Raw genomic sequence first — 57,671 nt, forward strand, 5'->3', positions numbered from 1 at the left:
CGGCGCCCGCCGCCGCTGCCCCGGCCGCCGCCCCCGCGGCCGCCGCCAAGCCCGCCGCGGCCCCGGCCGAGCCGTCCGCGCTGCGCGGCCAGACGGTGCCGATGACCCGCATCCGCAAGGCGATCGCCAAGCACATGGTCGAGTCGCTGAAGGTGTCGGCGCAGCTGACCACGGTGGTCGAGGTCGACGTCACCAACATCATGCGGCTGCGCAACAAGGCGAAGAACGACTTCCTCGCGCGCGAGGGCGTCAAGCTGTCGCCGATGCCGTTCTTCGTCAAGGCGGTCGCCGAGGCGCTCAAGGTGCACGCGGTCGTGAACGCGCGCGTCAACGACGACGACAGCATCACGTACCACGCGGTCGAGAACATCGGCGTCGCGGTCGACACCGAGCGCGGCCTGATGGTCCCGGTCATCCACGACGCGGGCGACCTGAACATCGCCGGCATCGCCAAGAAGACCGCCGACCTGGCCGCGCGCACGCGCGACAACAAGGTCAAGCCGGACGAGCTGGCGGGCGGCACCTTCACGGTGACCAACACCGGTTCGCGCGGCGCGCTGTTCGACACGCCGATCCTGAACCAGCCGCAGGTCGCGATGCTGGGCATCGGCGCGACGGTGCGTCGTCCGGTCGTGGTGAACCACCCCGACCTCGGCGAGACCATCGCGGTCCGCGACATGGTGTACCTGGCCCTGTCGTACGACCACCGCATCGTCGACGGCGCCGACGCGGCGCGGTTCCTCACCACGGTGAAGACCCGCCTGGAGGAAGGCGCGTTCGAGGGCGACCTGGGTCTGTAACCCCCGCGTCGGCGGATGCGCCGACGGTGATGTGAAGTCCGCGTGGGCGGCTCCGGGACGTGTCCCGGGGCCGCCCACGCGTTTCCGCCGGGGCGTGCGTTTCCGGCCGCGCCGCGTGTGCCCCCGCCGCGGAGCGGACAGTATGTCGGTCATGCGTATCGCGGTGACGGGATCGACGGGCTTCGTGGGCACCCCCCTGGTGCGGTCGCTGCGCGCCGACGGGCACGAACTCGTCAGGCTGGTACGGCGCGAGCCCAAGGCCGCCGACGAGGCCCGCTGGGACCCGGTCGGCGGCACGGTGGACACCGACGCGCTGCTGGGCGTCGACGCGGTCGTGCACCTGGCCGGCGCGGGCATCGGGGACCACCGCTGGACGGCCGCGTACAAGCGCACGCTGCGCGACTCCAGGGTGCTGGGTACCCGGACCCTCGCGCGGGCCCTGGCCGGGCTGGAACGGCCGCCCGCGGTCCTGCTGTCCGGCTCGGCGATCGGCTACTACGGCGACACCGGCGACCGCGCGGTCGACGAGTCCGCGCCACCCGGCAGCGGGTTCCTGGCCGACCTGTGCGTCGAGTGGGAGGCCGCGACCGCGCCCGTGGAGGACGCCGGCGTGCGCGTCGTGCACCTTCGCACCGGGCTCGTCGTCGCGGGCAAGGGCGGCGCCTGGGGGCCGCTGTTCCGCGCCTTCCGGTTCGGCGTCGGCGGGCGGCTGGGCAACGGGCGGCAGTACTGGAGCTTCATCTCGCTGCGGGACCACATCAACGCCATCCGCTTCCTGCTGACGGCGGACGGGGTGCGCGGCGCGGCCAACCTGACCGCGCCGAACCCGGTCACCAACGCCGAGGCCACCCGCGAACTCGCGCGCATGCTGCGGCGGCCCGCGTTGTTCCCTGTGCCCAGGCCCGCGCTGCGGGCGATCGTCGGCGAGTTCTCCGACGACATCCTCAGCAGCCAGCGGGTGCTGCCCAAAGCGCTGCTCGACGCCGGGTTCGAGTTCGCGCACCCGACGATCGACCGGGCGCTGGCGGTCGCGCGGCACGGCTGACACCGCGTCACCCTTTCGGCGGCCTGACCGAAATCCGACACGACCGATCAACATCCGTACCCCACAAGGGATTTACCGATCTCTCCCGGCCCCTGATGCGACGCCGGCGGTCACAGATACGCGCTTTCCGGCGGTTCCGTTGGGTATGAGTCCAGGGCGACCGCGCGGCCGCACGCGCCGCGCCAGGGGCAACGGGAGGGGTCACCGTGGCCGAGGCACACCGCACCGATGTGATCGTCGTGGGAGCAGGACTCGCGGGGCTCAGCGCCGCGCGGCGGCTGGCCGACGCGGGCGTCGACGTCACCGTCCTGGAAGCCGGTGACCGGCCCGGGGGCCGGATCCGGACCGAACTCGTCGACGGGTTCCGCGTCGACACCGGGCTCCAGCAGATCGCCACCGCGTGCCCCCAGGTCGCCGCCCGGTTCGACCTGGCCCGGCTCGACCTCAGGGCGTTCGGCCCCGGCGTGCAGGTCTTCGGCGAGGCCGCGCTGGACGGCGTGTGGCGCACCGGAGGCCGACGCATCGGAAGGGCCGCCGGCGCGGAGCGGTGGGGGGCGGCGGAGACGAGCGCGGGAACGAGGCGACTCGACCACGGACGGTCGGGGGCCACGGAGCCAGAGGCGGAAGCGAAGCGACTCGAACACGGGCGGTGGGGGGCGGCGGAAACAAGGGCGGGAGCAAAGCGACTCGAACATGGGCGGTGGGGGGCGGCGGAAACAAGGGCGGGAGCGAAGCGACTCGAACATGGGCGGTGGGGGGCGGCGGGTGGGCGGGTCCGCGACGCCCTCAGCGCGCTGCGCACCACCGGCACCGACCGGGCCCGCGTCAGCGCCGCGCTCGCCCGCGCCGCGGTCCTGCCCGTCCCGCGCATCCTCGCCACCCCGGACGCCGCCACCGACGAGGCCGGCTGGCCGCCCGCGCTGCGACCGCTCCTGACCGCACTCCTGCACGACCCCGACCTGGCCACCTCACGCCGCTTCGCGGACCTCGTTATGCGCGGCTACCTGCGCGGCCGCTCCGCGGTCCCGGCCCACGGCATGGGCGCCGCCGCCGAACAGCTGGCCACCGGGCTCCCGGCGGGCACGGTCCGCTACGGCGTGCGCGTCACCTCCGTCGCCACCGACCGCGTCACCACCGACGTCGACGGCGAAATCCGCGCCCGCGCGGTCGTCGTGGCCACCGACCCGGAGACCGCCGTCGCGCTCCTTCCCGGCCTCCGACGCCCCGGGTTCCACCGCGTCACCACGCTCTGGCACGTCCTCCCGGCGGCGCCGCACGCCGACCCGGTCCTCATCGCCGACGCCGACGACCCGGGCCCGCTGACCCACACCGCCGTCATCAGCACGGTCGCCCCGACCTACTCCCCCGACCGCCGCGCCCTGGTGTGCTCCACCGTCCTCGCCCACGACGGCGGCGACCTCGCCAAACTCGAACTCGTCGTCAGGGAGCGCCTGGCCGCCGTCTACGGCGTCGCCACCCGCGACCTGTCCCACCTGACGACCCGCGACCTGCCCAACGCCCTCCCGATCGTCGAACCGGGCCACAACTTCCGCCGCCCGGTCCGCGTCCTCGCCGGCCTCTACGTCTGCGGCGACCACCGAGACTCCAGCTCCATCCAAGGAGCCCTCGCCTCCGGCCGCCGAGCCGCCAGGTCCGCCCTCTCCGACCTCGGCGCCCTCACCGCCTTCGCCGCAGGCGCAAGGCCGGGAGGAGGCAAAGCCCCAGCGGCGTAGCGCCCCACGAGCCGCCACAGTCACGTGCGCGGGACCGCCCCGTGCACTCCGTGAGATCGCGGACCTCCGCCGCGCCCTTGAACAGCCTCAGACGCAGGCTGAACTCGCGCACGTGGCCGACGGCGTCGTCGCCCCTGGCCGGCCGCGGAGCGCGACCCTGCCGGCCCGCGCCCGGGCGTGCGGAATACCTGCGCGTCAACAGCGCGGTCTCGTCGGGGCCTGCCACGCGTCGAAGGCAGGCCCGGCCGGGTGCGCGGGGCTCGTCGGCTCCGCGCGCAACGGGGGGCCCGCGAGGACGTGCCCGAGCGCAGGCTCAGGCCGAACTCGACGTGGTCGATGGCTCGTCGCCCCTGGCCGGCCGCGGAGCGCGGCCCTGCCGGCCCGCGCCCGGGCGTGCGGCATACCTGCGCGTCGACAGCGCGGTCTCGTCGGGGCCTGCCACGCGTCGGAGGCAGGGCTGGCCGGGTGCGCGGAGGTGGTCGGCTCCGCGCACCCTTTGGGGGTTCGTCAGGACGCTGTGCGGAGGAACTCGCCCGTTCGTTCCGTGAAGTCGCGGACGGCCGCCGTGTCCTTGAAGGGGGTCAGGCGGAGGCTGAACTCGCGGACGTAGTCGACGGCTCGGGCCGAGCGGAGGCCTCCGGCGGCTTCGGTGGCTTCGGCTTCGACGGCGCAGGCGTGGTCGAGTTCGCCCATGCCCAGGAGGGCCGTCGCGAGGACGGTCTGGCAGAACAGCCTGCTGCGGGCGTACTCGGCCTCGCGGAGCTTCAGGCTGCGTTCGGCGTATTCGCGGGACCGCCGGTGGTCCTCCAGGTCGCGGTAGCAGTGGGCGAACTCGTCGGCCAGTTGGGCCTCGTCGACGTAGCGGGCCCAGTCCGGGTCGTCGGTCGGGTCGCCGGACCGGCCCAGTGCCTGTTCGGCCCGGACCAGGGCGGCCATGCAGGCGCGGCCGTCGCCGAGGAGGCCGTGGCCGCGCGCCTCGACGGCGTGCAGGAGCACCCGTACGCGAGGCGTCGCCACCGTCAGCGCGCCCTGCTGCGCGACGCGCGCCAGCTGTACCGCCTCGCGCCCGTGCCCGAGGTAGACCGCCTGGCGGCTCATGGTCGCGAGGACGTACGCGCCCAACGCCCGGTCCCCCGACGCCTGCGCCAGCCGCAGTGCCTGCACGAAGTACCGCTGCGCCATCCCGTGCACGCCCACGTCGTACGCCATCCACCCGACCAGCCGGGTCAACACCGCCGCGGCGGAGAACAGTTCGCGCCCGACCCCGGTGCCGTAGGTGCCCCGCAGCATCGTGGCGACCTCCGCGTCGAGGTACCGCACGAGGGCCTGCCGGGCGTGTCCCCCGCCGAACGAGTTGTCGAGCCTGCGGAAGGCGTCGCCGACCGCCCGCACGGCCGCCACGTCGCCCGAGCCGACCCGCCCTCCGTCCGCGCGCTGCGGTTCCTCGTCGCCCGCGCCGATCAGCCAGTCGCGACTCGGCACCACCAACGCGCCCGGCGTGAACGCCGCCTCGACCAGCGCCGGCCGGTGCGCGGAGTCGGCCTGCCACATGCCGGAGACGATCTCCACGGCCTCCGCGGGCCCGTTCGCGTATTCGAGCCCCGCGTAGTCGGGCCGGCATCCCGCCATGCCGAGGTCCTCGGCGCTGAGCTTGCGGGACAGCCGCTGGGTGAACACCTCTGCCAGCAGTATCGGCACGATGCCGCGCGGATGCTGGCCGCGCAGCCACCGGGCCACCGAGGTCTTGTCGTAGCGGAGGTCGAGGCCCTGGTCCGCACCGAGCTGGTCGACCCGTCGGGCGAGGCCGGCGTGCGAGAAACCGGCCTCCTCGACGAGCGAGGCCAGCCGGTGGTTGGGGCGCCGTTCGGCCCTGGTCGTCATTCCTGTGCACGCCTCCCGGGTGCGGGGGTCGGATCGCGCGAGAATTTAGCGATCGCGGCGGGCCGACGAGCCGCATGACGGCGAGAATGACCCTTTCGGGTGATGCCGGGGGTCCCGTACGCCATAGCGAAGGCACCCCGGCGAACCGATCTCCGATCACCCGCGTCCGGTTCTTGCGGGTGCGTGCCGGGTCGGGCAACATGCGCCGCACACGTTCTGGCCGCGTAGGCTGCATGCGCGAATCCCGGACGGGCTTGCCGAACCGGCGTATTTCGGACGTCACATGAACGAAGGGCGGGGACGGCGTTGGGCCGGCACGGGGACGGCACGGCCGAGGGTGCACGTCCCGCCGGCCGGGGCCGCAACGACGGCACGGCGGGCGGCGTCGCCCTGCCCTTGATAGCCGCCGCGGTGGTGTGCCTCCTTCTGACCTCGGGCGTGTGGCTGTTCAGCGGCTCGAGGGGCGGCGACAAAAACAAGCACCGCGAGCCGATAGGCCTGAACGTGCCGTCGATGGCCCCGCCGACGGAGCCAACGCTGTCCGGCATCCCGACCACGGCCCTCCCGTCGACGACGACCGTGTCGGCCTCGCCGACCAAGTCGAAGCCTCCGACCACGAGCAAGGCCCCGACCACCGCGAAGCCGACGACCAAGGCCCCGACGACGAGCGCGCCACCGCCGCCGCCGCCCCCGCCGCCCTCGGCCTCCGCCTCGGACCTGGGCGTGCAATCCGGCCACGGCACGCTGACGATCACCAACAACAACCAGACCGCGCCGATGAACTCGTGGGCGCTGACCGTCACGCTGAGCGGCGACCAGTTCTTCTACTACTTCACCCGCTCCAAGGGCACCGGGTTCAGCGCGGACACCAACGGCGACGGCACCGTCGGCTCGGCGGCCTCCACGAGGCCTCTGGGGCCGGGCGAGAGCATCGAGATCGAGTACTACGTCACCGGCCGCGGTGGTAGCACGTGTGTAATCAGCGGAGCCACCTGCCAGTTCAAACGCTGAGCCGGCGGCCCGCGCACACCCCGGGCAGCCCCCGACGGGCCGCCTCGCCTGCCCCCGCCGAAGGCTCCCGCCGGCGAGCCGTACGCTGGATCCGTGGCTGACTTGCGCTTCGTACACGCCGGCATCGGCGACCAGGCCGTCCCCTACGACCTCGCGTGGGAGGAACAGCGGCGGGTGCACGCCGCCGTCGTGGCGGGTGACGAGCCCGACACGTGTCTCCTGCTCGAGCACCCGGCCGTCTACACGGCGGGGCGCCGCACGGAGGCGTCGGAGCGTCCGGTCGACGGCACGCCCGTCATCGACGTGGACCGCGGCGGCAAGATCACCTGGCACGGTCCCGGCCAGCTCGTCGGGTACCCGATCGTGCGGCTGACCGAGCCGGTGGACGTCGTCGCGCACGTGCGCCGGCTCGAGGACGCGCTCATCCGCACGTGCGCCGAGCTGGGCCTGGAGACGACCCGCATCGAGGGCCGAAGCGGCGTGTGGGTGCTGGGCGACCCGATCCCGGCGGCACCCGCGACCGGCGGGCTCAACCTGCAGCTGGACCCGCGGCTGACCGTTCCGGACCCGCGCGAGGACCCCGAGTTCGACCCGCGGCTCGCCGGCCCGGAGTACGCGCCGTCGAACGCCGGCCAGCGCGGTGACGACCGCAAGCTCGCGGCGATCGGCGTCCGGGTGTCCCGCAAGGTGACAATGCACGGCTTCGCGATCAACTGCGACCCGGACATGACCTGGTTCGACCGCATCGTGCCGTGCGGGATCCGGGACGCGGGTGTGTCGTCGCTGAGCGCGGAGCTGGGCCGCCGGGTGACGGTGGCCGAGGTCATGCCGCTCGTCGAGCGCCACCTCGCCGAGGTGTTCGCGCCGATCGGCGTCTGACGGTCCGGCGGAACAACGGCGCGTCCTCGGACGCTGTCTCCGAAGCGGTCCCGGACGCCCGGCGCCAGAGCGTCACCCAAAGGGGCGTACCCTGGACAGACCGCACGCACCACCCGGATCGACTCGCACTGAAACATCTCCACATAAGGAGCTCGCGTGTCCGCTGTCGCACCCGACGGCCGCAAGTTGCTTCGCCTTGAGGTCCGCAACGCCGAGACCCCCATCGAGCGCAAGCCTTCGTGGATCAAGACCCGCGCGAAGATGGGCCCGGAGTACACGGAACTGAAGGGCCTGGTCCGACGCGAGGGCCTGCACACCGTGTGCGAGGAGGCCGGGTGCCCCAACATCTACGAGTGTTGGGAGGACCGCGAGGCGACGTTCCTCATCGGCGGCGACCAGTGCACGCGGCGTTGCGACTTCTGCCAGATCGACACCGGTAAGCCGGCCGACCTGGACCGCGACGAGCCGCGCCGGGTCGCCGAGTCGGTGCAGGCGATGGGCCTGAAGTACGCCACGGTGACCGGCGTCGCGCGCGACGACCTGCCCGACGGCGGCGCGTGGCTGTACGCGGAGACGACCCGGCAGATCCACGAGCTGAACCCGGGCACCGGCGTCGAGCTGCTGATCCCGGACTTCACGGCGCAGCCCGACCAGCTGGCCGAGGTGTTCTCGTCGCGTCCCGAGGTGCTCGCGCACAACATCGAGACGGTGCCGCGCATCTTCAAGCGCATCCGGCCGGGCTTCCGGTACGAGCGCTCGCTCCAGGTCATCACCGCCGCCCGCGAGGCCGGGCTGGTCACGAAGTCGAACCTGATCCTCGGCATGGGCGAGGAGCGCGACGAGATCAGCCAGGCGATGCAGGACCTGTACGACGCGGGCTGCGAACTGCTCACGATCACGCAGTACCTGCGGCCGACCGTGCGCCACCACCCGGTGGAGCGCTGGGTCAAGCCGGAGGAGTTCGTCGGGCTGAAGGAGGAGGCCGAGGACATCGGCTTCGCGGGCGTCATGTCGGGGCCGCTGGTGCGTTCGTCGTACCGCGCGGGCCGGCTGTACCGCCAGGCGCTGGAGTCGCGCGAGTCGCTCGGCGACCAGGCCGCGACGACCGCCTGACCGGTTCCTTCGCCCGGTATTTGGAATCCGTTCTCTTAGAACCTACGTGCGATCGCGTGTTGGCCGGAACCGGCCGACACGCGACACGGTTGTTCACGATGGTTTGACCCTCGCGTCATCGCCTGGTAACACGGGGTAGCGAGGCTGGGACACATCCACATAACTCGGCGACAGGGGGCCTTGGCCATGCAGGTCGGAAACGTTCCGTTCGGTCGGATCGCGCTGGGCAACGCCGCCGCACTGCGCGGTGCGTTCGACCGGGGAGCGTCGGCCCGCAAGGCGGCCGTCGGCGCCGCCCTGCGCACCGTGGAGTCGCTCCTGCTCTTCCAGGGCGGGCAGCGCACCGCACGGCGGAACGCCTGGGACTCGGTGTGCGACGACCGGCGCAGGGCCCGGGCGCGCGCCGAGGCGACCGACATCCTGGACCGCCTCCAGGCGTCCGGCCCGGCCCGTGCGGGCAGCGCGGCCCAGCGCTGAACCGCCCGCGCGCGGGGGTCCCCGGAAGTCGTGCCCTTGGCCCCCGCTGAACGGCCACACGACCTGGGTATTCTGTGCGCATGGCGAGCAAGGAATCATCGGAGAAGAGCGGCCGGCTGAAGCAGATCCGGCTCGCCTACCAGATGACTAAGAAGTCCGACAAGAAGGTCGGACTGGTCGTGGCGGTGTGGGGCCTGGGCGTCTTCGGGGCGTTCCTGGCGCTGGGCTTCCTGATCGACCACCCCATCATCCTCGGCGTCCTCGGCTTCCTGTTCGGCCTGGTGGCGGCGGCGTTCGTGTTCGGGCGCCGGGCCGAGAAGGCCGTCCTCGGGCAGATGGAGGGCACCCCCGGTGCCGCCCTGGCCGTCCTGCAGTCGCTGCGGCGCGGCTGGGTCGTCACCCCGACGGTGGCCGTGACCCGCAACCAGGACGTCGTGCACCGCGCGGTCGGCCAGGCGGGCATCGTGCTGGTCGGCGAGGGTCAGCCGAGCCGGGTCGCGAACCTGCTGGCGGCCGAGAAGCGCAAGATGTCGAAGATCGCGGACGGCGTCGTGGTGACCGACATCATCGTCGGCGACGGCGAGGGCCAGGTCCCGCTGCGCAAGCTGCAGGGCCACATGGTCAAGCTGCCGCGCACGATGTCCAAGAGCCAGGTCGCCACGGTCAACGACCGGCTGCGCGCCCTCGGCGGGCTGCTGGACAACATGCCGGTGCCGAAGGGCCCGATGCCGAAGGGCACGCGCATGCCGCGCGGCCCGCGCCGCTGACCCGACCGGCGGCCGGCGACACCGGACGCCGACGCACGTCCCCCACAAACGCCACGGCGGTGGTGGTGCGGCCTGGAGACCCCAGGACGCACCGCCACCGCCGTTCTTCGTTCTCCGGCCACCGCCCGCGCTGTGCGGCCACCGTGGGACCCGCTCGGGCCCCTACGCGCTTCTTTGAGGCTCCCCGCGCGCCCAAGGCCCTGCCGGGACGTCTCAGGCCGCGACGACGGCCGTGCCGACCGCCTTGTCGTGCAGCCCGCGGCCGTCGCGGTCGTAGACCGCCGCCGGGACCACCATGCACAGCAGCAGCGTGCGCAGGACCACCGCGAGCGGCGTCAGGTGCGGCTGCGTCACGGAGATCACGCGCAGGCCCATGAGGCGCTTGCCGACCGTGTAGCCGAGCGTGCTGAGCAGCAGCATGTTCTCGGCGGCGAAGACGGCGAGCGTGCCGAAGCTGGTGCCCGCCGCGTTCAGGTCGCCGCGCCCTATGAACGCGAGCGCGATGACGTAACACAGCAGCCAGTCCACCAGCAGCGCGATCAGCCGCCTGCCGGTGCCCGCCATGGAGCCGGGGCCGTCCTCCGGCAGGCCGAGGCGCTTGCCGCGGTACCCGAAGTCGTCCTCGTCGGCCTGCGGCGCCTGCCGCGGCACCGTCCGCTCCGCCGCGGGACGCGGCGGCGTCTGAGCGCGCTTCGCCGGCGGGCGCCCGGCGGCCTTCTTAGCGGTCTGTTTCCTGTCCACGCCACCACGGTAGATGAGTGACGTGGGGCACACCCCCACCGGGGCAAACGCGAAGGATGCGTGAGCTTCGGGCCGTGCGCAACCGTACTGGCCCGATTGGGCGGCCGCGTAACTTGTGTGAAACATTCGGGACACCGGCGGGAAACCGCCTCGTCCTACCTTCGGGTCCAGTGGCCAGCGGGGAGAAGGGCCGCCCCGAGAACGAGAAGCTACCCGAGCCCGGTGCCGGGTCGAGGAGGCATGGATGTTCAACAACGCCGACGAGGTGTCGCGGTACATCACCGACAACGACGTCAAGTTCGTCGATGTCCGGTTCTGCGACCTGCCTGGCGTCATGCAGCACTTCACGATCCCGGCCGAGATCTTCGAGCCGAACGAGACCCTGGCGTTCGACGGCTCGTCGATCCGCGGCTTCCAGGCGATCCACGAGTCGGACATGGCCCTGCGCCCGGACCTCTCGACCGCCCGCGTCGACCCGTTCCGCAAGGACAAGACGCTCAACATCAACTTCTTCATCCACGACCCGCTCACGGATGAGGAGTACAGCCGCGACCCGCGCAACATCGCCAAGAAGGCGGAGCGCTACCTCGCCGGCACCGGCATCGCCGACACCGTGTTCTTCGGCCCCGAGGCCGAGTTCTACGTGTTCGACGACGTGCGTTTCGAGACGAACGCGCACGAGTCGTACTACCACATCGACTCGGTGGCGGGCGCTTGGAACACCGGCCGCGTCGAAGAGGGCGGCAACCGCGGCTACAAGGTCCGCTACAAGGGCGGCTACTTCCCGGCCCCGCCGGTCGACCACTTCGCCGACCTCCGCGCCGAGATCTCCCTGGAGCTGGCCGCCGCCGGCCTCCAGGTCGAGCGCCAGCACCACGAGGTGGGCACCGCGGGCCAGGCCGAGATCAACTACAAGTTCAACACCCTGCTGGGTGCGGCCGACGACCTGATGCTCTTCAAGTACATCGTGAAGAACGTCGCGTGGCGCAACGGCAAGACCGCGACCTTCATGCCGAAGCCGATCTTCGGTGACAACGGCTCGGGCATGCACTGCCACCAGTCGCTGTGGAAGGACGGCGCGCCGCTGTTCTACGACGAGGTCGGCTACGCCGGTCTGTCGGACATGGCGCGCTACTACATCGGCGGCCTGCTCAAGCACGCCCCGTCGCTGCTCGCCTTCACGAACCCGACGGTGAACTCGTACCACCGCCTGGTCCCGGGCTTCGAGGCGCCGGTCAACCTGGTCTACTCGCAGCGCAACCGCTCGGCGTGCATCCGCATCCCGATCACCGGCTCGAACCCGAAGGCCAAGCGCATCGAGTTCCGCGTGCCGGACCCGTCCTCCAACCCGTACCTCGCCTTCTCGGCGATGCTGATGGCGGGCCTGGACGGCATCAAGAACAAGATCGAGCCGCTGGAGCCGGTCGACAAGGACCTGTACGAGCTGGCCCCGGAGGAGCACTCCGCGGTCCCGCAGGTCCCGGGCTCCCTCCCCGAGGTCCTCAACGCCCTCGAGGCCGACCACGAGTACCTGCTCGAGGGCGGCGTCTTCACCCAGGACCTCATCGAGACCTGGGTCGACTACAAGCGCACCAACGAGGTCGACCCGATCCGTCTGCGCCCGCACCCGCACGAGTTCGAGATGTACTTCGACATCTGATCCACCCCGGATCGGACCCCGGCCGGACGCTGACCCGCCCCGGCCGACCCGAAGTACCGCACGGCTCGACGGCCCCCGCCATGACTCGCTCTGGCGGGGGCCGTCGTCGTTCCCACCGGCGTCGGCGCGCGCGGCCGACGGGGCACCTGCCGGTTCAGCGGGGGCGGGCGGAGCGCCCCGCGCGCCGGGCGAGCCAGAGGGCCGTGTAGCGGGTAGGGGTCGCCTGGCGTTGGGTGCCCTCCCGGACGTTCAGGACGAGGTGGTCCGCTCCCCAGGTCCCGTGCAGGGTGAGCGGTTCGTCGTTCAGCGGGGAGCCCTGTGGGAGGCGGAGCAAGACGGTTGATCCATCGAGCGTGTAGTGGCAGCGCCGCACCAGGGGGCGGGGTTCGTCGCGGCGGAGCCAGCTTTCGATGACTTCGCCGTCGGAGGGTCGCGGCGCCGGCTTGACGAAGACGCTCAGCACGAGGCCGTCCGGGTAGAGGCGGAGGACGTGCAGGTCGGCCGCGTAGATGCCGCTCATCGGGCGGGCCGAGGGCTTCCGGGTCATCAGAAGGGCTCCATGGGCGCGCCGGGTCCGCCGCAGCGGAGCCGGGCGGCGGAGGATGCGGCGCCTGGGCTCCCGAGATCAAGGCGGGCGCGGCGTATATGCGGCCGAGGCCGTCCTTCACCGCCCTTGCGGGCTCCAGATGCAGCCGTGCCCCACGCACCGGGAGCCGGGCGCGGACCGACCTTAGCGCGGCGTGGAGTGGGGGCGCGCGGGGGTTTTCGGCGCCGGTCGAGTTCGACGGGGGCCGCGAACACGCCTGTTGGTGTGGCGGCCTGGCTGACGGCCTGGCCGACCTGCGCGGCGGGGCGCCGGTGCGGGCACCGGCGGCCCCGGCCGGGCGAAGGCGGTGCTCAGCGGGCGCGGCCGCGAGGCTTGAGGGGGGTCGCCGGGAGCGCGGGGGCGTCCAGGCGTGGTGCGTGGTAGCCGTGCACGGCGCCGAAGCGGGCCTCCTCGGCCTGCCACTGCGCGCGGGCCTCGGCGATCTCCTCGCCGGTGCGGGCGACGAAGTTCCACCACATCACGATCTCCTCCTCGAACGGCTCGCCGCCGATGAGGACGATGTTGGTGTCGACGTTCGCGCGCACCGCGAGCTCGGTGCGGCCGCAGCCGAGGTAGAGCAGCGAGCCGACGGGCAGTTCGACGCCGTCGACCACGGCGCCGGGCAGCGTCACGAACGCGGCGTACTCGAAGTCCCGCTGCAGTGGCACCTTCACCTCGGCGCCGGCGGTCAGCGTGAGGTCGGCGCCCGTCATCGGCGAGTACGCGGTGCCCGGCGAGCGCGCGCCGTCGAACTCGCCCATGATCACGGTGCCGCTGAGGCCCCGCGCGGTGAACGTCGGGAGCTCGGTGTGGTGCTCGAAGGCCGGCGCCGCGTGGCGGTGTTCGCCGGGCAGCGCGACCCACAGCTGGGCGCCGTGCAGGAACACCGGGTGCGGGTCGGGCGACTCCTCGGAGTGCGAGATGCCGTGCCCGGACGTCATCAGGCCCAAGTGGCCGGGCAGAACGCGGGCGAGGCTGCCGAGGCTGTCGCGGTGCAGCACCTCGCCCTGCTTGAGCCACGACACGGTCTGCAGGCCCATGTGCGGGTGCGGGGCGACCTGCATGCCGTCCTCGGTGCTGATGTCGTCCGGCCCGTACTGGTCGGCGAAGCACCACGGGCCGACCATCCGCCGCCCGAGGGTCGGCAGGACGCGGCGCACCGGGCGACCGTCGCCGATCGACGTCTCACGGCCGTGGATCAGCTCGTGCACGGGTGCCGCGGAGACGTCGGTGAGGCCGCCGCAGACCTTGACGGTCGGCTTCGTATCAAGATCGCTCATGTGGCAACCGTAGCCCCCGTGTCGCCGGTCGCGAAGGTCTCGCCACCGACCACGCGCAATAGGTCCAACTGCGACGCGTACGGTGAACCGGGCGGCGGCGTGAAGATCATCAGCGCCTGGTCCTCGCTCGGCGTGAGCAGCCGTTCGAGGTCGAGGTCGACGCGGCCGACCACGGGGTGCAGCACGCTCATCCGGCTGCGCCGCCGCACGCCGACCTCGTGCAGTTCCCACAGCCCCGCGAACTCCGGGCTCGCGTCCCGCAGTCGCCGCACCAGGTGGGTGCTCGGCCCGTCGTACGAGCGCCGGGCGACCGCCGAGCGCAGGTCGGCGACGTGGACGCGGCTGTAGTGGTCCCACTCGTCGACGGGGTACGCCGAGCGCACCGCCGGGTCGGTGAACCACCGCCAGGTGATGTTGCGGCCGTGCTCGGAGACCGTGCACACGCCGCCGAACAGCGCCTGCGCGAGGGCGTTCTGCGCGAGCAGGTCGCCTAGGTCGCTGATGATCTGCGCCGGGGTGTGCTCGACGTTGTCGAGCAGGTGGCGCAGGGCCGGGCTGATCGCCTCGCCGGCCTGTCGCCCGGCGGGCGGGCGGTGGCCGGCGAGGAGGTAGAGGTGGTCGCGCTCGTCGTCGTTGAGGCGCAGCGCGCGGGCGAGCGCGCCGAGCATCTGCGTGGACGGCTGCGGACTGCGCGCCTGTTCGAGGCGCATGTAGTAGTCGGGCGACATGCCGGCGAGGGAGGTGACCTCCTCGCGGCGCAGGCCGGGCGTGCGGCGGCGCGGGCCCTCGGGCAGTCCGACGTCGGCGGGGCGCAGCCGCTCGCGGGAACGGCGCAGGAAGTCGGCGAGTTCGCGGCGGTCCATGTCCATACCCAGAGATCCTTCGCCTTTTGGTGGCCGGCATCCAGGGACCGGCGATCCTAGCCAGCGCGGTCCGCTCCTCATGAAGCGAGAACGCAGGCAGGGTCGAGGTGTTCCCGGAGAGCGGGGCGAGATCCGCCCCTCTCCACAGATTTAACTACACCGTTCAGTGTGATGACAACACTGAACGGTGTGGTTTAGTAGCCGACCCCGGAAAGTCACGGTGATCCACCATGTCCGCCACCGCCGCCACCACCGCTCCCGCCACCACCGCCCAGGCCGTCGCGTTCGCCGCGCACGGTCCCGCGGACGTCCTCGCGGTCACGGACGTCCCGCTGCCCGAGCCCGGCCCAGGCCAGGTCCGGGTGCGCGTCAAGGCGATCGGCGTGAACCCGATCGACGGCAAGATCCGCTCCGGCGTGATGGCCGCGATCTTCCCCGTCGACCTGCCGCACATCCCCGGCCAGGACCTCGCCGGCGTCGTCGACGCGCTCGGCGAAGGCGTCACCGCATGGGCGGTCGGCGACGAGGTGTTCGGCATGGGCACCAAGACCTACGCCGAGTACGTCCTCGCCGGCGCCGACCGCCTCGTCGCCAAGCCGGCCGGCCTGCCGTGGGAGGTCGCGGGCGCGCTGCCGACCGCCGCCGACGCCGCCTACCGGGCGCTCGCCGAGGTCGGCGTCGCCGCGGGCGACACGGTGCTGGTGCACGCCGCCGCGGGCGGAGTCGGCGGCCTGGCCGTCCAGTTCGCCCGCGCGTGGGGTGCCGCGGTCGTGGGCACCGCGGGCGAGGCCAACCACGCCTACCTGCGCGAACTGGGCGCCGAGCCGGTCCGGTACGGCGACGGCTGGGCCGACCGCGTGCGCGTCGCCGCGCCGCAGGGCGTCGACGCGGCCGTGGACCTCGTCGGCGGCGGCGTACTGGGCGACTCCGTCGCCCTGACGGGCGACCCGGCGCGCGCCGTCAGCATCGTCGACCCGGCCGACGCCGGCGCCAACGGCGTGCGGTTCTCGTCCGGGCACGACGGCGAGGACTACCTGCTGCGGGCCCTGGCGTCCGCCGCCGAGCTGTACGTCGCGGGCAACCTGACGCTGCCGCTCGCCGCGGTCCTGCCGCTGGCCGACGCCGCGGAGGCACAGCGACTGGTGGAGACGGGGCACGTGCGCGGGAAGGTCGTGCTCACCGTCGCCTGACAGACGCGGGCGTGCAGGTGCGAGGTACCCCGCACCTGCACGTGACCGTGAATCCGACCGCGTCGCAGGGCACGTTCGTCGCCTGGCGCGCGTCCGGGGCCCGTGCACCGACCCGCGGGCCCCGGCTACCCCCTGAGGACTACACGAACGGCCCCGGACCGTCCCTCCGGGTGATCGGGCCCCGCCCGGGCTCTGGCAGACTGGGACGTTATGGGGGTTCCTACGACGACTGAGCCGATCTCGTTCGCGGAGCGGCTGCGGACGTATCTCCGTACGCCGCGCCGGCCGCGTTTCGTCGTCGAGCTCGCCCTGATCGCGCTGAGCTACTGGATCTACTCGCTCATCCGCAACGCGGTGCCCAACCGCGAGGGACTGGCCATACGGCGCGCGCAGGACCTGCTCGACTTCGAGAAGACGCTGCACATCGACGTCGAGCACGCGATAAACCACGCGGTCAACAACGTCACGTGGCTCATCGTCGGGATGAACTACTACTACGCCACGCTGCACTTCGTCATCACGATCGGCGTGCTGGTCTGGCTGTTCCACTGGCATCCCGGGCGCTACCGCGCGGTCCGCACGGTCCTGTTCGTCACCACGGGCCTCGCCCTGTTCGGGTACTTCTTCTACGCGCTCGCGCCGCCGCGCCTGCTCCCGGGCGGCGACTACATCGACACGGTGCTGGTGCACAACACGTGGGGCTCGATGGCGTCGGGCAACATGAAGAACGTCTCGAACCAGTTCGCCGCGATGCCGTCGATGCACATCGGCTGGTCGACGTGGTGCGCGATCGCCATCTGGAAGTTCGCCAAGCCGCTGTGGGTGCGCGTGCTCGGCCTGTTCTACCCGGTGTTCACGCTGATCGTGATCATGGCGACCGGCAACCACTTCATCCTCGACGCGGCGGGCGGCTGGGTCACGCTGACCGCGGGCTTCGCCGTCCAGTGCATGCTCAACGGACGCTCCGCGTACAAGTTCCCGCGCTACACGCCCGACGACCCGCGCTCCGACGAGTACACCGGGCCACCGGAGGAGGGCGACACCGCGCCGGTGGCCGGCGGGCCCGGGGACGATCAGCGCGAGCCGGCCGCGGTCTCCTCGCCCTCGCCGTAGAAGACCCGGTCGACCACGGCGCGCGCGTGCCGCGTGATGCGCCGGTAGTCCTCGATGACGGTGCCCGCCCCGACCGAACCGGAGCCGCTCGCGCGGTAGCCGAGCAGCCGCGCGACCCCGGCGAGCTCGCGCACGTCGGACGGGAACTGGTCGGAGGAACGGCCGCGCACGACCATGACGGCGTTGCGCACCCGGGTGGCCTCCAGCCACGCGTCGTCGAGCACCTTCGCGTCCTCGGCGTCCAGCAGCGACGCTTCCAAGGCCGCCGACAGCGCGTCGCGGGTGCCGGTGGTACGCAGCGCGGGCACGTCGTAGCCGTGCTGCATCTGCAGCAGCTGCGCGACCCACTCCACGTCGGCCAGCCCGCCGCGCCCGAGCTTGGTGTGCGTGGTGGGGTCGGCGCCGCGCGGCAGCCGTTCGGCCTCGATGCGGGCCTTCATGCGGCGGATCTCGCGCACGTCGGCGTCGGTCAGCCCGGCCGACGGCCAGCGCAGCGGCGCGATCATGTCGAGGAACCGGGCGCCGAGGTCGGGGTCGCCCGCGACCGGCGCGGCGCGCAGCAGCGCCTGGCTCTCCCACAGCTTCGACCAGCGCTCGTAGTACGCGCGGTACGACGCCAGGGTGCGCACGAGCGGCCCCTGCCGGCCCTCGGGCCGCAGGTCGGCGTCGATGTCCAGCGGCGGGTCGGTGGCGGGCAGCTGCAGCAGGCGGCGCATCTCGTTGCAGATGGCCTGCGCCTGCTTGGCCGCGGTGGGCTCGTCGACGCCCTCGTCGGGCTCGTGGACGAACATGACGTCGGCGTCGGAGCCGTAGCCCTGCTCGTGGCCGCCGAACCGGCCCATCGCGATGACCGCGATGCGGGTGCGCACGGGGCCGCCCGCGTCGCGCGCGTAGGCGTCGGTGGCGGCGCGCAGCGCGCCGGTCAGCGTGGCGGCCGTGACGTCGGACAGCGCGCGGCCGACCGCGTCGACGTCGAGCCGCCCGAGCACGTCGGCGGCGACGATCCGGAACAGTTCGCGGCGCCGCACGCTACGGGCGATCTGCACGGCGACCTCGGCGCTCGGCGCCCGGCCGACCGCGGCCAGCACCTCGGACTCCAGCGCGGCACGCGACCGCGGCCGCAGCCCGTCCGGGTCGCCGAGCAGCGCGACCGCCTCGGGCGCGCGCAGCAGCAGGTCGGGGGCGAGACGACCGGACGCCAGCACACGGGCCATGTTCTCGGCGGCCGCGCCGCCCGCCGCGCCGGCGCCGGAGTCGCGCAGCAGCCGCAGGTACCAGTGCGTGTTGCCGAGCGCGTCGGAGACCTGGCGGAAGGCCAGCAGGCCCGCGTCCGGGTCGGCGGAGTCCGCGAACCAGCCGAGCATCACCGGCAGCAGCGTCCGCTGGATCGCGGCGCGCCGGCTGACGCCCGAGGCCAGCGCCTCCAGGTGGCGCAGCGCGCCGGCCGGGTCGGCGTACCCGAGGGCCTCCAGGCGCTGCGCGGCGGCCTCGGGGGTGAGCCGGGTCTCGCCGGGCTGCAGCCGGGCGACGGCGTCCAGCAGCGGCCGGTAGAAGAGCTTCTCGTGCAGCCGCCGCACCTCGTGCTGGGTGCGCCGCCAGGTGGCCTCCAGTTCACCGACCGGGTTGGCTCGGAAGCCGAGTGAGCGGCCGAGCCGGCGCAGGTCGACGGACTCGGTCGGCAGCAGGTGGGTGCGGCGCAGCCGGTGCAGCTGGATGCGGTGCTCGAGCAGCCGGAGGAAGCGGTACGCCTCGTCCAGCGACGCCCCGTCGGCGCGGCCGACGTAGCCCTCGGCGGACAGCGCGGCGAGCGCGTCCAGCGTCGAGCCGCTGCGCAGCGACGCGTCGGCGCGGCCGTGCACCAGTTGCAGCAGCTGGACGGCGAACTCGATGTCGCGCAGCCCGCCGGGGCCGAGCTTGAGCTCGCGCTCGACCTCGGTGTGCGGGATCGACTCGACGACGCGGCGGCGCATCGCCTGCACGTCGGCCACGAAGTTCTCGCGCTGCGCGGCGGTCCACACCATCGGAGCGAGGCGTTCGACGTAGCGGCGGCCGAGCGCGAGGTCGCCGGCGACGGGGCGGGCCTTGAGCAGTGCCTGGAACTCCCACGTCTTGGCCCACCGCTCGTAGTAGGCGGCGTGGCTGGCCAGGGTGCGCACCAGCGGGCCGTTGCGGCCCTCGGGGCGGAGGTTGGCGTCGACGGGCCAGATGGCGCCCTCGCGGGTGGTGTGCGAGCAGGCGCGCATCATGGCGGCGGCGATGCGCGCGGCCGCGGCGAGGGCGACGCCCTCCTCGACGCCGGGCGGGGCCTCGGCGACGAACACGACGTCGACGTCGCTGACGTAGTTGAGCTCGCGGCCGCCGCACTTGCCCATGCCGATGACGGCGAGGCGGCACTGCGCGGCGTCGACGGGGTGCTCGCGGCGCACCAGGTCGAGCGCGGCGTCGAGGGTGGCGCCCGCGAGGTCGGCGAGCTCTGCGGAGATCTGGGCGACGTCGGCGGTGCCGCACACGTCGCGCGCGGCGATGGACAGCAGGCAGCGCCGGTACGCGACGCGCAGCGCGTCCAGCGCCTCCTCGCCGGCCGGCTGGGCGCCGTCGGGCGCGGGGCGGCTCGCCGGGAGCGCGCCCGACAGCATGCGGCGGAAGTACTCGGGCGTGGGGTGGGCGTCCTGCACGTCGTAGGTGACGAGGGTGCGCCAGTCGTCCGGGTGCCGCGCGAGGTGGTCGCCGAGTGCGGCGCTGACCCCGAGGACGCCGAGCAGGCGGTCGCGGAGCGGCTTCGCGGAGACGAGCGTGGACAGCAGCACCGAGCGGTCCTCGGCGGCCTCGGCGAGCCGGACCAGCCCGAGGAGGGCGAGATCGGGGTCGGCGGTCGCGGACAGCGCGTCCAGGAGCTGCGTGTCGTCGCGTATCTCGGCGAGTGCGGGGTCCTCGAGGCGGCGGGCGGCGACGGCCGCGTCGGTGAAACCGAGGCGCACGAGGCGGGCGGTCGACACTCCCGGGGTTCCCGAATCCCTAAAGGTCACCTAGCGAGCGTATCGGCCCAGGTCACCGGCGGCAGGGGGGACACCGGCGCGGTGCGTGCGGCCGTCGAAGTGTGCCCCCAACGGCCGCACGCCGCGAGCGCGTCCCGATCATCGAGTCCCCCGACCGCGATGACCGGTGGTGACGCGCCTCCCGCCCGGTGGCCTCTGGCGAACCGTCCCGCCGGGCCGTCCGTCCCACGGCCCGGGGGATCCTCCGTCGTACCAGTTCTCCATACGCCACCGTACGGGAAGTCACCCTACGTTAGCGTGTGGGCATGCGCAACGGTGTTCCCGCGGACAATGTCCGAACCGAAAGACCCGCCAGGACCGGCCGACGCACGCTCTCCCGGGACGACTGGGCCCGTGCCGCCCTCGAGGCGATGCGCGAGAGCGGCCTGGGCGCCATCGCCGTGGAGCCGCTCGCGGAGCGCCTGGGCACGACGAAGGGCAGCTTCTACTGGCATTTCAAGGACCGTGACGCGCTCATCCACGCCGCGCTGGAGATGTGGGTCGCCGAGTCGGACGCGATGATGGCCGCCGCGGCGCGCATCACCGACCCGGCGGAGCGCGGGCGCTGGCTGACCGAGTTCGCGTTCACCGGCCCGCAGGGCGCGGACATCACGACGACGCTGCTGGTGAACTCGCAGCACCCGGTCGTCGGCCCGTTCCTCGAACGCGTCACGCAGGAGCGCATCGCCTGGGGCGCGGCGCTCAACGAGGAGCTCGGCATGCCGCCGGAGGTCGCCCGCCAGCACGCGCTCACCGCGTGGATGATGGCGGTCGGCATCGCGCTGGTGCGCCGCGGCGCGCCGCAGCTGCTGCCGCAGGGCGACGAGGCCGACGCCTACAAGCGGTACGTCATGGAGCTGCTCCGCCCGCCCCGCGCCCAGGCGTAAGGGCCGCGCGGGCGCGGACACACGAACGCCGCGCCGACCGCCGCCGCTCCCGAGGGAGGACGGCCGGGTCGACGCGGCGTCGACGCACGGCTCGCGCCGGGCTCAGAGCACCGGCAGGTACTTCCCCAGTTCGAACGGGGTCACCTGCTGCCGGTACTCCTCCCACTCCTGGCGCTTGTTGCGCAGGAAGAACTCGAAGACGTGCTCGCCCAGCACCTCGGGCAGCAGGTCGCTGCGCTCCATCAGCGCGATCGCCTCGGCGAGGTTCTGCGGCAGCGGCGCGATGCCGAGCGCGCGGCGCTCGGCGTCGGTGAGCGCCCACACATCGTCCTCGGCGCCCGGCGGCAGCTCGTAGCCCTCCTCGACGCCCTTGAGGCCCGCACCGAGCAGCACCGCGAAGGTCAGGTAGGGGTTGCAGGCCGAGTCGATGGAGCGGACCTCGATGCGGGTCGACTGCCCCTTCGTGGGCTTGTACATCGGCACGCGCACGAGCGCCGAGCGGTTGTTGTGGCCCCAGCAGATGTACGACGGCGCCTCGCCGCCCATGCCCGCGGTGCGCGCCGACGCGCCCCACAGCCGCTTGTACGAGTTCACCCACTGGTTGGTGATGGCGGCCATCTCGCCGGCGTGCTTGAGCAGGCCCGCGATGAAGGAGCGGCCGACCTTCGACAGCTGGTACTCGGCGCCGGCCTCGTAGAAGGCGTTGCGGTCGCCCTCGAACAGCGACAGGTGGGTGTGCATGCCCGAGCCCGGGTACTGCGAGAACGGCTTCGGCATGAAGGACGCGAAGACGCCCTGCTCCAGCGCGACCTCCTTGACCACCAGGCGGAAGGTCATGATGTTGTCCGCCGTGCTGAGCGCGTCGGCGTAGCGCAGGTCGATCTCCTGCTGGCCCGGCGCGCCCTCGTGGTGGCTGAACTCCACCGAGATGCCCATGTTCTCGAGCATCGTGATCGCCTGGCGGCGGAAGTCGTGGCTGACCGTCTGCGGCGTGTGGTCGAAGTAGCCGCTGTGGTCGACCGGCGTCGGCGGCGTGCCGTCGAGCGGCATGTCCTTGAACAGGAAGAACTCGATCTCGGGGTGCGTGTAGAACGTGAAGCCCCGGTCGGAGGCGCGCTCGAGGGTGCGCTTGAGGACGTACCGCGGGTCGGCGAAGGACGGCGAACCGTCCGGCATCAGGATGTCGCAGAACATGCGCGCGGTGCCCGGCGCCTCGGCCCGCCACGGCAGTATCTGGAACGTGGCAGGGTCCGGCTTGGCGAGCATGTCGGACTCGTGCACGCGCGCGAAGCCCTCGATGGCCGAGCCGTCGAACCCGATGCCCTCCGCGAACGCCTGCTCGAGCTCGGCAGGGGCCACGGCGACCGACTTGAGGAAGCCGAGAACATCGGTGAACCACAGGCGCACGAACCGAATGTCGCGCTCCTCGAGGGTGCGAAGCACGAACTCCTGCTGCTTATCCATGGGTACATCTTGGCCTGTCCCGGTTGCGAACACATTACGGGCCCTCCAACAAAACGCCCGCGCCGCGACGAGCCCGCGATCCGGCCCGCAGAACCGTTCTGACCTGCGGCGATGCGAACGTGACGGGCATCACATCCGGCCGCGCCGCCGGGCTGTCACATCCGGGACCGGCTGTCCCGTCGTTCCCGTGGCCGCGCCGCACCGGGCGGCGGGCGACACGGAGGCGAACCATGCAGCAGCGGATGGACATGTCCGAGGTCTCCCCCGAGGGCTACTCGGCGGTGCTCGGGCTGGAGAAGTACGTGCGGGCCAACGTCGACCACACCCTCCTGGAGCTGGTCAAGCTCCGCGCGTCGGTGCTCAACGGCTGCGCGTTCTGCGTCGACATGCACAGCCAGGACGCGCTGAAGGCGGGTGAGGACGCGCGCCGGCTCTTCGCGGTCGGCGCGTGGCGCGAGGCGCCGTTCTTCACCGAGGTCGAGCGCGCCGCCCTGGCGCTCACCGACGAGGTCACCCGGCTCGGCGAGCACGGCGTGACCGACGAGGTGTGGGCGGCCGCGCAGGACGCCTTCTCCGACCGTGAGCTCTCCGACCTCATCCTGGCCATCGCTACGATCAACGTGTGGAACCGGATCGGCGTGAGCACGCACCTGCAGCCGCCGGCCCTGTGACGGACACCCTCGCCGGGACGGCCGCGCGGCCGGGCGCCGCACCGGCCGGCGAGGCGTACGACGAGGCGTTCGAGCAGCACCGCACGGTGCTGCTCGGCCTCGCGTACCGCATGCTCGGCAGCTGGTTCGACGCCGAGGACACCGTGCAGGAGGCGTGGCTCCGCTGGCGCCGCGCCGAGCCCGGCACGGTCGAGGACCCGCGCGGCTGGCTGGTCACCGTCACGACCCGGCTCGCGCTCGACCAGCTGCGTTCGGCGCGGCACCGCCGGGAGACGTACGTCGGCGAATGGCTGCCCGAGCCGGTGCCGTCCGGAAGGCTCGCCGGCGACCCCGCGGAGACCGCCGAGCAGCGCGCGACGGTGTCGCTCGCGGCGCTGCGGATGATGGAGCGGCTCTCACCGCCGGAGCGCGCGGTCTACCTGCTCCGCGAGGCGTTCGAGCTGCCGTACCAGGACATCGCCGACGTACTGGGCATCAATGCGACGTACGCCCGGCAGCTGCACCGCCGCGCGGGCGACCACCTCGACGGCGAGCGCGCCCGGTTCACCGTGGACACCGCCGAGCACCGCTCGCTCGTCGACCGGTTCGTCACCGCGGCCGCCACCGGCGACCGCTCGGGGCTGGAGTCGCTGCTCGCCCGGAACGTGGTGCTGTGGAGCGACGGCGGCGGCAAGGCGCGCGCCACGCTCAACCCGATTTACGGCCCGGAGAAGATCGCCCGCTTCCTGTTCGGCATCCAGCGCCGCGCGCGGACGTTCACGTGGCACGCGGTCGACGTCAACGGCGCCCCGGCGCTGCTCGCCGACCTCGGCGCGCAGCGCCTGGTCATGAGCATCGAGACGTCTGGCGGAAACATCGTGGGGATCCAGGCGGTCGCCAATCCCGACAAGATCTCGCATATCCCGACTCCGCCGCACGCTCTGTGTTTCCCGGGCGCGTCGGAACGCTTTCCGGACTGAGTCGGCCGCATCATCGGCGCCCCCGCGCGCCCGCGACAGACCTTCACTGCGCGGTGACGGCGGGGAAACAGCCCCGTAGAGCGCCGTCCCTACCTTCCGGGGCATGGACAGACGAAGCTTCCTCCGCGCCGCCGGCGGCACCGCCGTGGCCGCCGGCCTGACCGCCGCGTGCGGCGGCGGGAACGACAAGAAGACCGCCGCGCCCGCCGGATCCGGCGCCGCCCCCTCCGGGCCCAAGCGCAAGGTGAAACTCGGGTTCATCGCGCTGACCGACTGCGCGTCGATCGTGATGGCGCAGGAGCTCGGTTACTTCGCGAAGCGCGGCCTCGACGTGACGGTCGAGAAGCAGCAGTCGTGGGCGACCACCCGTGACGCGCTGCTGAACGGCCAGATCGACGGCGCGCACTGCCTGTTCGGCATGCCGTTCTCGGTGGCGAGCGGCATCGGCGGAGACGGCTCGACGGCCCTGAAGATCGCCATGGTGCTCAACCACAACGGGCAGGCGATCACCCTGAAGAAGGGCCTGTCCTCGGTGGGCTACGGCGACCTGGCGAAGGCCAAGGCCGCACTGGAGGCCAAGGAGAACACCCTGGCCATGACCTTCCCGGGCGGCACCCACGACATCTGGCTGCGCTACTGGCTGCGCGCCGCCAAGGTCGACCCGAAGGCGCTGAAGATCATCACGATCCCGCCGCCGCAGATGGTCGCCAACATGAAGGTCGACACCATGGACGGCTACTGCGTCGGCGAGCCGTGGAACGCCGTCGCCGTCGACCAGGGCATCGGCTTCACCCACCTGACCAGCCAGGACCTGTGGCGCGGCCACCCGGAGAAGGCGCTCGTCGTCAACGAGGCGTTCGCGAGCGGCAAGCGCGACACCCTCAAGGACGTCATGGCCGCGGTGCTGGAGGCGAGCCGCTGGCTCGACGACCCGACCAACCGCAAGAGCGCCGCCGCGACCATCGCGCAGCAGCAGTACGTCAACGCGCCCGCCGCGCAGATCGAGGGGCGGCTGACCGGCCGCTACCAGCTCGGCGCCGGCCTGCCCGACAAGACGTACACCAGCGACATGATGCGCTTCTTCGACGACGGCCAGGTCAACACGCCGCTCAAGGCGCACGGCCTGTGGTTCCTCGCGCAGTACCAGCGGCTCGGCATCGCGAAGGGCCCGGTCGCCGACCCGGCCAAGCTGGTCGACTCGATCATCCTGTCCGACCTCTACAAGGAGGTCGCCGACGCCGCGAAGGTCGGCGTCGTGCCCGACATGCAGCCGTTCGACGTGCAGCTCGACGCGGCCCGGTTCGACCCGAACGACCTCGCCAAGGAGGTGGCCAGAGCATGACGACGCAGAGCGGGAACGCCCCTGCCGGGACGGCGGTCCTCGCCGACGCCGCGCCGGGCGCGCAGGCCGGGGCGGACGGGGGCGCCGCCACTCCCCCGCCGCCTCGGCGGGCCGGCGGCGGTCGGCTGCGCGCCGCGGCGTCCGCCGCGGCGTGGTCGCTGGTCGGCCTCGCCGTGCTGGTCGGCCTGTGGCTGTGGGCAGCCGCCGACACCCCGGAACTCCCCAAGCCCACGGACGTGTTGAGCACGCTGGGCGACCTGCTCGGCGACCCGTTCTACGACCGCGGCCCCGGCGACAAGGGCATCGGCGTCCAGCTGCTGACCTCGCTCCAGCGGGTGTTCACGGGCTTCGGGCTCGCGGCACTGGTCGGCATCCCGCTGGGGCTCCTGATGGGCGGCAGCAAGCGCGCGTGGCAGGCGGTCAACCCGGTCGTCCAGCTGCTGCGCCCCGTGTCGCCGCTGGCGTGGTTCCCGCTCGGCCTGGTGGTGCTGAAGGACAGCCCGCAGGCGGCGGTGTTCGTCATCTTCGTCACGGCGCTGTGGCCGACCGTCCTCAACACCGCGGCGGGCGCCGCGTCGGTGCCGGACGACCAGCGCAACGTCGCCAAGGTGTTCCGGTTCGGCCGGTTCGCGTACGTGCGGCACGTGATGGTGCCGCACTCGCTGCCGTCGATCGTGACCGGGCTGCGGCTGTCGATGGGCATCGCGTGGATGGTCATCGTCGCCGTCGAGATGCTGTCCGGCAGCACCGGCATCGGCTCGTTCGTGTGGAACTCGTACAACGGCGGCGACCTTTCCGAGGTCATCAGCGCGATCGTGCTCATCGGCGGCGTCGGCTTCGCGCTGGACATGTTCTTCCTGTGGCTGCTGCGGCTGGTGGGCGGAAAGGCGGCGACCCCGTGAGTGATCTCGTCATCAAAGGTCTTCACAAGTCGTTCGGCGGACGGCGCGGCGTACCGCCGCAGCACGTGCTGCGCGACGTCGATCTCACGGTCCGGCAGGGCGAGTTCGTGTCGCTGATCGGCCACTCCGGATGCGGCAAGTCGACACTGCTGGGCATCGTCGCCGGCCTCCAGCACGCCGACGCCGGGGAGGTGTCGCTCGGCGGCGAGCCGATCACGCGACCGGGACCGGACCGGGCGATGGTGTTCCAGAACTACTCGCTGCTGCCCCGGCTCAGCCTGCTGGCCAACGTCCGCGAGGCGGCGCGCGCGGCGCGTCCCGACCGGCCTCGGGCGCTGCTGGACGAGGCCGTCGAGCGCTACCTGACCGCGGTCGGGCTGTGGGAGCAGCGCAACAAGCTGCCGCATCAGGTCTCCGGCGGTATGCAGCAACGCACCGCCGTGGCACGGGCGTTCGCCGTCGGGCCGCGGATCCTGCTGCTGGACGAGCCGTTCGGCGCGCTCGACGCGCTGACCCGGGCCCGGCTCCAGGAGCAGTTGCTCGAGCTGTGGGGCACCGAGTCGACGACCGAGACCGTGCTCATGGTGACGCACGGGATCGACGAGGCGATCCTGCTCGCCGACCGCATCGTGGTGATGGGCAACCCGCCGGGGCCGTCGGTCGTCGACACGATCGACGTCGTCCTGCCGCGGCCGCGCGACCGCGTGACGGTGATCGACCAGCCCGCGTACCGCGGTGTCCAGGAGCGCCTGCTGACGCTGCTGCACGCGGACAGCGGCTCCGCCGCCCCGCCCCCGGCCGCCCTGTCCGTCGGCCCCGCGGACCGGGGCCGACCACGAGCGTCGCCGCCCGCGCCGGGTGCCGGGCGGCGACACGTCACGAGACCCGCACCACTATTCGTCACATTGACGTCAAGTCTCGGGTAGCCTGAATTCGTGCCTCAGCTACGGATCGCCCTCAGCCAGATGAACCCGACGGTCGGCGACCTCGCCCGCAACGCGGACCAGGTCGTCGCGTGGACCAAGCGCGCGGTCGGACAGGGCGCGCACCTGGTCGCCTTCCCCGAGATGGTGCTCACCGGGTACCCGGTCGAGGACCTCGCGCTGCGGTCCTCGTTCGTCGAGGCCTCCCGCCGCACGCTGGACGCGCTCGCGGCCCGGCTCGCGGACGAGGGCCTGGGCGGCACCCCCGTGGTGGTCGGCTACCTCGACCGCCGCGCGACCGCGACACCGCGCCTCGGCCTGCCCGCGGGCGCGCCGCAGAACGCCGTCGCGGTCCTGCACGAGGGCGCCGTGGTGGCCCGCTCCGCCAAGCACCACCTGCCGAACTACGGTGTGTTCGACGAGTTCCGCTACTTCGTGCCGGGCGACAAGCTGGCCGTCGTCCGGGTGCACGGCGTCGACGTCGCGCTGGCCGTCTGCGAGGACCTGTGGCAGGACGGCGGACCGGTCGCGGCGGTGCGCGCGGCGGGCGCCGGGCTGCTGGTGGTGGTCAACGGGTCGCCGTACGAGCTGGCGAAGGACGACGTGCGGCTCGAGCTCGCCCGCCGCCGGGCCGCCGAGGCGGGCTGCGCGCTCGCGTACGTGAACTGCGTGGGCGGCCAGGACGAGCTGGTCTTCGACGGCGACTCGCTGGTCGTCGGCCCGGACGGTGAACTGCTGGGCCGGGCCCCACAGTTCGAGGAGGCGCTGCTGGTCGCCGACCTGGAGCTGCCCGCCGCGTCCACCGACGACAGCGTGTTCAACGCGGGCGACGTCGTCGCCGACGGCCTGACGATCGAGCTGACGACGCTCTCCGAGACGCCCGTCGTGCCGTACGAGCCGCTCGCGCCGAGCGTCGCCGAGCGGCTGTCCGACGACGCGGAGATCTACGGCGCGCTCGTCGTGGGCCTGCGTGACTACGCGGCGAAGAACGGGTTCAAGTCCGTGCTGCTCGGCCTGTCCGGCGGCATCGACTCGGCGCTCGTCGCCGCGATCGCCGCGGACGCGGTCGGCCCCGGCAACGTGTACGGCATCTCCATGCCGAGCAAGTACTCCTCCGAGCACTCCAAGGACGACGCGGCCGACTCCGCCGAGCGGATCGGGCTCAACTACCGCCAGGTCGCGATCGCTCCCATGGTCGACGCCTACCTCGACGCGCTCGCGCTGACCGGGCTGGCCGAGGAGAACCTCCAGGCGCGGGTGCGCGGCACGACCCTGATGGGCGTGTCCAACCAGGAGGGCCACCTCGTCCTCGCGACCGGCAACAAGAGCGAGCTGGCGTGCGGCTACTCCACGCTGTACGGCGACGCGGTGGGCGGGTTCGCGCCGATCAAGGACCTGCCGAAGACCGTGGTGTGGCGCATCGCGCGGTGGCGCAACGAGGAGGCGCTGCGGCTCGGCCAGGTGCCGCCGATCCCGGAGAACTCCATCACCAAGCCGCCGAGCGCGGAACTGCGGCCGGACCAGAAGGACACCGACTCGCTGCCGGAGTACGAGCTGCTCGACGACATCCTGGACGACTACGTCGAACAGGACCTGGGGCGCGACCAGATCGTCGCGGCCGGCTTCGACCCGGCGCTCGTCGACCGGATCCTCCGGCTCGTCGACACCGCCGAGTACAAGCGCCGGCAGTACCCGCCGGGCACGAAGATCTCGCTGAAGGCGTTCGGGCGCGACCGGCGCCTGCCGATCACCAGCCGCTGGCGCGAGAGCTGATCCGCGGGCCCCGGTGCCCCGCCGCCGAACACAGCGCGCGGGGCACCGACGCTCGCTCTGTCGGCAGCCTTTCCTTGTAAAGATTGCGCTGTTAGCGTGCGCGCGTGGACGACGAACTGCGCCTGCTGCGCGCCACGGCCGCCCGCATCGCGGACGCGCACCGCCCGTCCGGCACACGGCACTTCCACGACAGCGCGCTCGCTTCGGCCGCGGCCGAAGCGCTGCGCGAGACCGGCCTCGACGACCTCGGCTCGCCCGGGTCGGGGGCGTCCGCCCTCCACGCGGCCGTCGTCGCCGAGGAACTCGCTCGCGCCCTCACGCCCGTGGACTACGCGGAACTGTGCCGGGGCGGTGTCGGCCGGGCCCGAGGTGCCGCGCTGGTCGCGGCCGAGCTCGTCGGGACCGCACGCGGGGCCCTTGACGACGCCGTCGAATACGCCCGGGTGCGGTGCCAGTTCGGTCGACCGGTCGGCGCGTTCCAGGCCGTCGCGCACCTCGCCGCCGAAGCCGCCGTCGACCTGGCCGCGGCCGAGGCGATCGCCGCGCACGCCGCGTGGGCCGCCGACGCGCTCGGGCCCGACGAGGCGGACGCGGTCGCGCACGCCGCGGCGCTGCTGTGCGCCGAAGCGGCGACGTCCGTGTGCGAGACGGCGGTTCAGATGCTCGGCGGCATCGGCATGACGTGGGATCACCTGGCGCACGTCAGGCTGCGCCGCGTGCACGGCCGCCGACTGTTCCTCGCCGGCCGCCCGCCCGCGTCCGGTTCCCTGCCTGACCTGCGCGCCCTGGACACACCTGACGAGGCGGTGTTCCGCGCGGAGTTGGCCGACTGGATCGGTGCACTGACCGACGTTCCGGAGGACGGCGGCGGCTGGCACCGCACGCTGTACGACGCCGGGTACGTCGGCGTGTCCTTCCCCACCGAGGCCGGCGGGCGCGGCCTGCCGCCCGCGTACGAGGCGATCGTCAACGACGAACTCGGTTTCCGGGGACTGCCGCCGGTGCCGCCGATCGGGCATCTCGCGCACGCGCTGCGGAGGTTCGGCGACCCGGAGCAGCGCGCCGCCCACCTGCCGGGGCTGTTGGCGGGGCGGGTCGCCTGGTGCCAGGGGTTCAGCGAGCCCGAGGCGGGCTCGGACCTGGCGGCGGTGGCGACCAGGGCGGTGTGGGAAGGGGACGCGTACCGGGTCACCGGCGGCAAGATCTGGACCAGCGGCGCCGTCGAGGCCGACCGGTGCCTGTTGTTGTGCCGCACCGGCGAGCCCGGCGGGCGGCACAACGGACTGACGGTGCTGCTGGTCGCGATGGACGCGCCGGGCGTGTGCGTCGAGCCGATCACCACGGCCTTCGAGACCCGCGAGTTCGCCCAGGTGTTCTTCGACGACGCCCGGGTGGCGGCCGCCGACCGGCTGGGCGCGGAAGGCGACGGCTGGCGCATCGCAATGGCGCTGCTCGGCTACGAGCGCGGCCCGGCGGACATCGGCTGGACCTCGCGCCTGGCCGCCTCAGTCGCCGAACTCCGCGCACACGGCGGCCTCGACCCGGTGCTCGCCGACCGACTCGCGCACGCCGAACGCTGGCTGTACGCGCTGCGGCTGCGCGTCCGCGCCCGCCTGCGCGACCGCACCCCGGACGGCGACCCCGGCCCCGAGGGCTCGGTGGACAAGCTGCTGCTCACCCGCGTCGACCAACTCGTGGGCAGGCTCAGGCTCGACGTCCTCGGCGCGGACGCGATGACCGGCTACCTGTGGTCCCGCGCGGCGTCGATCTACGGCGGCACCGCGCAGATCCAGCGGGACATCGTCGCCCGCCGCGTGCTCGGACTCCCTGCCCCCGGCTAGCCGGGGCGTCAGGGGGCGTCCGGCACCGAGCCCGGCGGAATCTCGTGGGGCGCGACGACGGCGGTGCCGTTCGCGTAGTCGAGGAAGGACACCTGCGGCGCCACACGCCGGACCACGTCGGCGACGCGCGCGACGTCGACCGGGCCGTCCTCCGCAAGGCTCAGGTGCGTCCGGGTCGGCGGTCCCTGCGGGTACGCCCGGTTCGGGAACAGGCGTTGGAAGCGCGGCAGCGTCCCGCCCGGCGCGGGCACCAGGCTGAGCATCGTGAAGTTCCCGTACCTCGACGGGTACTTCCACACGATGACCGCGCTCACGTCCCGCCAGGCGACGCGCAGGTCGTCGCCGGGCGGGAACGACGTCGAGCCGCGCCCGAGCGCGATGCCCTCGGCGTCCACCCGCAGGACCAGCGTGCGCAGCGCGGGCTGCAGGGCGATGAGCACGGCCCATACGACCAGCGCCAGGGCCGTGGGGAGCAACGCGATCTCGCCGACGGGGACGAGCAACCGCATGAGCGGACTGCGGTCGTCGGCGTCGCCCTGGGGGACGAACCGGCAGCCCACGAGCACCGCCGCGCCACCGAGGGCGAACGCGACGGCCTTGGCCTGGTGCGCGTCCCAGGAGTTCCGCACCTCGTAGCCGTCGGTCTCCGCCGGCCCCGCCGCGTCCGTGGCCTCGGCGGCGCGGCCGGCTCCGGCCGCTTCGTCTGCGATGTTGTCTGCCATGAGTCCCCGATCACGGTGCGGTCGCGTGCGCGGGCACCGCGGAGCCTCGTGGCGGCTTCCCTCCCCCGGATGCCGACCGGAGCGTAAACGATCTTGGACCGCGGGCCTCCCCGAATGTCCCTTTCGCGCGGCGGCGTTGCGGCTCAGCGCGCGGACGCGGACAGGGCCACGCGGACGTGCTCGGCGAGCAGGTCGGCGAACGCGGCCGTCGTCCGGTCCGGGCGGGTGCGGGTGTACGCGGCGAGCGTGCGCCGCACCGGCGGGTCCGGGCGCAGGACGGCGCCGTCGAAGCCGGCCGGGAGGATGTTCGCAGGGACCAGCGCGGGTCCGATGCCCGCGGCGGCCAGGAGCGGTGCGGCGGAGGTCTGTTCGGTGCGGACCGCGGCCCGGGGCCGGAAGCCGGCCGCCGCGCACACGCTGTCGAGCAGGTCGCCGAGGCCGTGGCCGGGGGCGTAGTGCACCCAGTCACGGTCGGCGAGTTCGGCCACCGCGATCCCGGCGCGCCGCTCGGCGAGGGCGTCGTCGGCGGGAAGCACGACGACGAACTCCTCGACGCCGAGCTCGCGGACCGGCCCCTCCCAGTCGTCCGGCAGCGGTCCGACCGCGAGGTCGGCCTGTCCGGCGGCCATCGCCGCGCGCAGTTCGTCGGCGTGCGCGAACTCCTTGAGCCGCACCCGGACTCCGGGGTGGCGGCCGCGCCATTCGCGCAGCACCGGCGGCAGCAGCCCGAGGCCGACCGAGTACACCGCGGCCACCTCCAGTTCGCCGCCGTCGAGGCCCGCGCTGCGGCGCGCCGCGGCGGCGAGCCGGTCCGCCTCGGCGAGCGCGGCACGGGCGTGCGGCAGGACCGCGCGGCCCATAGGCGTGAGCCGGACGCCGCGCGGCAGCCGTTCGAGCAGCGGTCCGCCGACGGCGCGTTCCAACGCGCGGATCTGGTGCGACAGCGCGGGCTGGGTGACGTGCAGCCGCTCGGCGGCGCGCGTGAAGTTCCCGGTGTCGACCACGGTCACCAGGTACTCGAGCTGCCGGAGGGTCGTCATGAACAGAATTTATCGCAGAGCAAGAAACCAAGCCTTGGACGCATGGCACCGCAGGGGCGCAGGCTCGTCGTCGTAAGGCACGAAGACCCACGGAACGAGGAGCACCACCATGTCCGCCACCACGCCCCTGACCGGATCCCCCTCCGCGGCGCACCACGCCGCCGCCCTCGCCGGACGCCGCGTGATCGTCGTCGGGGCCGGCGCCCGCGCGGGCCGCGGGATCGCGCACGCCGCGTCGGCCGCCGGGGCCGACGTCGTCCTGGCCGGTCCCGACCCGCGCACGCTGGAGTGGACCGCCGGCGAGCTGCCCGGTCGCGCCGAGACGGTCGCGGTGGACCTCGCCGACGAGGCCTCGGTCGCCGCGCTCGCCGCCGAGGCCGGCCGTTTCGACCACCTGGTGTCGACCGCCGCGATGCCCGCGAACGGCCCGCTCGCCGACCTCGAACTCACTGCGGTGCACCGCGCCTTCGCCGCGAAGGTGTTCGGCCCTCTGCTGCTCGCCAAGCACCTCGCGCCGCAGGTCCGGGACGGCGGGTCGCTCACGTTCTTCTCGGGCGTCGCCGCATGGCGGCCCGCGCCCGAGCGCACGGTGATGGCGGCGTCCAACGGCGCGCTCGCCTTCCTCGTCCAGGCGCTGGCCGTGGAGATCGCGCCGGTGCGGGTCAACGCGGTCTCCCCCGGCATCGTCGACACGGGCGCGTGGGACGGCCTGGGCTCCGACAAGGAGGCGTTCCTGCGCGGGGTCGCCGAGCGCAACCCCGCGCGCCGGGTCGGGACGACGGAGGACCTGGTGGACGCCGTGCTGTTCGCGATGGGCAACCCGTACGTCACCGGCACCGTGCTGCACGTGGACGGTGGCGGCCGGCTCGCCTGACCCGGGGCCGCCCGCCGGGGCGTCAGAACTTCAGGTCGGCCTTCACCGGGCGGTGGTCGCTGGAGGTCTTCGGCAGCACCGAGGCGTCCACGGTGTGCAGGCCGCGCACGAGCACGTGGTCGATCGCGGCCATCGGGAACGACGCCGGCCACGTGAATCCGAAGCCCGATCCGGCCGCGTCCTGCGCGTCGGTCAGGCCGTCGGTCAGCGGCTTGAGGCCGCGGTCGGCGACCGTGCCGTTCAGGTCGCCGAGCAGGACGACGTGCCGCGCCGGGTCGGCGTCGACGTACTGCGCGAGCCGCTTGACGGTGTCGTCGCGCTGCGAGATCCCGAAGCCGCCCGGGCCGAACCGCACGGACGCGAGGTGCGCGACGTACACGGCGACGGTGCCCTTGGGCGTGGCCAGTTCGGCGCGCAGGGCGCGGGTCCAGCCCATGCCGACGTCGACGGGGGTGACGTTCTGGATGGGAAACCGGCTCCACAGCGCGACGGTGCCCTCGGAGGCGTGGTGCGCGTAGGCGCCGTCGAGGACCGCGCCGTAGCGGCCGCGCTGGCCGCTCGGGATCTCCTCCAACGCGACGACGTCGGCACCGGCGTTCAGCAGCGAGCGGGCCGTGCCGGCCGGGTCCGGGTTCTCGGCGTTGATGTTGTGGGTGACCACGCGCAGGTCGTACGGGCCGCCTCCGCCGCCCGAGCCGAACAGCGCGCCGCCGAACATCGCCAGCCACACCACGGCGGGCAGCACGGCCGCGACCAGCGCGGTCCACGAGCGGCGCAGTGCCGCGCCGAGCAGCACGGGGACGATCAAGAACCCGGTCCACGGCAGGAAGGTCTCGAGCAGCGAGCCGATCTGCCCGGGGGTGTTCGGCACCAGGGAGTGCCCGGCCATGAGCAGCGCGACCAGCACGGCGTACGCCGCGACGAAGCGTCCGCGCCGCCACGCGGGGCGCCGCATGAGCGCGGCCAGGTCCGCGCGGCTCGGGACGCCACGCCGACGGCCGCGCCCTGCCCCGGCCGTCTCAGGCCCGGCGGGGGTCGGCGTCGTGGTGGGCCACGTCATGTGTCACTCCCGGGGTCGCTCGGCGCGCGCTGTGGACGCCGGCTCCCCGGGGGTCCGCCCGCGGGGTGTCCGGCGTGTGCGCCGAATGTCGCATACGTCCTCACAGGACGCACGCCGTGCGCCGCGGGGTTCCCCCACCGAGCGCCCGGGACGGTTCTGGGACGAGACGGTCACATTTCCGGTCCGTCGGCGTCGCGCGGCGGGCGCGCGGCCTCCGGCACCGCGAGCCCGGTCAGCACCGAGTCGACGATCTGCTCGGGCAGCTCGGGCGGCAGGTCCTGCGCGTCGTGCATCATCTTGCGGACCAGCATGGGGGCGCTGAAGAGGTCCTTCATGACCTCGATCGGCAGGTCGGCGCGCAGCTCGCCGGTGGCGACGCCGCGGCGCAGCACGACGCGCATCGCCTCGCGGCGCTTCTCTATGACGACCTCGTGGTAGCGCCGGGCGAGCTCGGGGTGCTGCTTGACGTGCCCGAGCACGCTCTGGAGCAGCCCTTCGGCGCGCTGGTCGAGGAGGTTGCGGCGCATCGCGACGAGGAGCGCGACCAGGTCGTCGCGGACGCTCTCGCCGGCGAGCTCGGGAATCGGCTCCTCGGCGGCCTCCACGGCCGCGATGACGAGCGCCTCCTTGTTGGACCAGCGGCGGTAGATGGTCGCCTTGCCGCAGCCCGCGGCCTGCGCGACCGCCTCGATCGACAGCGCGCCGATGTTGCCGTGCTCGGCGATCAGCGCGAGGGTCGCGTCGAGGATGGCGCGCTCGGCGGCGGCGCTGCGCGGCCGACCGCGCTGCGCGCGCGGCACCGCCGCCGGGCCGCCCTGGGGGGCGGGGCCGGCGGCGGTGTCGTCCGTCATGGAGCTCATCGCTCAGACCTTAGCGTCGGTGCGCACCTGCTCGGGCACACTCGGTGTCGTCGGGGCGGCGGGCTTGCGGGGCATCCACCGTGCGACCACGACCGCGCCGATCGCGGCCACGACCGCCGAGCCGAGGGCGGCGCTGTGCATCGCGGTGATGAACGCGTCCTTGGCGGGATCCACCCATCCGGCGCCCTGCGGGCCGGCGTGCGCGGCCGCGCCGAGCGTCGCCTCGACGGACTCGTCGGCGCCCTTGGGGACGCCGTTGCCGGCGACCTGGTCGCGGTAGACCGAGGAGAGCAGCGAGCCGAGGACCGCGACGCCGAGCGCGCCGCCGACCTGCCGGACGGTGTTGGTGACCGCCGAGCCGGCCCCGGCCTTCTCCCGCGGCAGCGACGCCATGACGGAGTTGGTGGCGGGCGGCATGACGAGGGACATCGCGAGGCCCTGGACGAAGAACACGACGCACAGGATCCACATCGGGGTGCTGCGGCCCATCGCCAGGAACAGCAGGAAGGCGCCGGTGATCATGACCATGCCGGTGGTCGTGACCGCGCGCACCCCGAACTTGGTGACGAAGGTGGCGCTGCGCGGCGCGAACAGCAACTGCCCGACGGCGAGCGGGAGCAGGAACAGGCCGGTCTGCAGCGGCGTGTAGCCGCGCACGCTCTGCAGGTAGAAGGCCATGAAGAAGGTCACGCCCATGAGGGCGAAGAACACCAGGCCGATCGCCGCGGCGGCCGCGGAGAACGAGCGCTCGCGGAAGAAGCGGACGTCGAGCGCGGGGTGGTCGCTGCGCTTCTCGTACCAGATGAAGAAGCCGAGGATCGCCAGGCCGACGGCGATGGTCGCGAGCACCTGGACGCTGGTCCAGGAGTCCTCGCCGCCCTTGATGATGCCGTAGACGAGGGAGACCAGGCCGGCGATGGACAACAGGACGCCGACGGGGTCGAGGCGGCCCGGGTTGGGGTCCTTGGAGTCCGGCACCACGAAGATCATCGCGAGGACGCCGACGATGACGATCGGGACGTTGATGAGGAAGACCGAGCCCCACCAGAACTTCTCGAGCAGCGCGCCGCCGGTGATCGGGCCGATCGCGATGGCCAGGCCGACCGCGCCGGACCAGATGCCGATCGCCTTGGCGCGCTCGTGCGGCTCGAAGACGTTGCTGATGATCGACAGCGTCGCGGGCATCACGAACGCGGCGCCGAAACCCATCACGGCGCGCGCGGCGATCAGCTGGCCGGGGCTCTGCGCCATCGACGACAGCAGCGACGCGACGCCGAAGACGACCATCCCGAACAGCAGCAGCTTCTTGCGGCCGAAGCGGTCGCCGAGGATGCCGGCGGTGAAGAGCAGGCCCGCGAAGACCAGCGTGTAGGAGTTGATCGCCCACTGCAGCTGGCTCTGCGAGGCGCCGAGGCCCTGGTCGGGGTCGGCGATGACCTTGATGGCGACGTTGAGGATCGAGTTGTCGAGGACGACGACGAGCAGGCTCAGGACGAGCACGCCGAGGATGTACCAGCGGCGCTTGTGCACGGTCGGGTCGACAGTGCGCGGCGGGAGGGCCGCGCCGGGGGCGGTGCCGGCCATGGAGTTCCCCCTCTACGGGTTCGTTGTGTTTCGATACGACACAGTATCGTTTCGCAATGAGCGTAGTCGGCGCTTATCGAAACGGTCTAGTCTCGTATCGTAAATAGTCGGCAAACCCGGGGCGACGTCCGCCCCTGTCGCCCGGGCGGAGCACGTGTCACCATGGCAATCAGTCAGGGGACGCCGAATGAGCGCCTCTAGATGAGGAGTTTGACCATGTCCGAGAAGCAGTCGCAGCCCCCCGCGTCGCCCGCCCCCGCCGTCCCCGAAGGCCCGGGCCTGACGCTGTACGGCGGCACCGGAACCGGCCGCCGGGTGACCGTCCGCGACCTGGCCCGCGCCAAGCAGTCCGGCGAGAAGTGGCCGATGCTGACCGCGTACGACTCCATGATCGCCTCGGTCTTCGACGACGCCGGCATACCCGTGCTGCTCGTGGGCGACTCCGCGGGCAACAACCACCTCGGCTACGAGAACACCATCCCCGTCACCGTGGACCAGCTGGTCATGCTGACCGGCGCCGTGGTGCGCGGCACCAAGCGCGCCCTCGTGGTCGCCGACCTGCCGTTCGGCTCGTACCAGGTCTCCCCCGCCCAGGCCCTGGAGACCGGAGCGCGCTTCCTCAAGGAGGCCGGCGCCGGCGCGGTCAAGCTCGAGGGCGGCGTCGCGATGACGCACCAGGTCGAGGCGCTCGTCACGGCCGGCATCCCGGTCATGGCGCACATCGGCCTGACCCCGCAGTCCGTCAACGTGCTCGGCGGCTACCGCGTGCAGGGCCGCGGCGACGAGGCCGCCGCGCAACTGCTCGCGGACGCCAAGGCGATGCAGGCGGCCGGCGCGTTCGCCGTCGTCCTGGAGCTGGTCCCCGAGGAACTGGCCGCCAAGGTCACCGCGATGCTCGACATCCCGACCGTCGGCATCGGCGCGGGCGCCGGGTGCGACGCGCAGGTCCTGGTGTGGACCGACATGGCGGGCCTCACCCCCGGCAAGCTGCCGAAGTTCGTGAAGCAGTACGCCGACCTTCGCACCACGCTCGGCGACGCGGCGCGCGCGTTCGCCGCCGACGTGGTGGGCGGCGAGTACCCGGGCCCGGAGCACGCGTTCCACTGACGGCGTCCGCCGCTCCCGCCCGACCCGGCCTCGACGCTCCGCGTTCCGGTTGGGTCCCGATCGCGCCACCGTCGTCCCCGGCCTGCTGTGTGCGGGCCGGGGACGCGGCATACTCGTGACGACATACCTGACCGTCCAGAGAGAAAAAGCGGGGAGCCGTCATCGTGACCGACGCCTGGACCCGGCCCGGCTCCCAGCTGCGCCACGTGCGGCCGGCGCCACTGTTCCTCGCCCTGGTGCTGGTGTTCGTCATCTCCGGCGTCACGGCCTGGCGCGGCGACGGCGAACAGCGCATGGCGGTCTTCCTGTTCGTGATGACCGGCTGGCTGATCTCGCTGTGCCTGCACGAGTTCTCGCACGCCTTCACCGCGCTGCGGGCCGGCGACACGTCGGTGATAGGCAAGGGCTATCTGACGCTCGACCCCATCAAGTACAGCGACCCGCTGTTCACGTTCATCATCCCGGCGGTCTTCGTGCTGATGGGCGGCATCCCGCTCAGCGGCGGCGCGGTCTACATCGAACGCGGGCGCATCCGCGGGCGGGTGCAGAACAGCCTGGTGTCCGCGGCCGGCCCGCTGACGAACGTGGCGCTCGCGGCCGTCTGCATCACCGTCATCAACTCCGGTGCGCTGGACAACGCGTCGGCGGCGTTCCACGCGGCGTTCGTGTTCTTCACGCAGCTGCAGATCATCGCCTCGATCCTCAACCTGCTGCCGGTGCCCGGCCTGGACGGCTTCGGGATCATCGAGCCGTGGCTGTCCTACGACTTCCGCCGCGCGATCGCGCCGTACGCGCCGTTCGCGCCGCTGCTGCTCTTCGGCCTGCTGTTCACGCCGGAGATCAACAACTGGTTCTTCGACCGGGTGGACTCGGTCTGCGAGGCGTTCAACGTGTCGCCTGCGTGGGCCTCCCTCGGCTATCACCTGTTCCAGTTCTGGAAGTAGCGGCGCTTCCTCTGCCCGCCCCCGTCCGGCGACGGCGCGGGCGGTGCCAGCCGGTGCTCGGTGACCTCGTAGCGCCGCACGTACGTGCTGAAGAACGCCTGCCCGGTCGCGGTGGCGGGGATCGCCACGAGCGCGCCGGTCGGGCCGAGCAGCGCCGCGCCCGCGATGACCGAGCCGAACGCGACGGCCGGGTGGATGTCGACGGTCCTCGACGTGATGCGCGGGTGCAGGAGGTAGTTCTCGAACTGCTGGTACGCCGTCGCGAAGGCGATCACCCACAACGCGTCGACGGGGTCCTTGGTGAGCGCGACGAGGGCGGGCAGCGCGGCCGCGAGGTAGGTGCCGACGGTCGGGATGAACTGGCTGACCAGGCCGACCCACAGGGCGAGCGCGATCGCGTAGTCCAGGCCGAGCACCAGGAAGAGGACGTAGTGCGCGACGGCGGAGACCAGCGCCATCAGCGCGCGTGAGTACAGGTAGCCGCCGGTCTTGTCGATGGCGATGTCCCAGGCCCGCAGCACCTCGGCCTGCTTGCCCGGCGGCAGCAGCGAGCACAACGCGCGCCGCACCCGCGGACCCTCGGCGGCGAAGTAGAACGTGAACAGCCCGATGGTGAACAGCTCGAACAGGCCGCCGACGACCGCCGCGCCGAAGCCGAGCGCGTTGTCCGCGACCGTCTCGGCGTAGCCCTGCACGGTGTCGGAGTCCTTGAACAGGCCGCCCTGGATCTTCTCGATGGTCAGGTCGGTGTGGAAGCGGCCGTTGATCCAGTCGAGCAGCGACTGGATGTGGTCGGGCAGGTCGCGGGCGAGGGTGGCGACCTGGTCGACCATGAGCGAGCCGATCGCGGCGAGCACCGCGGCCATGGCGAGCAGCACGACCACGAAGACCAGGCCGGTCGCCAGCCCGCGCCGCATGCCGCGGCGGGCGAGCCGGTCCACGGCGGGCTCGATGGCCAGCGACAGGAAGAACGCGATCAGCAGGTCGGTCAGGAAGCCGCGCAGGTGGCCGAACGCCCAGCGCAGCAATATGAAGCCGACCAGGGCCGCGAAGACCATGAGGATCGCGCGCGGCAGCCAGCGCGGCATGCGGTCGCGGTCGTACGCGCCCGCGGCGACGCGCGCCTCCGGCCCGACCGGGCCGTCCGGGCCGCCGGGCGCGGCGGTGCCGCCGTCCGGCGCGGGCGGTTCGGCGGTGGGGTCGTGGGGCGTCGTGCGGCTGGCTGTCACGGCATGCACCCTATGCCGGTCTATGCCGGGTTTCTGACCGCCTTCAGGCTGCCGGCGACCCGTCCGGGGCCCGCCCCGGCACGTCCCTGACACGTCCCGGGCCTGCCCGGGACCCGCGCGTCAGCGCTGCGAGGCCGGGACGTCCATCGCGCGGCACACCGCGCGCCACACGTCCTTGGTCTCGAAGCCGGCGTCGAGCGCCTGCACCACGGTGCGCCCGCCCAGCTCCGCCATCACGTGGTCGTTGGCGAAGGAGTCGGCGTAGGTCTCTCCGAAGTGGGCGCGCATCCGCTCCCAGAAGTCGGTCAGTCGCATCCCCCGATTATCCCAGGTCGCGCGCGGTCTCCGGCGGTTTGTCGGCGCGGCTTGGCACCATGGAAGCGCTATGCAGACCCATGACGGCGCCGCCGACCCGTCCGCTTCCCTGGCCGGCTTCTCGCCCGCGACCCGCGAGTGGTTCACCGGGGCCTTCCACACACCCACCGCCGCGCAGGCCGGGGCGTGGACCGCGCTCGCGGAGGGCCGCGACGCGCTGGTCGTGGCGCCCACCGGCTCCGGCAAGACGCTCGCGGCGTTCCTGTCCGCGCTCGACCGGCTGGCCTCCGAGCCGCCGCCGGTGGACGCGCGGCGGCGCTGCCGTGTGTTGTACGTCTCGCCGCTGAAGGCCCTCGCGGTCGACGTCGAGCGCAACCTGCGCGGCCCGCTCGCCGGTATCCGGCAGGCCGCGGTGCGGCTGGGGCTGCCGGAGCCGCAGGTCGAGGTCGGGGTGCGTTCCGGGGACACCCCGGCGGCCGACCGACGCCGCTTCGCGACGAAGCCGCCGGACATCCTGATCACCACGCCCGAGTCGCTGTTCCTGATCCTCACCTCGCAGGCCCGCGACGCGCTGCGCGGTGTGGACACGGTCATCGTGGACGAGGTGCACGCGGTCGCGGGCACCAAGCGCGGCGCGCACCTGGCGCTGTCCCTGGAGCGGCTCGACCTGCTGCTCGACAAGCCCGCGCGGCGCGTGGGGCTGTCCGCGACCGTCCGGCCGGTGGACGAGGTGGCGCGCTTCCTGTGCGGAACGCGCGACGTCACGGTCGTCCAGCCGCCCGCCGCCAAGACCTTCGACCTCTCGGTCGTGGTGCCGGTCGAGGACATGGGCGAGCTGGCCAACCGGCCCGCCGAGTACGACGAGCTGGGCCAGGTGCAGCGGGCGTCGGTGTGGCCGCACGTCGAGGAGCGGATCGTCGACCTGGTCGAGGCGCACCGCTCGACGATCGTGTTCGCGAACTCGCGGCGGCTGGCCGAGCGGCTGTGCGGTCGGCTCAACGAGATCGCGCACGAGCGGGCCACGGGCGAGGCCCTGGCCGAGTCGGGGCCGCCCGCCGAGCTGATGGCGCAGGCCGGCAGCGCCAAGGGCGCCCCGGCGGTGCTGGCGCGGGCGCACCACGGCTCGGTGTCCAAGGAGCAGCGGGCGCTGGTCGAGGAGGACCTGAAGGCCGGGCGGCTGCCCGCGGTGGTGGCGACGTCGAGCCTGGAGCTGGGCATCGACATGGGCGCGGTCGACCTGGTGGTGCAGGTGGAGTCGCCGCCGTCGGTGGCGTCCGGGCTGCAGCGCGTGGGCCGCGCGGGACACCAGGTCGGCGCGGTCTCGCGCGGCGTGGTGTTCCCGAAGTTCCGCGGCGACCTGGTGCAGACGGCGGTGGTGACCGAGCGGATGCGCACGGGCGCGATCGAGGCGGTGCGGCCGCCGCGCAATCCGCTGGACGTGCTGGCGCAGCAGGTCGTGTCGATGGTCGCGGTCGAGGACTGGGACGTCGAGGAGCTGCTCGCGGTGGTGCGGCGCGCGGCGCCCTTCGCGGGCCTGCCGGTGTCCGCGTACGAGGCGGTGCTGGACATGCTCGCCGGGCGCTACCCGAGCGACGCGTTCGCCGAACTGCGGCCGCGGCTGGTGTGGGACCGCGTCGCAGGCACGCTCAGCGCGCGTCCCGGCGCGCAGCGCCTCGCGGTGACCAGCGGCGGCACGATCCCCGACCGCGGCCTGTTCGGCGTCTTCCTCGCGTCCGGCGACGCGGCGTCGGAGAAGAAGGGCTCCGGTGGGCGACGGGTGGGAGAGCTCGACGAGGAGATGGTCTACGAGTCGCGCGTGGGCGACGTGTTCACGCTCGGCACCTCCTCGTGGCGTATCGAAGACATCACGCACGACAAGGTGCTGGTCTCCCCCGCGCCCGGGGTGCCCGGCAAGCTGCCGTTCTGGCACGGCGACGCGCTCGGCCGCCCGATCGAACTGGGGCGCGCGCTGGGCGCGTTCCTGCGCGAGGTCGGGGCGATGGCGCCGGAGGCCGCGCGCGAGCGGGTCGCCGCGGCCGGACTGGACGCGTGGGCGGTCGACAACCTGCTCGGCTACCTGAACGAGCAGCGCGAGGCGTGCGGGCACATCCCCGACGACCGGACGATCGTGGTCGAGCGGTTCCGCGACGAGCTGGGCGACTGGCGCGTGGTGGTGCACTCGCCGTTCGGCGCGCAGGTGCACGCGCCGTGGGCGCTGGCGGTCGCGGCGCGGCTGCGCGAGCGCACGGGGTTGGACGTCCAGACGATGCACGGCGACGACGGCATCGTGCTGCGGCTGCCCGACACCGGCGACCCCTTCGGCATGGAGGGCAACGGCGAGCCGGACGCGGAGTTCAGCCTGCCGCCCGACTTCGCGGTGTTCGAGTCGGCCGAGGTCGAGCCGCTGGTGACCGCCGAGGTGGGCGGCTCGGCGCTGTTCGCGTCACGGTTCCGCGAGTGCGCGGCGCGCGCCCTGCTGCTGCCGCGCCGCGCCCCGGGCCGCCGCACACCGCTGTGGCAGCAGCGCCAGCGGGCGGCGCAACTGCTGTCGGTGGCAAGCGAGTACGGCTCGTTCCCGATCGTCCTGGAGACGATGCGCGAGTGCCTGCAGGACGTCTTCGACGTGCCGGGGCTGGCCGGTCTCATGGCCGACATCGCCGCGCGCAAGGTCCGCATCGTCGAGGTCACGACGCCCGAGCCGTCGCCGTTCGCGCGGTCGCTGCTGTTCGGCTACATCGCGCAGTTCATGTACGAGGGCGACTCGCCGCTGGCCGAGCGCCGGGCCGCCGCGCTGGCGCTGGACTCGCGGCTGCTCGCCGAACTGCTCGGCCAGGCCGAGCTGCGCGAGCTGCTCGACGCCGACGTCGTCGAGCGCACCGAGGCCGAGCTCCAGCGGCTGACCGACGACCGGCGGGCCAGGGACGCCGAGGGCGTCGCGGACCTCCTTCGGCTGCTCGGCCCGCTGGGCACCGACGAGGTCGTCGCGCGCAGCCTCGGCGACGCACCGGACACCGCGCGGTGGCTGGTCGCGTTGGAGGACGCGAGGCGGGCGATCCGGGTGCGGATCGCGGGCGTCGAGCGGTGGGCGGCGATCGAGGACGCCGGGCGGCTGCGGGACGCGCTGGGCACACCGCTCCCGGTCGGCGTGCCGGAAGCGTTCACCGAGCCGGTCAAGGACCCGCTGGGCGACCTGCTCGCCCGCCACGCACGGACCCGCGGCCCGTTCCACGCGGCCGACGCGGCGGCCCGGTTCGGGCTCGGCGCGGCCGTGGTGAACGGCGCCTACCAGCGGCTCGCGGCGAGCGGCCGCGTCGTGTCGGGCGAGTTCCGGCCGGGCGGCGCGGGCACCGAGTGGTGCGACGCCGAGGTGCTGCGCATGCTGCGCCGGCGCTCGCTGGCCGCGCTGCGGCAGGAGGTCGAGCCGGTGCCGCCGCTGGCGCTGGCCCGGTTCCTGCCGGTGTGGCAGGGCGTCGGCGCGGGCGCGGGCGGCCTGCGGGGCGTCGACGGTCTGGTGCGCGCGGTCGAGCAGTTGCAGGGGTCGGCGGTGCCGGCGTCGGCGCTGGAGAAGCTCGTGCTGCCCGCGCGGGTGTCGGGCTACTCGCCCGCGCTGCTCGACGAGTTGTGCGCGACCGGCGAGGTCGTGTGGGCCGGGCACGGCGCGCTGCCCGGCAACGACGGATGGATGTCGCTGTACCTCGCGGACGCGGCGCCGCTGCTGATGCCGCCGCCCGCGCCGTCCGACCTCGGGCCGGTGCACGCCGCGGTGCTGGCCGCGCTGGCCGGCGGCTACGGCCTGTTCTTCCGTCAGATCGCGGACCGGGTACCGGGGTTGCTGCCGCCGGACACTCCGGTGCCGGCGGACGGCGAGATCGTGACCGCGCTGTGGGACCTGGCGTGGGCGGGGCACGTCACGGGCGACACGCTCGCTCCGCTGCGCGCGCTGATGGGGTCGGGCCGCACCGCCGGCTCGACCGCGCACCGCGCCCGCCGGTCGACGCCGCGCGGCCGTTACGCGGGCCTGTCGCGCGGCGGAACGCCGCTCGGCGCGGTGCGCTCGGCGCCGCCGATCGTGGCGGGCCGCTGGTCGCTGGTGCCGGACCGGGAGACGGATCCAACGCGGCGCGCGCACGCGCTCGCGGAGACCCTGCTGGACCGGCACGGCGTGGTCACGCGCGGGGCGGTGGTCGCGGAGGGGAGCCCGGGCGGGTTCTCGGCGGCGTACCGGGTGCTGTCGGCGTTCGAGGAGACCGGGCGGGTGCGCCGCGGCTACTTCGTCGAGGGGCTGGGCGCCGCGCAGTTCGCGGCGGACGGCGCGGTCGACCGGCTGCGCGCGTTGCAGCAGGCCGCCGAGCGGCGTGCCGAGGCGGGCGAGGGCGGGTTCGGATCGCCCGGCGCGCCCGAGGACCTGCTGGGGGCGGCGGGGCCCGGCGGCCCGTACGCGGTCGGCCGGGGCGGTTTCGCGCCGCGCGGCGCGGGAGCTCGGGCCGATCAGGGGCCGCGGGCGCTGTTGATCGCGGCGGCGGACCCGGCGAACCCGTACGGGGCCGCGCTGCCGTGGCCGGACCGGCCGGGCGAGGCCGCGGGCGGGCACCGGGCGGGCCGCAAGGCGGGCGCGCTCGTCGTGCTGGTCGACGGCGCCCTGGTGCTGTACGTCGAGCGCGGCGGCCGGTCGCTGCTGACCTGGACCGAGGACCCGGTGCGGCTGCAGCCCGCGGTGGACGCGCTGGCGCTCGCGGTACGCGAGGGCGCGCTGGGCAAGCTGACCGTCGAACGGGCGGACGGCGAAGGCATCTTGACGTCGTCGCTCGGGCGGGCGCTGGAGGCGGCCGGGTTCCACGCGACGCCGCGGGGACTGCGCCTGCGCGGCTGAGACTGATTCGTTACGCGGCTGCCCGACGTACGAAACACCCCGGTCACGTACGTCGCCCACCATTCAGTGCATGGACGCGAAGGCGTCCCGCCTCCCCGCCCGGGAGGCGCCTCGCCCGTGGCGACCCTGCACGCGCCACGGTAGAGGCATCACAACCGGTGTCGCGCACGTGTTCCTGGCCGCGCGGGCGCGACACCGGTTGTGGCGTTTTCCGTCCGATTGCCCGCCGGTTTTTGTCCGAACGCGTGGCGGGGCGGAGAATCGGCGCATGCCCGAAGGCGACACGGTGTACCAGACCGCGGCCCGTCTGCGCGGTGCGCTGGCCGGACGGGCGCTGACGCGCACGGACTTCCGCGTGCCCCGCTACGCGACGGTCGACCTGCGCGGCCGCGAGGTCCTCGAGTCGCTGTCGCGCGGCAAGCACCTGCTCCTTCGGATGACCGGCAACCTGACGCTGCACACCCACCTGCGGATGGACGGCGCGTGGCGGATCCAACCCGCGCACGCCCGGGTGCCGCACAGCGGGCGGGACGCGGTGCGGGTGGTGCTGTGGAACGACGCGTACGCGGCGGTCGGCATGCGGCTGCCCGTGGTCGACCTGCTGCCGACCGGCGAGGAGTCCCGCGTCGTCGGCCACCTGGGCCCCGACCCGCTCGGCCCGGACTGGGACGTCGACGAGGCCGCCCGCCGGCTCGCGAGGCAGCCCGCGCGCCCGATCGGCGAAGCGCTGCTCGACCAGCGCAACCTCGCCGGGATCGGCAACGTGTACCGGGCCGAACTGTGCTTCCTGCGCGGCGTCTCCCCGTTCGCCCCGGTCGAACGGGCGGGCGACCTGCACGCGATGGCCGACCTCGCCCGGCGCGCCCTGGACGCGAACCGCGACCGGCCGGGCCACGTGACGACCGGCGACCCGCGCCCGGGGCGGCAGAACTGGGTGTACGGCCGCGCGGGGCGGCCGTGCCTGCGCTGCGGCACCCAGGTCCGCCGCGTCGAGGCGGGGGATCCGCCGCGCGTGGTGTTCTGGTGCCCGAAGTGCCAGCCGGAGGACGCGGCGTCGGCCTGAGGGCACTCGACCGGGCGACTTGCGGTGACCACTCCCCCGGCCGGTCGTCCTACAGGGCGTCAGCGCGACACCTCGGAGGAGCATTGGCCCTGCACCGGCTCGCGGCCCGGCACGTCGTCCCGTTCCTGCTTCTGCCGTCGGCGGCCGCCCTGGTCGCGGGCTGCGTCACCGTCTCGCCGCGCGGGCTCTCGCCCGCGCCGTCCGTGACGGCCGCCGCGCCGCGGGTGCAGGCCGCCCCGGCCGCGACGCCGGCGACACCGGCGCCCGCGCCGCCGGACACCGGGTCGCCGCCGCACCTGGTGTGGCCGACGCCCGTACCGACCACCGGTGCCGATGAGTCCGACGACGAGGCCGAGCCGACGCGTCAGCCGCCGCGGCGCCCCGGTCCGCAGCACACCGCGACGCCCGCGCCCAGGCCCTCGTCCGCACCCGGGGCGGCGCTGTCGGCCGACGTGTGCGACGGCCTCGCGCGGTACGGCGTCTTCCCGTACGGCGGCACCGCCCACCACTGGTGCCGGCAGCAGCAACCACCGCACCGACAGCGCCCGCACTGGGCGACGCGCCCCACAGCCGAGGTTTATTGACTGTTCGTCAGATCGAATCTACGGTCCGTCTGGACCCGGTAGCCCGGTCCGGCAAGTCGGTGAGAACCGATCGGAACTCGTGGGAGGGGAAGCCGTGCTGCGCACAGCCCTCGATCTGTCCGGACGCGTGGCCGTCGTCACCGGTGCCGCCAGCGGCATCGGACGCAGCAGTGCCGAGGTGCTCGCCGACCTCGGGGCGACCGTGGTGTGCGCCGACATCAACGAGGCCGGCGCCGAGGCCACCGCCAAGGCCATCGCCGACGCGGGCGGCGTCGCGACCGCCACGGCCGTCGACACCTCCTCCGCGGCCGCCGTCGACGCGCTGGTCGCCGGCGCCGTCGCGGACCACGGCCGCCTGGACGTCATGGCGAACATCGCCGGGATCATGCACAGCAGCAGCGTGATCGAGACGCGCGACGAGGACCTCGACCGGGTCCTGTCCATCAACTTCAAGGGCGTCTTCTACGGCTGCCGCGCCGCCGCCCGCGTCATGGTGGAGCAGGGTTCCGGCAGCATCATCAACATGGCGTCCGGCGCGATCGACGCCGGCAACCCCAACCTGCTGTGCTACAGCGCCGCGAAGGTCGCCGTCGTCCAGCTCACCAAGACCCTCGCGACCGAGGTCGGCCCGAGCGGCGTGCGCGTCAACGCCGTCGCGCCCGGCTGGATCGTCACCGGCATGACCGGCCGGCACTGGACCGCCGAGGACGGCACCGAGGACGAGGACCGCAAGGCCGCCGTCGCCGCGCCCATGAAGCGGCTGTCGCCGCTGCGCACGGTCGGCGAGCCGACGGACATCTCGTACGCGGTCGCCTACCTGGCCTCGGACGCCGCCAAGTTCATGACCGGGCAGATCCTGCGCCCCAACGGCGGCGTCAACATGCCCTGGTGACGCCGCCCGCGGCACTCCGCCGAGCCCGGCGCCCGCACCGGCGCCGGGCCGCCACGGCCGCCACGGCCGCTACTCGCCGCCCCGCCGCCACCTGCGCGCGCAGTGCACCGGCAGCAGCGTCAGACTCCAGCCGCCGCACAGCAGTGCCGCGCTCGCGGCGCCCGACGCCCCGGCCGTGTCCGCGCGCAGGGCCCACACCAGCCCGGCCCACCAGGCCAGCGTGAGGACCGCGGCGAGGAGCCACGTGGCCGCGTCACGCTCCCGTACCGTGCTGTGCACCAGGCCGTGCGCCGTACGGCGCGAAGCCCGTGCCGCGCGCCCGGGTCCGCGCCCGGAACGCCGTGCCGTGTCGCCAAGGTGTCGCCCGTGTTGCCCAACCCTGTTCATGGTCGGCCTCCTCGGTTCCCCTGACGGGGGACCTTCAGCGTCACCCGGGAACAACCGGTCGGGCCAGGCCAGGCCGCCACTGTCACCCGATCGGCCCACATTCCGGTGACACTCGGTGACGACACGCCGCGCGCGGCCACAGAGCGACGTTCACCCGAACGAGATCCCCGCGGCAGGCCGCACAACGCGGAAACCGGCGCGGAAAGCGCGAGGGCGGTACCGGACCGTTCGGTCCGTACCGCCCTCGAAGAGCGCTCGCGGTGCGGGCCCCCGGGCCGCGCCGCCGTGGAACCGGCCTTACGCGGCCACCACGACGTCCACCTGGCTGGTGGCCTTGACCGGGGACGCACTGCCCGGGCCCGGCACCCGCTCGCCCGCGGACGGGCCGACGGGCTCCAGCACCGGACGCGCGGTGAGGCCCTCGCTGTGCGCCAGCTCGGCGAGCGCCAGCTCGTCGCTGACCTCCCGGAGCACTATCGACATGCGCACGTCCAACGCCTCGCAGATCGCCGCGAGAAGCTCGGACGACGCTTCCTTCTGGCCGCGCTCGACCTCCGAGAGGTACCCGAGCGAGACCCGGGCCGCCGACGACACCTCGCGCAGGGTGCGGCCCTGGCGCTGGCGTTGCCGACGCAGCACGTCACCCAGCAGGCGACGGAGCAGAATCATCGGTCGCTCCCTCCTAGGACCGCGGCTGCAACGGACACAGCCCCACCGTACCCGGCAGACCTCGACTGCGTACCGGGTCTGTCGTCCTGTTCACCGAGGGCGTGACGCCGAGCCCTCCCGGACGACGGCTTGTCCTGTTCGTTCCGTACGTTCCGCATCGGTCGCACAACCCCCCTCTCAGCCCGGGAATTCCCGGGTCCGCTCGTGCGGAAGGCCGAGCAGCACGCGGCGCAGCAGCTCCAGGGCCCGCACCACGGCCAGGGCTCGGATCCTGTCACGGTCTCCCGGCAGATGTACGGAAACCGCCACAGTGCCCTCCGGACCCGCCACCGCGATGTGCACCTCGCCCACGGGCCGACCGTCCTGCGGCTCGGGGCCGGCCACACCGGTCGTGGCCACCCCGTACGTACCCGACAGGAGCCCGCGCACACCCTCCGCCATCGCGCGTGCCACCTGCGGGTGCACGGCGCCCTCGGCCGCGAGGAGTTCCGGGTCGACGCCCAGCACACCGGACTTCACGTCGGTCGCGTACGCGGTGACCGAGCCGCGGAACGCCGCGGACACCCCCGGCACCGTCACCAGCGTCGACGCGAGCAGCCCGCCGGTGAGCGACTCGGCGGCGGCCAGCGTCACTCCGCGCTCGACGAGCAGCCGCGCGACGACCGCGACCAGCTGCTCGGATCCCTCCGCGTACACGCAGTCGCCGAGCAGTTCGTAGGCGCGCATCGCGGCCGCGTCGACCGCCTCGTCGCCACCGGGGCCGGTCGAGGTCAGCTTGACGCGCGTCTCGCCGGGCACCGCCAGGTAGGCGACCTCGACGGCGCCCGCCGCGGCGAGGTCCTTCTCCAGCGGCTCGAGGTACTGCGCGACGACGCCCTCGCCGACGCCGACCGTGCGCAGCACGCGCTGGGCCCGCGGCGCGGGCGCCCCGGAGCGGCGCAGCAGGTCGGGGAGCACCTGGTCGCCGAACATGGCGGCCATCTCGGACGGCACGCCGGGCGTCGCGTAAAGGACGGTCCCGTCGATCTCGATCGTGACGCCGGGCGCGCTGCCGTTGGCGTTGGGCAGGATGCGGCCGCCCTCGGGCACGTCGGCCTGCTGGAGGCCGAGCCCGGCCAGCGTGCGGTTGGTGCCGCGGTAGCGGTCGCGCAGCCACTGCTCGATGCCGGGGTCGCGGTGCAGCTCGACGCCGGCCACGCGGGCGATCGCCTCGCGCGTGCGGTCGTCGGAGGTGGGGCCGAGGCCGCCGCTGACGATGACCGCGTCGGCCCGCTCGACCGCGACGCGCAGCACGTCGACGAGTTCGTCGAGGCCGTCGCCGACCGTGGACACCCCGGTGACGCGCAGGCCCGCGTCGGTCAGGTCGCGGCCCAGCCGGCTCGCGTTCGTGTTGACGACGTCGCCGTTGAGCAGCTCGTCGCCCACCGCGACCAGTTCGACCTTCACCGCTGGATCCCCCACTCCGCTCGCGTCCTCGCGGGTCGCCCCGCCCTCGCTGCCTACTCGCCGCCCCGGCCGGAGTCGGCGGCGCCCGCCGGGACCCCTCCGTCGGCGGCCTCCGCGCCGGTTCCGTCGGCCGGACCGGTGTCGGTCCCGTCGACGCCGTCCGTGTCCTCGTCGCCGCCGTTCGGACCGCCGCGCATCGCCTTCACGACGTAGTCGAGGCCGGTGACCACGGTGGCGATCACCGCGGCGGCCATGACCCACCACCGGAAGCTGGCCAGCGGCCCCGTGATGACCAGCACGTACATGCCGATCGCGGTGCCCTGGAGCATCGTCTTGAGCTTGCCCCCGCGGCTGGCGGGAATCACACCGCGCTTGATCACCCAGAACCGCATGAGCGTGATGCCGACCTCGCGGAACAGCACCAGGCCGGTGACCCACCAGGGCAGGTCGCCGAGCGCGGACAGGCCGATCATCGCCGCGCCCATGAGCGCCTTGTCGGCGATCGGGTCGACGAGCTTGCCGAAGTCGGTCACCAGGCCGTGCCGGCGGGCCAGCATGCCGTCGAAGCGGTCGCTGATGGAGGCCACCGCGAACGCGGCCCACGCGTAGGCGCGCCAGACCGGGTCGTGGCCGCCGTCCTGCACCAGCAGGTACACGAACAGCGGGACGATCGCGATGCGCAGCATGGTCAGCGCGTTGGCGGCGTTCCACACGCTGACGGACGTGGTCGGGTCGCCCAGCCGGTCCGGCTTGGGCGGGTGGTTGGCGGCCGCCGTACGGACCGCCTCGGCCGGGTGCGCGGCCGCCGCGCGGACCGCCTCGGCACGCTGGGACGCCGCGACCCGGACCGCCTCCGCGCGCAGAGCGGCCGCGGCGCGCACGGCCTCGGCGCGCTGCGCGGCGGCGGCTCTGGCGGCCTCCGAGGGGCGCGGGCGGCCCGGCGAAGTCGGGGTCGGGTCTTGGGTCACCGCGCGGATCCCGCGGCTGTGGGCTGCGCGTCGGGCGCGGCCGGCTCGGCGTCCTCCAGCACGTCGGCGACGAGGTCGACGCCCTCGCTGCCGACGACGAGGGCGCGCACGAAGGTGCCGACCTCCAGATCGCGGCCGCGCAGCACGGTCAGGCCGTCGATCTCGGGGGCCTGGTGCGCGGCGCGGCCCTCGGCGGTGACCGTGCCGTCGTCGTCGACCCCGATGATCTCCTCGACCAGGACGCGCACTTCACTGCCGACGCGCTCCTCGGCGCGCTGGGCGGTGAGCTCCTCGGCGAGGCGCGTGACGCGCTCCAGGCGCTCGGCGACCACCTCGTCGGGCAGCTTGCCGTCGTAGCCGGCCGCTTCGGTGCCCTCCTCGTCGGAGTAGCCGAAGACGCCGATCGCGTCGAGGCGGGCGCCGGTGAGGAAGCCGACGAGCTCCTCGACGTCCTCCTCGGTCTCGCCGGGGAAGCCGACGATGAAGTTCGACCGCGCGCCGGCCTCGGGGGCCTTCGCGCGCACCTGCTCAAGAAGGCCGAGGAACGCCTCGCGCGAGCCGAAGCGGCGCATGCGGCGCAGCACCGGCTCGCTCGCGTGCTGGAAGGACAGGTCGAAGTACGGCGTGACGCCGTCGGTGCCGGTGAGCACGTCGATCAGGCCGGGGCGCATCTCGGCGGGCTGCAGGTAGTTGACCCGGACCCGCTCGATCCCGGGGACCGCGGCGAGCTCGGGCAGCAGGGCCTCGAGCAGGCGCAGGTCGCCCAGGTCCTTGCCGTAGGACGTGGAGTTCTCGCTGACCAGCACGATCTCGCGGACGCCCTCGCCGGCCAGCCAGCGGACCTCGGCGACCAGGTCGGTGGGGCGGCGGGAGAGGAAGGAGCCGCGGAAGGACGGGATGGCGCAGAACGAGCAGCGCCGGTCGCAGCCGGACGCGAGCTTGACGGACGCGACCGGGCCGTCGCCGAGCCGGCGGCGCAGCGTGCGCGGGCCGGACGCCGGGGCGACGCCGTCGGGCAGGTCCTCCGGCACCGAGCTTTCGGGGGTCTCGCCGTGGCCGGGCACCGCGCCGGCGGCGGCCTGCCGCTCGACGGGGCTCAGCGGCAGCAGCGTGCGGCGGTCGCGCGGGACGTGCGAGGTGTGCTTCTCGCCCGAAAGGATGGCGCGCAGCCGGCCCGCGATGTCCTCGTAGTCGTCGAAGCCGAGGACGGCGTCGGCCTCGGGCAGCGCGCCGGCGAGCTGGTCGCCGTAGCGCTCGGCCATGCAGCCGACCGCGACGACGGCCTGGGTGACGCCGCCGTCCTTCTTCAGGTCGGCGGCCTCGAGGACCGTGTCGATCGAGTCCTTCTTGGCGGACTCGACGAAGCCGCAGGTGTTCACGAGGACGACCTCGGCGTCCTCGGCGTCCTCGGTCAGCCGCCAGCCGTCGGCCTCCAGGCGCCCCGCGAGTTCTTCGGAGTCCACCTCGTTGCGGGCGCAGCCCAACGTGACCAGCGCCACCGTGCGGCCCGCGCCCATGGGGGCGGTCGCGGTCAGGGCGTCGGCGGGGCGGGGCTCGGACGGGGTGCGGGGGGCGGGCATGCCGGAAAGCCTACGTCAGGACGGGACCCGGACCGGACGCGGGAAGGCTTCCGCGTCACCGGGTCGTGGGACGGACGGTATCGGTGGGGTGCGTGGGGCGCTCTCCAGGGGCGCGCGGGAAGGTCTCGCCGCGCGCCCGGGGGCGGCCGCCGCACGCCCGCCGTGGTCGATCGGAGCGCTGGTCAGCCCTGCCGCGGGTCGCCGGGCTTGAAGCTCAGCCGGGCCACCGTGACCTTGGGGTTGGTGCTGGCCGGGCCGATGTCCTTGCCGTTGACGTTCAGCCGGACCTGGTCGGCGTTGCCGATGATCAGCTTGAGCTCGGTCGGGTCGGCGAACTCCTTGTTCCCGCCCTTGTCGATGATGCCCTCGAAGTAGACGGTCTTGCCGGTGGTGTCGGTCGCGCGCACCCAGCTGTTGCCGTCGACGGCGTCGACGCGCACCTTCACCTGCGCCGGCGCCTGCGCGACGACCTCGGAGGGCGGCGGGGCCTGGGTGACGGGCACGGGCGCCGCCTGCGGCGAGGTGGACGCCGGGCCGGCGGCCTTGGGCGAGGCGGTGTCGGTGGACTCGCTGTCGGAGCCGCTGACGAGCTGGAAGCTGACGAACGCGAGCACGACGACGACCGCGACGGCCATGGCCGCCGTCCAGCTGGGCGCCAACCGGCGTTCCGGGCGCACGCGTTCGGGTTCGAAGATCACCGTCGGGCTCGGCACCGGCGTGCTGCGGTGCGCGCCGTCGAACTCGGCGACCAGCGGCTCGGGGTCGAGGCCGACCGCGCGGGCGATCGAGCGGATGTGGCCGCGCGCGTAGAAGTCCCCGCCACAGCCGGAGAAGTCGTCCCGTTCGACGGCCTCGATCAGGGGTGGCCTGATCCGGGTGACCTCACTCACCTGATCGACGGTGAGACCCGCCTCGTTGCGGGCGTCGGCGAGAGTCTGACCGATGGACACGTGCGCGCCTCCGTGCGTGCGACCACTGCGGCGGAATTCAGTCTAGGGCCGGGCAGAACGGGAGTTTTACGGCTGAGTACCCGGAAAGCCACTCGTGTGGCGCAGCCGCAACACAAACGATCAGAAGTGAAGCCTTTTGCTCATTCCCCGCGTAGCGTCGTCAACACCTGATCAAGTTCATCCGGCTTGATCAACACGTCGCGGGCCTTGGAACCTTCGCTCGGACCGACGATCCCACGCGACTCCATCAGGTCCATCAGGCGGCCTGCCTTCGCGAACCCTACGCGCAGCTTGCGCTGCAGCATGGACGTCGAACCGAACTGCGTCGAGACCACCAACTCCGCGGCCTGGCACAGCAGGTCGAGGTCGTCGCCGATCTCCTCGTCGATCTGCTTCTTCTGCCCGCCGGCCGCCGCCACGTCCTCGCGGTACTCCGGCTGCAGCTGCTCCTTGCAATGGCGGACGACCGCCTCGATCTCGTCCTCGGTGACGAACGCGCCCTGCATACGGACCGGTTTGTTGGCCCCCATCGGCAGGAACAGCCCGTCGCCCTTGCCGATCAGCTTCTCGGCGCCCGGCTGGTCGAGGATGACCCGGCTGTCCGCCAGCGAACTGGTCGCGAACGCCAGCCTCGACGGCACGTTGGCCTTGATCAGGCCGGTCACCACGTCGACACTAGGGCGCTGCGTCGCCAAAACGAGATGAATGCCGGCGGCCCGGGCCAACTGGGTGATCCGCACGATCGAGTCCTCAACGTCGCGCGGCGCCACCATCATCAGGTCGGCCAGCTCGTCGACGATCACCAACAGGTACGGGTACGGCGCCAGTTCCCGCTCGCTGCCGGGCGGCGTCGTCAGCTTGCCCGAGCGCAGCGCGGCGTTGAAGTCGTCGACGTGCCGGTAGCCGAAGTTGGCCAGGTCGTCGTACCGCATGTCCATCTCGCGGACGACCCACTGCAGCGCCTCGGCGGCCCGCTTCGGATTGGTGATGATCGGCGTGATCAGGTGCGGGATGCCCTCGTACGCGGTCAGCTCGACGCGCTTGGGGTCGACCAGCACCATGCGCACCTCGTCCGGCGTCGCGCGCATCATGACCGAGGTGATCAGCCCGTTGATGCAGCTCGACTTGCCGGCGCCGGTCGCGCCCGCGACCAGCACGTGCGGCATCTTGGCCAGGTTGGCGACCACGAAGCCGCCCTCGACGTCCTTGCCCAGCGCCACGAGCATCGGATGCTGGTCGGAGACCGCCTCGTCCGAGCGCAGCACGTCGCCGAGGTTGACCATCTCGCGGTCGGTGTTCGGGATCTCGATGCCGACCGCGGACTTGCCCGGGATCGGACTGATGATCCGCACGTCCGGGCTCGCCACCGCATAGGCGATGTTCTTCGCCAGCGCGGTGATCCGCTCGACCTTGACCGCCGGGCCCAGCTCGACGACGTAACGGGTCACCGTCGGGCCGCGGGTGAAGCCCGTCACCCGCGCGTCGACGTTGAACTCCGCGAACACCTGCGTCAACGCGGCGACCGTGTCGTCGTTGGCCTTGCTGCGCGCCTTGCCGGGGCCGCCGCGCTTGAGCATGTCGGCGGCCGGCAGGTGGTAGGTGATGTCGCCGGAAAGCTTGAGCTGCTCGCTGCGCGGCGGCGCGGCCGAGTGCGGCGGCGCGGGCTGCCGCGTCATGTCCGGCACCGACGCCTTGCGGCCCCGCGCGCCCGGCACCGGGAGCGCGGCACCGTCCAACGCGGCGGCAGCCGCGGCGGCGACGTCGATCGGGTCCGGGCCCTCGGCGAACGCCCCCTGGCGGCGGCGCGGCTTCGGGCGCGGCTTCTCCTCGCCCGCGGCGGCCTTCGCGGGCAGGTCCGCGTCGTCGTCGGGCAGCGGCTTGCGGCGCCGCGGGCGGGGCGCCTCCTCCTCGTCGTCCTCGTACGGCTCGTAGTCCTCGTAGGACTCCTCGCCGCCCGGGAAGCCCAGGTAGCTGCGCAGCCGGTCCGGCACCGCGGCGACCGGCGTGGCCGTCACCACCAGCAGGCCGAACGCGATGACCAGCAGCAGAAGCGGTATGGCCGCCCACACCGTGAGCGAGTCGGCGAGCGGCACCGAGAACGCGAAGCCGATCAGGCCGCCCGCGTCGCGCATCGCGGTCGCTCCGGACGACGGGCGCGGCATGCCGGCGCCGATGTGCACCAGGCCCAGCACGCCCGCCACGAGCGCCACGCAGCCGATGATGACCCGGCCCGTCGCCTCGCCGCGGTCGGGGTGGCGGATCACCCGCACCGCGAGCGCCGCCACCAGGAACGGCACCAGCACGTCGAGTCGGCCCACCGTGCCGGCGACCACAGCGGTCGACGCGTTGCCCACCGCGCCGTGCGCATTGCCCCACGCCCCGGCGGCGACCACGATCGCCACACCGAGGAGGGCCAGGCCGACGCCGTCGCGCCGGTGCGCCGGATCGAGGCCGCGGGCGCCGTGGCCGATGCTTCGCAGCACCCCGCCGAGCCCGTGTGCGAGCCCCAGCCAGATGCCCCTCACGAGCCGGAAGACCAGGTCGCCGATCCGCTCGAACACGCCCGGCTTGGGCGGCGGAGGGGGCGGAGCGGCCTTCTTGGCCGGAGCCTTCTTCTTCGCGGCGCCGCCGGTCCGGGCGCCGCCGCCGGACGTACGCGTGGCCATAAGCCGAGGTTACCCTCCGAGCACGTACGTCTCACGCGCCACAGCGGCACTCATGTGATCGTGTCGTCGTTTGGTCCGATTTGCCGGCCGAACCCGCGCCCGGCACCCGGCCGGACGGGCTAGGCGGGGTCGGGGGTGCGCCGGGCCGGCGGCGGAATCGTCGGACGCGGCTCGGGCGGGGCCGTTCCGCCGTGCCCCGCAGGCGCCGGGACCAGCGCGTCCAGCGCGGCGCGCAGCCGGGCGATACGGCTCAGCACGTGGTTGGCCGAGGCCGCGAACGCCGGGTCGGCCGCCAGCTCAAGCTGCTTGGCCATGCCGTCGGCACTCTCCTCGAGCGCCGCGAGCCGGGTGAACAGCTCGGCGAGCACGTCGTTGGGCCGGCTGTCACCCGGCGCCGCCTCCAGACGGCCGCGCAGCAGCGCCGCCTGCTCGCGCAGCTGGCAGTTCTTCTTGTACAGGTCGACGAACACCGCGACCTTGGCACGCAGCACCCACGGGTCGAACGGCTTGGAGATGTAGTCGACGGCACCCGCCGCGTAGCCGCGGAAGGTGTGGTGCGGGCCGTGGTTCAGCGCGGTGAGGAAGATGATCGGGATGTCCCGGGTCTTCTCGCGGCGCTTGATGTGCGCCGCTGTCTCGAACCCATCCATACCGGGCATCTGCACGTCGAGAAGGATCACCGCGAACTCGTCGGTCAGCAGCGCCTTGAGCGCCTCCTCGCCCGAGTGCGCGCGCACCAGGGTCTGGTCGAGCGCGGAAAGGATCGCCTCAAGTGCGAGCAGGTTCTCCTGACGGTCATCGACCAGGAGGATCTTGGCCTTCTCCGTCATGGCCCACCCTCTTCGATCCGGCGACCCGGGCAGGCCCGCGTCCCGGTCGGCTCCGCTCGTCTCTGGCTCAGTGTTCTGCCGCTTCGTACACATAC

48 protein-coding genes are annotated in these 57,671 nt (G+C 73.3%); 26 read left to right on the forward strand and 22 right to left on the reverse strand.

Going from position 1 to position 57,671, the window contains the following annotated elements; translation table 11 throughout:
• The 3 genes from QI554_RS40105 to QI554_RS40115 all read left to right on the forward strand — a co-directional run.
• A partial coding sequence (locus QI554_RS40105; protein WP_281477704.1) for a 2-oxo acid dehydrogenase subunit E2 occupies positions 1 to 800 on the forward strand: 800 nt, incomplete at its 5' end.
• A gap of 142 nt (positions 801 to 942) precedes the next feature.
• On the forward strand, positions 943 to 1,845 hold the full coding sequence (locus tag QI554_RS40110; RefSeq protein ID WP_281477705.1) for a TIGR01777 family oxidoreductase: 903 nt from the start codon (positions 943 to 945) through the stop codon (positions 1,843 to 1,845).
• 206 nt (positions 1,846 to 2,051) lie between these two features.
• Positions 2,052 to 3,578 (forward strand): NAD(P)/FAD-dependent oxidoreductase, encoded by a 1,527-nt coding sequence (locus tag QI554_RS40115; protein WP_281477706.1) that lies wholly within the window; start codon positions 2,052 to 2,054, stop codon positions 3,576 to 3,578.
• A 507-nt stretch (positions 3,579 to 4,085) separates the two neighbouring features.
• On the opposite strand, the gene QI554_RS40120 is transcribed toward QI554_RS40115, so the two are convergent.
• The gene (locus QI554_RS40120; protein WP_281477707.1) at positions 4,086 to 5,459 is read right to left on the reverse strand and encodes an NsdA family TPR-like regulatory protein; all 1,374 of its coding nucleotides are present in this window, start codon (positions 5,457 to 5,459) and stop codon (positions 4,086 to 4,088) included.
• 306 nt (positions 5,460 to 5,765) lie between these two features.
• Here QI554_RS40120 and QI554_RS40125 point away from each other — a divergent pair, with 306 nt between their 5' ends.
• The 5 genes from QI554_RS40125 to QI554_RS40145 all read left to right on the forward strand — a co-directional run bounded on the left by QI554_RS40125 (position 5,766) and on the right by QI554_RS40145 (position 9,706).
• Positions 5,766 to 6,470 carry a hypothetical protein gene (locus QI554_RS40125; protein ID WP_281477708.1) on the forward strand — a complete coding sequence of 235 codons (705 nt, stop codon included), beginning with the start codon at positions 5,766 to 5,768 and terminating at the stop codon, positions 6,468 to 6,470.
• Positions 6,471 to 6,563: 93 nt separating this feature from the next.
• Positions 6,564 to 7,349, forward strand: coding sequence for a lipoyl(octanoyl) transferase LipB (gene lipB, locus QI554_RS40130; protein WP_281477710.1), 786 nt, complete (start codon positions 6,564 to 6,566; stop codon positions 7,347 to 7,349).
• Positions 7,350 to 7,505: 156 nt separating this feature from the next.
• Entirely contained in the window at positions 7,506 to 8,462 is a 957-nt protein-coding gene (gene lipA / locus QI554_RS40135; protein ID WP_281477712.1) for a lipoyl synthase, read from the forward strand.
• Between the two features lie 186 nt (positions 8,463 to 8,648).
• Positions 8,649 to 8,939 carry a hypothetical protein gene (locus tag QI554_RS40140; protein WP_425528133.1) on the forward strand — a complete coding sequence of 97 codons (291 nt, stop codon included), beginning with the start codon at positions 8,649 to 8,651 and terminating at the stop codon, positions 8,937 to 8,939.
• Positions 8,940 to 9,019: 80 nt separating this feature from the next.
• Positions 9,020 to 9,706 carry a DUF4191 domain-containing protein gene (locus QI554_RS40145; protein WP_281477714.1) on the forward strand — a complete coding sequence of 229 codons (687 nt, stop codon included), beginning with the start codon at positions 9,020 to 9,022 and terminating at the stop codon, positions 9,704 to 9,706.
• Positions 9,707 to 9,919: 213 nt separating this feature from the next.
• Here QI554_RS40145 and QI554_RS40150 read toward each other — a convergent pair whose 3' ends face one another.
• Positions 9,920 to 10,447 carry an RDD family protein gene (locus QI554_RS40150; RefSeq protein WP_281477716.1) on the reverse strand — a complete coding sequence of 176 codons (528 nt, stop codon included), beginning with the start codon at positions 10,445 to 10,447 and terminating at the stop codon, positions 9,920 to 9,922.
• Between the two features lie 244 nt (positions 10,448 to 10,691).
• Here QI554_RS40150 and glnA point away from each other — a divergent pair, with 244 nt between their 5' ends.
• On the forward strand, positions 10,692 to 12,107 hold the full coding sequence (gene glnA / locus QI554_RS40155) for a type I glutamate--ammonia ligase (RefSeq protein ID WP_281477717.1): 1,416 nt from the start codon (positions 10,692 to 10,694) through the stop codon (positions 12,105 to 12,107).
• Between the two features lie 154 nt (positions 12,108 to 12,261).
• On the opposite strand, the gene QI554_RS40160 is transcribed toward glnA, so the two are convergent.
• The 3 genes from QI554_RS40160 to QI554_RS40170 form a co-directional block, all read right to left on the reverse strand.
• Positions 12,262 to 12,654 carry a hypothetical protein gene (locus QI554_RS40160; protein WP_281477719.1) on the reverse strand — a complete coding sequence of 131 codons (393 nt, stop codon included), beginning with the start codon at positions 12,652 to 12,654 and terminating at the stop codon, positions 12,262 to 12,264.
• Positions 12,655 to 13,004: 350 nt separating this feature from the next.
• Positions 13,005 to 13,973 (reverse strand): pirin family protein, encoded by a 969-nt coding sequence (locus QI554_RS40165; protein WP_281477720.1) that lies wholly within the window; start codon positions 13,971 to 13,973, stop codon positions 13,005 to 13,007.
• Positions 13,970 to 14,842 (reverse strand): helix-turn-helix transcriptional regulator, encoded by an 873-nt coding sequence (locus tag QI554_RS40170; protein WP_281477722.1) that lies wholly within the window; start codon positions 14,840 to 14,842, stop codon positions 13,970 to 13,972. Before QI554_RS40170 ends, QI554_RS40165 begins: the two co-directional genes overlap by 4 nt.
• A 224-nt stretch (positions 14,843 to 15,066) precedes the next feature.
• Between QI554_RS40170 and QI554_RS40175 the strand changes: the two genes are divergently transcribed.
• Both QI554_RS40175 and QI554_RS40180 read left to right on the forward strand, forming a co-directional pair.
• Positions 15,067 to 16,026 carry an NADP-dependent oxidoreductase gene (locus QI554_RS40175; RefSeq protein WP_281477723.1) on the forward strand — a complete coding sequence of 320 codons (960 nt, stop codon included), beginning with the start codon at positions 15,067 to 15,069 and terminating at the stop codon, positions 16,024 to 16,026.
• 210 nt (positions 16,027 to 16,236) lie between these two features.
• A complete protein-coding gene (locus tag QI554_RS40180) occupies positions 16,237 to 17,139 on the forward strand; it encodes a phosphatase PAP2 family protein (protein ID WP_281477725.1) in 903 nt (300 codons plus the stop codon).
• Here QI554_RS40180 and QI554_RS40185 read toward each other — a convergent pair.
• Positions 17,100 to 20,165 carry a bifunctional [glutamine synthetase] adenylyltransferase/[glutamine synthetase]-adenylyl-L-tyrosine phosphorylase gene (locus tag QI554_RS40185; RefSeq protein WP_281477727.1) on the reverse strand — a complete coding sequence of 1,022 codons (3,066 nt, stop codon included), beginning with the start codon at positions 20,163 to 20,165 and terminating at the stop codon, positions 17,100 to 17,102. The two genes, QI554_RS40180 and QI554_RS40185, sit on opposite strands and share 40 nt — an antisense overlap.
• Before the next feature lie 275 nt (positions 20,166 to 20,440).
• On the opposite strand from QI554_RS40185, the gene QI554_RS40190 reads away from it, so the two are divergent.
• The gene (locus QI554_RS40190; protein ID WP_281477729.1) at positions 20,441 to 21,061 is read left to right on the forward strand and encodes a TetR/AcrR family transcriptional regulator; all 621 of its coding nucleotides are present in this window, start codon (positions 20,441 to 20,443) and stop codon (positions 21,059 to 21,061) included.
• Positions 21,062 to 21,163: 102 nt separating this feature from the next.
• Here QI554_RS40190 and QI554_RS40195 read toward each other — a convergent pair whose 3' ends face one another.
• Entirely contained in the window at positions 21,164 to 22,525 is a 1,362-nt protein-coding gene (locus QI554_RS40195) for a glutamine synthetase family protein (protein WP_281477731.1), read from the reverse strand.
• Between the two features lie 230 nt (positions 22,526 to 22,755).
• Here QI554_RS40195 and QI554_RS40200 point away from each other — a divergent pair, with 230 nt between their 5' ends.
• The 7 genes from QI554_RS40200 (at position 22,756) to QI554_RS40230 (ending at position 30,936) form a co-directional block, all read left to right on the forward strand.
• Positions 22,756 to 23,196 (forward strand): carboxymuconolactone decarboxylase family protein, encoded by a 441-nt coding sequence (locus QI554_RS40200; RefSeq protein ID WP_281477733.1) that lies wholly within the window; start codon positions 22,756 to 22,758, stop codon positions 23,194 to 23,196.
• Positions 23,193 to 24,155: an RNA polymerase sigma-70 factor gene (locus tag QI554_RS40205; RefSeq protein ID WP_281477735.1), complete on the forward strand. Its 963-nt coding sequence runs from the start codon at positions 23,193 to 23,195 to the stop codon at positions 24,153 to 24,155. The genes QI554_RS40200 and QI554_RS40205 overlap by 4 nt, the downstream gene beginning before the upstream one ends.
• A 103-nt stretch (positions 24,156 to 24,258) precedes the next feature.
• A complete protein-coding gene (locus tag QI554_RS40210) occupies positions 24,259 to 25,497 on the forward strand; it encodes a CmpA/NrtA family ABC transporter substrate-binding protein (RefSeq protein ID WP_281477737.1) in 1,239 nt (412 codons plus the stop codon).
• Positions 25,494 to 26,399, forward strand: a complete 906-nt coding sequence (gene ntrB, locus QI554_RS40215; RefSeq protein WP_281477738.1) for a nitrate ABC transporter permease — start codon at positions 25,494 to 25,496, stop codon at positions 26,397 to 26,399. Before QI554_RS40210 ends, ntrB begins: the two co-directional genes overlap by 4 nt.
• Positions 26,396 to 27,325, forward strand: a complete 930-nt coding sequence (locus QI554_RS40220) for an ABC transporter ATP-binding protein (protein ID WP_281477740.1) — start codon at positions 26,396 to 26,398, stop codon at positions 27,323 to 27,325. The genes ntrB and QI554_RS40220 overlap by 4 nt, the downstream gene beginning before the upstream one ends.
• Before the next feature lie 9 nt (positions 27,326 to 27,334).
• On the forward strand, positions 27,335 to 29,095 hold the full coding sequence (locus QI554_RS40225) for an NAD+ synthase (RefSeq protein WP_281477742.1): 1,761 nt from the start codon (positions 27,335 to 27,337) through the stop codon (positions 29,093 to 29,095).
• Between the two features lie 104 nt (positions 29,096 to 29,199).
• Entirely contained in the window at positions 29,200 to 30,936 is a 1,737-nt protein-coding gene (locus tag QI554_RS40230; RefSeq protein ID WP_281477744.1) for an acyl-CoA dehydrogenase family protein, read from the forward strand.
• A gap of 8 nt (positions 30,937 to 30,944) precedes the next feature.
• Here the strand turns inward: QI554_RS40230 and QI554_RS40235 are convergent, their stop codons facing one another.
• Entirely contained in the window at positions 30,945 to 31,658 is a 714-nt protein-coding gene (locus QI554_RS40235) for a hypothetical protein (protein ID WP_281477745.1), read from the reverse strand.
• A gap of 143 nt (positions 31,659 to 31,801) precedes the next feature.
• On the reverse strand, positions 31,802 to 32,698 hold the full coding sequence (locus tag QI554_RS40240; protein ID WP_281477746.1) for a LysR family transcriptional regulator: 897 nt from the start codon (positions 32,696 to 32,698) through the stop codon (positions 31,802 to 31,804).
• A gap of 109 nt (positions 32,699 to 32,807) precedes the next feature.
• Here QI554_RS40240 and QI554_RS40245 point away from each other — a divergent pair, with 109 nt between their 5' ends.
• Entirely contained in the window at positions 32,808 to 33,572 is a 765-nt protein-coding gene (locus QI554_RS40245) for an SDR family oxidoreductase (RefSeq protein WP_281477747.1), read from the forward strand.
• Between the two features lie 22 nt (positions 33,573 to 33,594).
• On the opposite strand, the gene QI554_RS40250 is transcribed toward QI554_RS40245, so the two are convergent.
• From QI554_RS40250 to QI554_RS40260, 3 genes are all read right to left on the reverse strand, one after another.
• Positions 33,595 to 34,632, reverse strand: a complete 1,038-nt coding sequence (locus QI554_RS40250; protein WP_281477749.1) for an endonuclease/exonuclease/phosphatase family protein — start codon at positions 34,630 to 34,632, stop codon at positions 33,595 to 33,597.
• Positions 34,633 to 34,802: 170 nt separating this feature from the next.
• Positions 34,803 to 35,492, reverse strand: a complete 690-nt coding sequence (locus QI554_RS40255) for a TetR/AcrR family transcriptional regulator (protein WP_281477751.1) — start codon at positions 35,490 to 35,492, stop codon at positions 34,803 to 34,805.
• A 3-nt stretch (positions 35,493 to 35,495) separates the two neighbouring features.
• Positions 35,496 to 37,076, reverse strand: coding sequence for an MFS transporter (locus tag QI554_RS40260; protein ID WP_281477753.1), 1,581 nt, complete (start codon positions 37,074 to 37,076; stop codon positions 35,496 to 35,498).
• A 216-nt stretch (positions 37,077 to 37,292) separates the two neighbouring features.
• On the opposite strand from QI554_RS40260, the gene panB reads away from it, so the two are divergent.
• Both panB and QI554_RS40270 read left to right on the forward strand, forming a co-directional pair.
• Positions 37,293 to 38,183: a 3-methyl-2-oxobutanoate hydroxymethyltransferase gene (panB, locus tag QI554_RS40265; protein WP_281477754.1), complete on the forward strand. Its 891-nt coding sequence runs from the start codon at positions 37,293 to 37,295 to the stop codon at positions 38,181 to 38,183.
• 164 nt (positions 38,184 to 38,347) lie between these two features.
• Complete coding sequence (locus QI554_RS40270) at positions 38,348 to 39,127, forward strand: site-2 protease family protein (RefSeq protein ID WP_281477756.1); 780 nt, start codon at positions 38,348 to 38,350, stop codon at positions 39,125 to 39,127.
• On the opposite strand, the gene QI554_RS40275 is transcribed toward QI554_RS40270, so the two are convergent.
• Positions 39,103 to 40,356 carry an AI-2E family transporter gene (locus tag QI554_RS40275; RefSeq protein WP_425528134.1) on the reverse strand — a complete coding sequence of 418 codons (1,254 nt, stop codon included), beginning with the start codon at positions 40,354 to 40,356 and terminating at the stop codon, positions 39,103 to 39,105. The genes QI554_RS40270 and QI554_RS40275 overlap by 25 nt on opposite strands.
• A gap of 120 nt (positions 40,357 to 40,476) precedes the next feature.
• A complete protein-coding gene (locus QI554_RS40280) occupies positions 40,477 to 40,671 on the reverse strand; it encodes a DUF3046 domain-containing protein (RefSeq protein ID WP_281477758.1) in 195 nt (64 codons plus the stop codon).
• Positions 40,672 to 40,741: 70 nt separating this feature from the next.
• Between QI554_RS40280 and QI554_RS40285 the strand changes: the two genes are divergently transcribed.
• The 4 genes from QI554_RS40285 (at position 40,742) to QI554_RS40300 (ending at position 48,080) form a co-directional block, all read left to right on the forward strand.
• Entirely contained in the window at positions 40,742 to 45,541 is a 4,800-nt protein-coding gene (locus tag QI554_RS40285) for an ATP-dependent helicase (RefSeq protein ID WP_281477760.1), read from the forward strand.
• Between the two features lie 268 nt (positions 45,542 to 45,809).
• Positions 45,810 to 46,604, forward strand: coding sequence for an Fpg/Nei family DNA glycosylase (locus QI554_RS40290; RefSeq protein ID WP_281477761.1), 795 nt, complete (start codon positions 45,810 to 45,812; stop codon positions 46,602 to 46,604).
• Positions 46,605 to 46,687: 83 nt separating this feature from the next.
• Positions 46,688 to 47,188 (forward strand): hypothetical protein, encoded by a 501-nt coding sequence (locus QI554_RS40295; protein WP_281477763.1) that lies wholly within the window; start codon positions 46,688 to 46,690, stop codon positions 47,186 to 47,188.
• A gap of 94 nt (positions 47,189 to 47,282) precedes the next feature.
• Positions 47,283 to 48,080: an SDR family NAD(P)-dependent oxidoreductase gene (locus tag QI554_RS40300; RefSeq protein ID WP_281477765.1), complete on the forward strand. Its 798-nt coding sequence runs from the start codon at positions 47,283 to 47,285 to the stop codon at positions 48,078 to 48,080.
• Positions 48,081 to 48,149: 69 nt separating this feature from the next.
• Here the strand turns inward: QI554_RS40300 and QI554_RS40305 are convergent, their stop codons facing one another.
• From QI554_RS40305 to QI554_RS40340, 8 genes are all read right to left on the reverse strand, one after another.
• Positions 48,150 to 48,359, reverse strand: a complete 210-nt coding sequence (locus tag QI554_RS40305) for a hypothetical protein (RefSeq protein ID WP_281477766.1) — start codon at positions 48,357 to 48,359, stop codon at positions 48,150 to 48,152.
• Between the two features lie 405 nt (positions 48,360 to 48,764).
• Positions 48,765 to 49,136, reverse strand: coding sequence for a helix-turn-helix domain-containing protein (locus QI554_RS43655; protein WP_281477767.1), 372 nt, complete (start codon positions 49,134 to 49,136; stop codon positions 48,765 to 48,767).
• A gap of 177 nt (positions 49,137 to 49,313) precedes the next feature.
• Positions 49,314 to 50,597: a CinA family nicotinamide mononucleotide deamidase-related protein gene (locus tag QI554_RS40315; RefSeq protein WP_343230860.1), complete on the reverse strand. Its 1,284-nt coding sequence runs from the start codon at positions 50,595 to 50,597 to the stop codon at positions 49,314 to 49,316.
• A 38-nt stretch (positions 50,598 to 50,635) separates the two neighbouring features.
• Positions 50,636 to 51,322 (reverse strand): CDP-diacylglycerol--glycerol-3-phosphate 3-phosphatidyltransferase, encoded by a 687-nt coding sequence (gene pgsA / locus QI554_RS40320; RefSeq protein WP_281477780.1) that lies wholly within the window; start codon positions 51,320 to 51,322, stop codon positions 50,636 to 50,638.
• 224 nt (positions 51,323 to 51,546) lie between these two features.
• Positions 51,547 to 53,067 carry a 30S ribosomal protein S12 methylthiotransferase RimO gene (rimO, locus tag QI554_RS40325; RefSeq protein WP_281477782.1) on the reverse strand — a complete coding sequence of 507 codons (1,521 nt, stop codon included), beginning with the start codon at positions 53,065 to 53,067 and terminating at the stop codon, positions 51,547 to 51,549.
• A gap of 245 nt (positions 53,068 to 53,312) precedes the next feature.
• The gene (locus QI554_RS40330) at positions 53,313 to 54,080 is read right to left on the reverse strand and encodes a helix-turn-helix domain-containing protein (protein ID WP_281477771.1); all 768 of its coding nucleotides are present in this window, start codon (positions 54,078 to 54,080) and stop codon (positions 53,313 to 53,315) included.
• A 140-nt stretch (positions 54,081 to 54,220) separates the two neighbouring features.
• Positions 54,221 to 56,746 (reverse strand): FtsK/SpoIIIE family DNA translocase, encoded by a 2,526-nt coding sequence (locus QI554_RS40335; protein ID WP_281477772.1) that lies wholly within the window; start codon positions 56,744 to 56,746, stop codon positions 54,221 to 54,223.
• 119 nt (positions 56,747 to 56,865) lie between these two features.
• Complete coding sequence (locus QI554_RS40340; RefSeq protein WP_281477774.1) at positions 56,866 to 57,576, reverse strand: response regulator; 711 nt, start codon at positions 57,574 to 57,576, stop codon at positions 56,866 to 56,868.
• Positions 57,577 to 57,671: the final 95 nt, after the last annotated feature.

It is taken from the genome of Yinghuangia seranimata (genome assembly GCF_029953285.1).
In the GTDB taxonomy this organism is placed as follows: Bacteria; Actinomycetota; Actinomycetes; order Streptomycetales; family Streptomycetaceae; genus Yinghuangia; species Yinghuangia seranimata.

What these genes read in the sequence shown, in the direction of transcription:
- QI554_RS40195 (WP_281477731.1), bottom strand. Translation starts at nt 22,525, where the DNA reads ATGGATAAGCAGCAGGAGTTCGTGCTTCGCACCCTCGAGGAGCGCGAC.
- QI554_RS40250 (WP_281477749.1), bottom strand. Translation starts at nt 34,632, where the DNA reads ATGACGTGGCCCACCACGACGCCGACCCCCGCCGGGCCTGAGACGGCC.
- QI554_RS40170 (WP_281477722.1), bottom strand. Translation starts at nt 14,842, where the DNA reads ATGGACATGGACCGCCGCGAACTCGCCGACTTCCTGCGCCGTTCCCGC.
- QI554_RS40285 (WP_281477760.1), top strand. Translation starts at nt 40,742, where the DNA reads ATGCAGACCCATGACGGCGCCGCCGACCCGTCCGCTTCCCTGGCCGGC.
- QI554_RS40245 (WP_281477747.1), top strand. Translation starts at nt 32,808, where the DNA reads ATGTCCGCCACCACGCCCCTGACCGGATCCCCCTCCGCGGCGCACCAC.
- QI554_RS40340 (WP_281477774.1), bottom strand. Translation starts at nt 57,576, where the DNA reads ATGACGGAGAAGGCCAAGATCCTCCTGGTCGATGACCGTCAGGAGAAC.
- ntrB (WP_281477738.1), top strand. Translation starts at nt 25,494, where the DNA reads ATGACGACGCAGAGCGGGAACGCCCCTGCCGGGACGGCGGTCCTCGCC.
- QI554_RS40255 (WP_281477751.1), bottom strand. Translation starts at nt 35,492, where the DNA reads ATGAGCTCCATGACGGACGACACCGCCGCCGGCCCCGCCCCCCAGGGC.
- QI554_RS40280 (WP_281477758.1), bottom strand. Translation starts at nt 40,671, where the DNA reads ATGCGACTGACCGACTTCTGGGAGCGGATGCGCGCCCACTTCGGAGAG.
- QI554_RS43655 (WP_281477767.1), bottom strand. Translation starts at nt 49,136, where the DNA reads ATGATTCTGCTCCGTCGCCTGCTGGGTGACGTGCTGCGTCGGCAACGC.
- QI554_RS40140 (WP_425528133.1), top strand. Translation starts at nt 8,649, where the DNA reads ATGCAGGTCGGAAACGTTCCGTTCGGTCGGATCGCGCTGGGCAACGCC.
- QI554_RS40120 (WP_281477707.1), bottom strand. Translation starts at nt 5,459, where the DNA reads ATGACGACCAGGGCCGAACGGCGCCCCAACCACCGGCTGGCCTCGCTC.
- QI554_RS40260 (WP_281477753.1), bottom strand. Translation starts at nt 37,076, where the DNA reads ATGGCCGGCACCGCCCCCGGCGCGGCCCTCCCGCCGCGCACTGTCGAC.
- QI554_RS40200 (WP_281477733.1), top strand. Translation starts at nt 22,756, where the DNA reads ATGCAGCAGCGGATGGACATGTCCGAGGTCTCCCCCGAGGGCTACTCG.
- QI554_RS40240 (WP_281477746.1), bottom strand. Translation starts at nt 32,698, where the DNA reads ATGACGACCCTCCGGCAGCTCGAGTACCTGGTGACCGTGGTCGACACC.
- QI554_RS40145 (WP_281477714.1), top strand. Translation starts at nt 9,020, where the DNA reads ATGGCGAGCAAGGAATCATCGGAGAAGAGCGGCCGGCTGAAGCAGATC.
- QI554_RS40335 (WP_281477772.1), bottom strand. Translation starts at nt 56,746, where the DNA reads ATGGCCACGCGTACGTCCGGCGGCGGCGCCCGGACCGGCGGCGCCGCG.
- QI554_RS40210 (WP_281477737.1), top strand. Translation starts at nt 24,259, where the DNA reads ATGGACAGACGAAGCTTCCTCCGCGCCGCCGGCGGCACCGCCGTGGCC.
- glnA (WP_281477717.1), top strand. Translation starts at nt 10,692, where the DNA reads ATGTTCAACAACGCCGACGAGGTGTCGCGGTACATCACCGACAACGAC.
- rimO (WP_281477782.1), bottom strand. Translation starts at nt 53,067, where the DNA reads ATGGGCGCGGGCCGCACGGTGGCGCTGGTCACGTTGGGCTGCGCCCGC.
- QI554_RS40165 (WP_281477720.1), bottom strand. Translation starts at nt 13,973, where the DNA reads ATGAGCGATCTTGATACGAAGCCGACCGTCAAGGTCTGCGGCGGCCTC.
- QI554_RS40180 (WP_281477725.1), top strand. Translation starts at nt 16,237, where the DNA reads ATGGGGGTTCCTACGACGACTGAGCCGATCTCGTTCGCGGAGCGGCTG.
- QI554_RS40110 (WP_281477705.1), top strand. Translation starts at nt 943, where the DNA reads ATGTCGGTCATGCGTATCGCGGTGACGGGATCGACGGGCTTCGTGGGC.
- QI554_RS40160 (WP_281477719.1), bottom strand. Translation starts at nt 12,654, where the DNA reads ATGACCCGGAAGCCCTCGGCCCGCCCGATGAGCGGCATCTACGCGGCC.
- QI554_RS40190 (WP_281477729.1), top strand. Translation starts at nt 20,441, where the DNA reads ATGCGCAACGGTGTTCCCGCGGACAATGTCCGAACCGAAAGACCCGCC.
- panB (WP_281477754.1), top strand. Translation starts at nt 37,293, where the DNA reads ATGTCCGAGAAGCAGTCGCAGCCCCCCGCGTCGCCCGCCCCCGCCGTC.
- QI554_RS40235 (WP_281477745.1), bottom strand. Translation starts at nt 31,658, where the DNA reads ATGGCAGACAACATCGCAGACGAAGCGGCCGGAGCCGGCCGCGCCGCC.
- QI554_RS40290 (WP_281477761.1), top strand. Translation starts at nt 45,810, where the DNA reads ATGCCCGAAGGCGACACGGTGTACCAGACCGCGGCCCGTCTGCGCGGT.
- QI554_RS40175 (WP_281477723.1), top strand. Translation starts at nt 15,067, where the DNA reads ATGTCCGCCACCGCCGCCACCACCGCTCCCGCCACCACCGCCCAGGCC.